Annotated in this window: 50 protein-coding genes, 2 tRNA genes and 1 rRNA gene; 52 read left to right on the top strand and 1 reads right to left on the bottom strand. The window is 35.9% G+C overall.

Features of this window, described 5'->3' with window-relative positions; translation table 11 throughout:
- From rrf to rsmI, 10 genes are all read left to right on the top strand, one after another.
- A 5S ribosomal RNA gene (rrf, locus tag ACLBXA_RS28555) occupies positions 1-79 on the top strand; the annotation flags it as partial.
- 188 nt (positions 80-267) lie between these two features.
- Positions 268-447: a sigma factor G inhibitor Gin gene (locus ACLBXA_RS28550; RefSeq protein WP_000776279.1), complete on the top strand. Its 180-nt coding sequence runs from the start codon at positions 268-270 to the stop codon at positions 445-447.
- A 71-nt stretch (positions 448-518) separates the two neighbouring features.
- Positions 519-1,940, top strand: a complete 1,422-nt coding sequence (locus tag ACLBXA_RS28545; protein ID WP_001073003.1) for an aminotransferase class I/II-fold pyridoxal phosphate-dependent enzyme — start codon at positions 519-521, stop codon at positions 1,938-1,940.
- Between the two features lies 1 nt (position 1,941).
- Positions 1,942-2,568: a dTMP kinase gene (gene tmk, locus ACLBXA_RS28540; RefSeq protein WP_000677218.1), complete on the top strand. Its 627-nt coding sequence runs from the start codon at positions 1,942-1,944 to the stop codon at positions 2,566-2,568.
- A gap of 35 nt (positions 2,569-2,603) precedes the next feature.
- The gene (holB, locus tag ACLBXA_RS28535; RefSeq protein WP_000978578.1) at positions 2,604-3,587 is read left to right on the top strand and encodes a DNA polymerase III subunit delta'; all 984 of its coding nucleotides are present in this window, start codon (positions 2,604-2,606) and stop codon (positions 3,585-3,587) included.
- 5 nt (positions 3,588-3,592) lie between these two features.
- On the top strand, positions 3,593-4,420 hold the full coding sequence (locus ACLBXA_RS28530; RefSeq protein ID WP_000272429.1) for a PSP1 domain-containing protein: 828 nt from the start codon (positions 3,593-3,595) through the stop codon (positions 4,418-4,420).
- A gap of 14 nt (positions 4,421-4,434) precedes the next feature.
- Entirely contained in the window at positions 4,435-4,785 is a 351-nt protein-coding gene (gene yabA / locus ACLBXA_RS28525; protein ID WP_000412063.1) for a DNA replication initiation control protein YabA, read from the top strand.
- Between the two features lie 82 nt (positions 4,786-4,867).
- Positions 4,868-5,608 carry a tRNA1(Val) (adenine(37)-N6)-methyltransferase gene (locus ACLBXA_RS28520; protein WP_001055357.1) on the top strand — a complete coding sequence of 247 codons (741 nt, stop codon included), beginning with the start codon at positions 4,868-4,870 and terminating at the stop codon, positions 5,606-5,608.
- Positions 5,595-5,885 carry a GIY-YIG nuclease family protein gene (locus ACLBXA_RS28515; RefSeq protein ID WP_000414350.1) on the top strand — a complete coding sequence of 97 codons (291 nt, stop codon included), beginning with the start codon at positions 5,595-5,597 and terminating at the stop codon, positions 5,883-5,885. Before ACLBXA_RS28520 ends, ACLBXA_RS28515 begins: the two co-directional genes overlap by 14 nt.
- Positions 5,854-6,729, top strand: a complete 876-nt coding sequence (rsmI, locus tag ACLBXA_RS28510; RefSeq protein WP_000267816.1) for a 16S rRNA (cytidine(1402)-2'-O)-methyltransferase — start codon at positions 5,854-5,856, stop codon at positions 6,727-6,729. The genes ACLBXA_RS28515 and rsmI overlap by 32 nt, the downstream gene beginning before the upstream one ends.
- 20 nt (positions 6,730-6,749) lie before the next feature.
- On the opposite strand, the gene ACLBXA_RS28505 is transcribed toward rsmI, so the two are convergent.
- Positions 6,750-7,034 (bottom strand): AbrB/MazE/SpoVT family DNA-binding domain-containing protein, encoded by a 285-nt coding sequence (locus ACLBXA_RS28505; protein ID WP_000843036.1) that lies wholly within the window; start codon positions 7,032-7,034, stop codon positions 6,750-6,752.
- Between the two features lie 486 nt (positions 7,035-7,520).
- Between ACLBXA_RS28505 and metG the strand changes: the two genes are divergently transcribed.
- The 42 genes from metG to lysS all read left to right on the top strand — a co-directional run bounded on the left by metG (position 7,521) and on the right by lysS (position 47,971).
- Entirely contained in the window at positions 7,521-9,503 is a 1,983-nt protein-coding gene (gene metG / locus ACLBXA_RS28500; protein ID WP_000134138.1) for a methionine--tRNA ligase, read from the top strand.
- Between the two features lie 166 nt (positions 9,504-9,669).
- Positions 9,670-10,437, top strand: coding sequence for a TatD family hydrolase (locus ACLBXA_RS28495; RefSeq protein WP_000895845.1), 768 nt, complete (start codon positions 9,670-9,672; stop codon positions 10,435-10,437).
- Between the two features lie 215 nt (positions 10,438-10,652).
- Positions 10,653-11,210, top strand: a complete 558-nt coding sequence (gene rnmV / locus ACLBXA_RS28490) for a ribonuclease M5 (protein ID WP_000692842.1) — start codon at positions 10,653-10,655, stop codon at positions 11,208-11,210.
- Positions 11,207-12,085, top strand: coding sequence for a 16S rRNA (adenine(1518)-N(6)/adenine(1519)-N(6))-dimethyltransferase RsmA (gene rsmA / locus ACLBXA_RS28485; RefSeq protein ID WP_000651548.1), 879 nt, complete (start codon positions 11,207-11,209; stop codon positions 12,083-12,085). The genes rnmV and rsmA overlap by 4 nt, the downstream gene beginning before the upstream one ends.
- A gap of 110 nt (positions 12,086-12,195) precedes the next feature.
- Complete coding sequence (gene yabG / locus ACLBXA_RS28480) at positions 12,196-13,059, top strand: sporulation peptidase YabG (RefSeq protein ID WP_001173734.1); 864 nt, start codon at positions 12,196-12,198, stop codon at positions 13,057-13,059.
- A gap of 226 nt (positions 13,060-13,285) precedes the next feature.
- Positions 13,286-13,546 carry a biofilm formation stimulator Veg gene (veg, locus tag ACLBXA_RS28475; RefSeq protein ID WP_000044347.1) on the top strand — a complete coding sequence of 87 codons (261 nt, stop codon included), beginning with the start codon at positions 13,286-13,288 and terminating at the stop codon, positions 13,544-13,546.
- A 91-nt stretch (positions 13,547-13,637) separates the two neighbouring features.
- Complete coding sequence (sspF, locus tag ACLBXA_RS28470; protein ID WP_002094215.1) at positions 13,638-13,817, top strand: acid-soluble spore protein SspF; 180 nt, start codon at positions 13,638-13,640, stop codon at positions 13,815-13,817.
- Between the two features lie 196 nt (positions 13,818-14,013).
- Positions 14,014-14,883, top strand: a complete 870-nt coding sequence (ispE, locus tag ACLBXA_RS28465; protein ID WP_000772104.1) for a 4-(cytidine 5'-diphospho)-2-C-methyl-D-erythritol kinase — start codon at positions 14,014-14,016, stop codon at positions 14,881-14,883.
- A gap of 54 nt (positions 14,884-14,937) precedes the next feature.
- On the top strand, positions 14,938-15,786 hold the full coding sequence (gene purR, locus ACLBXA_RS28460) for a pur operon repressor (RefSeq protein ID WP_000702467.1): 849 nt from the start codon (positions 14,938-14,940) through the stop codon (positions 15,784-15,786).
- Positions 15,787-15,906: 120 nt separating this feature from the next.
- A complete protein-coding gene (locus tag ACLBXA_RS28455; protein ID WP_000869823.1) occupies positions 15,907-16,281 on the top strand; it encodes a RidA family protein in 375 nt (124 codons plus the stop codon).
- 152 nt (positions 16,282-16,433) lie between these two features.
- Positions 16,434-16,727 carry a septation regulator SpoVG gene (gene spoVG, locus ACLBXA_RS28450; RefSeq protein WP_000454041.1) on the top strand — a complete coding sequence of 98 codons (294 nt, stop codon included), beginning with the start codon at positions 16,434-16,436 and terminating at the stop codon, positions 16,725-16,727.
- A gap of 311 nt (positions 16,728-17,038) precedes the next feature.
- Positions 17,039-18,418: a bifunctional UDP-N-acetylglucosamine diphosphorylase/glucosamine-1-phosphate N-acetyltransferase GlmU gene (gene glmU, locus ACLBXA_RS28445; protein ID WP_000071039.1), complete on the top strand. Its 1,380-nt coding sequence runs from the start codon at positions 17,039-17,041 to the stop codon at positions 18,416-18,418.
- 18 nt (positions 18,419-18,436) lie between these two features.
- Positions 18,437-19,390, top strand: a complete 954-nt coding sequence (locus ACLBXA_RS28440; RefSeq protein ID WP_000107420.1) for a ribose-phosphate diphosphokinase — start codon at positions 18,437-18,439, stop codon at positions 19,388-19,390.
- 72 nt (positions 19,391-19,462) lie between these two features.
- A complete protein-coding gene (gene pth, locus ACLBXA_RS28435) occupies positions 19,463-20,023 on the top strand; it encodes an aminoacyl-tRNA hydrolase (RefSeq protein WP_447617686.1) in 561 nt (186 codons plus the stop codon).
- Positions 20,024-20,093: 70 nt separating this feature from the next.
- Positions 20,094-20,318 carry an anti-sigma-F factor Fin family protein gene (locus ACLBXA_RS28430; protein ID WP_000399438.1) on the top strand — a complete coding sequence of 75 codons (225 nt, stop codon included), beginning with the start codon at positions 20,094-20,096 and terminating at the stop codon, positions 20,316-20,318.
- Positions 20,319-20,423: 105 nt separating this feature from the next.
- The gene (mfd, locus tag ACLBXA_RS28425; RefSeq protein WP_000579722.1) at positions 20,424-23,954 is read left to right on the top strand and encodes a transcription-repair coupling factor; all 3,531 of its coding nucleotides are present in this window, start codon (positions 20,424-20,426) and stop codon (positions 23,952-23,954) included.
- 136 nt (positions 23,955-24,090) lie between these two features.
- Positions 24,091-24,627 (top strand): stage V sporulation protein T, encoded by a 537-nt coding sequence (gene spoVT, locus ACLBXA_RS28420; RefSeq protein WP_000648306.1) that lies wholly within the window; start codon positions 24,091-24,093, stop codon positions 24,625-24,627.
- 230 nt (positions 24,628-24,857) lie between these two features.
- Positions 24,858-26,459: a putative polysaccharide biosynthesis protein gene (locus tag ACLBXA_RS28415; protein ID WP_000387575.1), complete on the top strand. Its 1,602-nt coding sequence runs from the start codon at positions 24,858-24,860 to the stop codon at positions 26,457-26,459.
- A 12-nt stretch (positions 26,460-26,471) separates the two neighbouring features.
- Entirely contained in the window at positions 26,472-27,932 is a 1,461-nt protein-coding gene (yabN, locus tag ACLBXA_RS28410; RefSeq protein ID WP_447617685.1) for a bifunctional methyltransferase/pyrophosphohydrolase YabN, read from the top strand.
- 14 nt (positions 27,933-27,946) lie between these two features.
- Positions 27,947-28,222 carry an RNA-binding S4 domain-containing protein gene (locus ACLBXA_RS28405; RefSeq protein ID WP_081143310.1) on the top strand — a complete coding sequence of 92 codons (276 nt, stop codon included), beginning with the start codon at positions 27,947-27,949 and terminating at the stop codon, positions 28,220-28,222.
- A gap of 58 nt (positions 28,223-28,280) precedes the next feature.
- Positions 28,281-28,589, top strand: coding sequence for a sporulation protein YabP (yabP, locus tag ACLBXA_RS28400; protein ID WP_001059105.1), 309 nt, complete (start codon positions 28,281-28,283; stop codon positions 28,587-28,589).
- Positions 28,586-29,239, top strand: coding sequence for a spore cortex biosynthesis protein YabQ (gene yabQ, locus ACLBXA_RS28395; protein WP_000059770.1), 654 nt, complete (start codon positions 28,586-28,588; stop codon positions 29,237-29,239). Before yabP ends, yabQ begins: the two co-directional genes overlap by 4 nt.
- Positions 29,236-29,595 carry a cell division protein DivIC gene (divIC, locus tag ACLBXA_RS28390; protein WP_001208739.1) on the top strand — a complete coding sequence of 120 codons (360 nt, stop codon included), beginning with the start codon at positions 29,236-29,238 and terminating at the stop codon, positions 29,593-29,595. Before yabQ ends, divIC begins: the two co-directional genes overlap by 4 nt.
- Positions 29,596-29,682: 87 nt before the next feature.
- Positions 29,683-30,168 (top strand): S1 domain-containing RNA-binding protein, encoded by a 486-nt coding sequence (locus ACLBXA_RS28385; RefSeq protein WP_000021451.1) that lies wholly within the window; start codon positions 29,683-29,685, stop codon positions 30,166-30,168.
- A gap of 159 nt (positions 30,169-30,327) precedes the next feature.
- Positions 30,328-30,401, top strand: a tRNA-Met gene (locus tag ACLBXA_RS28380).
- Between the two features lie 13 nt (positions 30,402-30,414).
- Positions 30,415-30,486: transfer RNA gene (locus ACLBXA_RS28375), tRNA-Glu, on the top strand.
- Between the two features lie 258 nt (positions 30,487-30,744).
- The gene (spoIIE, locus tag ACLBXA_RS28370) at positions 30,745-33,216 is read left to right on the top strand and encodes a stage II sporulation protein E (protein ID WP_001123558.1); all 2,472 of its coding nucleotides are present in this window, start codon (positions 30,745-30,747) and stop codon (positions 33,214-33,216) included.
- 230 nt (positions 33,217-33,446) lie between these two features.
- Entirely contained in the window at positions 33,447-34,877 is a 1,431-nt protein-coding gene (gene tilS, locus ACLBXA_RS28365) for a tRNA lysidine(34) synthetase TilS (protein WP_000655456.1), read from the top strand.
- Positions 34,874-35,416 carry a hypoxanthine phosphoribosyltransferase gene (hpt, locus tag ACLBXA_RS28360; protein ID WP_000981846.1) on the top strand — a complete coding sequence of 181 codons (543 nt, stop codon included), beginning with the start codon at positions 34,874-34,876 and terminating at the stop codon, positions 35,414-35,416. Before tilS ends, hpt begins: the two co-directional genes overlap by 4 nt.
- 85 nt (positions 35,417-35,501) lie before the next feature.
- Positions 35,502-37,403 (top strand): ATP-dependent zinc metalloprotease FtsH, encoded by a 1,902-nt coding sequence (gene ftsH, locus ACLBXA_RS28355; RefSeq protein ID WP_001079668.1) that lies wholly within the window; start codon positions 35,502-35,504, stop codon positions 37,401-37,403.
- Positions 37,404-37,647: 244 nt separating this feature from the next.
- Positions 37,648-38,436, top strand: a complete 789-nt coding sequence (locus ACLBXA_RS28350; protein WP_000578366.1) for a type III pantothenate kinase — start codon at positions 37,648-37,650, stop codon at positions 38,434-38,436.
- Positions 38,437-38,442: 6 nt separating this feature from the next.
- Positions 38,443-39,318, top strand: a complete 876-nt coding sequence (gene hslO / locus ACLBXA_RS28345; RefSeq protein ID WP_000656369.1) for a redox-regulated molecular chaperone HslO — start codon at positions 38,443-38,445, stop codon at positions 39,316-39,318.
- Positions 39,319-39,422: 104 nt separating this feature from the next.
- Complete coding sequence (gene cysK / locus ACLBXA_RS28340) at positions 39,423-40,346, top strand: cysteine synthase A (RefSeq protein WP_001261716.1); 924 nt, start codon at positions 39,423-39,425, stop codon at positions 40,344-40,346.
- A gap of 222 nt (positions 40,347-40,568) precedes the next feature.
- A complete protein-coding gene (gene pabB, locus ACLBXA_RS28335; RefSeq protein ID WP_001189711.1) occupies positions 40,569-41,966 on the top strand; it encodes an aminodeoxychorismate synthase, component I in 1,398 nt (465 codons plus the stop codon).
- Between the two features lie 5 nt (positions 41,967-41,971).
- Entirely contained in the window at positions 41,972-42,559 is a 588-nt protein-coding gene (pabA, locus tag ACLBXA_RS28330; RefSeq protein WP_000602284.1) for an aminodeoxychorismate/anthranilate synthase component II, read from the top strand.
- On the top strand, positions 42,553-43,425 hold the full coding sequence (pabC, locus tag ACLBXA_RS28325; RefSeq protein ID WP_000909860.1) for an aminodeoxychorismate lyase: 873 nt from the start codon (positions 42,553-42,555) through the stop codon (positions 43,423-43,425). Before pabA ends, pabC begins: the two co-directional genes overlap by 7 nt.
- Entirely contained in the window at positions 43,400-44,260 is an 861-nt protein-coding gene (gene folP, locus ACLBXA_RS28320) for a dihydropteroate synthase (protein WP_002084136.1), read from the top strand. Before pabC ends, folP begins: the two co-directional genes overlap by 26 nt.
- Positions 44,261-44,623, top strand: a complete 363-nt coding sequence (gene folB / locus ACLBXA_RS28315; RefSeq protein WP_000358066.1) for a dihydroneopterin aldolase — start codon at positions 44,261-44,263, stop codon at positions 44,621-44,623.
- Positions 44,620-45,135: a 2-amino-4-hydroxy-6-hydroxymethyldihydropteridine diphosphokinase gene (folK, locus tag ACLBXA_RS28310; RefSeq protein WP_001059450.1), complete on the top strand. Its 516-nt coding sequence runs from the start codon at positions 44,620-44,622 to the stop codon at positions 45,133-45,135. Before folB ends, folK begins: the two co-directional genes overlap by 4 nt.
- Positions 45,087-45,290 (top strand): helix-turn-helix domain-containing protein, encoded by a 204-nt coding sequence (locus ACLBXA_RS28305; protein WP_000387030.1) that lies wholly within the window; start codon positions 45,087-45,089, stop codon positions 45,288-45,290. Before folK ends, ACLBXA_RS28305 begins: the two co-directional genes overlap by 49 nt.
- A 23-nt stretch (positions 45,291-45,313) precedes the next feature.
- Positions 45,314-46,312 carry a tRNA dihydrouridine synthase DusB gene (gene dusB, locus ACLBXA_RS28300; RefSeq protein WP_000912244.1) on the top strand — a complete coding sequence of 333 codons (999 nt, stop codon included), beginning with the start codon at positions 45,314-45,316 and terminating at the stop codon, positions 46,310-46,312.
- Between the two features lie 159 nt (positions 46,313-46,471).
- Complete coding sequence (lysS, locus tag ACLBXA_RS28295; RefSeq protein WP_000369685.1) at positions 46,472-47,971, top strand: lysine--tRNA ligase; 1,500 nt, start codon at positions 46,472-46,474, stop codon at positions 47,969-47,971.
- Positions 47,972-48,353 lie beyond the last annotated feature (382 nt).

The following is a 48,353-nucleotide window of genomic DNA, read 5'->3' as shown; positions in this document are numbered from 1 at the left end:
TACCGAACACGGAAGTTAAGCTCTCTAGCGCCGATGGTAGTTGGGACCTTGTCCCTGTGAGAGTAGGACGTCGCCAAGCAACTAAAACACGAGTCATTTGACTCGTGTTTTTTTGTATTGTTAAAAAGAATGGGAAAGAAGTAATGGTAATACAAACACGTTGCCCAAGAGTTAATCATATTATATAAGAGATGGGTGTATATTTTTCTGGAAATTGTTAAGGATTAGAAGTATAAAATAGGTTCACTTAAATAGGGAGGGAAGGTTATGAAATTACAAAGTGAAGTTTGTATTGTTTGTGAGACAAAAAGAAAAGAAGGTATATATGTTTATAATAATTTAATATGTTATGAATGTGAAAAGGATATGGTGAACACAGAGACAGATGATCCAAAATATATACATTATTTAAAGCAACTTCGAAAATTAGAAGTATCATATTTTTAAATAGGCATATGCCTATTATTTTTTTTGTTCTGTATAATAGATGGAGAATGAATTATAAGGAAGAGATGTAGATGAATCAAAATCATATGCCTTTATATGAGGCGTTAATAGAGTTTAAAGAAAGAGGGGCGTTATCTTTTCATGTTCCAGGTCATAAGAATGGTTTAAACTTCCCTCAGAAGGCAATAAGAGAGTTTAAAGATATTCTATCTATTGATGTAACTGAGTTAGCAGGACTGGATGATTTGCATAGTCCGTTTGAATGTATAGATGAGGCACAACAATTATTGACTGAAGTGTATGATACAAAGAGAAGTTATTTTTTAATTAATGGTTCAACAGTCGGGAACTTAGCAATGATTTTGTCTTGTTGCAGGGAACATGATATTGTTCTTGTACAAAGAAATTGTCATAAATCAATTATTAATGGTTTAAAACTAGCGGGAGCAAATCCCATTTTTTTAGATCCATGGATTGATGAAGCTTATAACGTACCAGTGGGAGTTCGTAATGAAATTATTAAGAAAGCAATTGGAAAATATCCAAATGCGAAAGCACTCATTTTAACGCATCCTAATTATTATGGTATGGGGATGGATTTAGAGGCAAGCATCGCTTTTGCACATGCACATAAAATCCCTGTTTTGGTAGATGAGGCACATGGGGCACATCTTTGTTTGGGAGAACCATTCCCAAAATCAGCGTTAACATATGGTGCAGATATTGTAGTTCATTCTGCACATAAAACATTACCCGCAATGACAATGGGTTCCTATTTACATATAAATGGTCACTTAGTAGACGAAGAGAAGGTTACTACTTATTTAAGTATGCTACAATCTAGTAGTCCATCGTATCCAATTATGGCTTCCTTGGATATAGCACGCTTTACAATGGCGCGTATAAAAGAAGAAGGACATGGTGAAATTGTTGAGTTTTTACGGAGATTTAAGGAACAGTTACGTTCTATTCCACAAATCGCCATTTTAGAATATCCGTTACAAGACGAGCTAAAGGTTACCGTACAAACTCGTTGTCAGTTATCAGGGTACGAATTACAGTCCGTATTTGAAAATGTCGGTATATATACAGAGATGGCTGATCCGTACAATGTCCTATTTATTTTACCCCTGCAAGTAAATGAGGAGTATATGAAGGTTATAGAGATGATCCGAGTAGCATTGCAACATTATGACGTGAAAGACAAGAGGGAATCTATTCGTTATACTTATAAAGGTGAATTCTCTCCTTTGCCGTATACGTATAAACAACTAGAAGGATATGGAACAAAGATAGTATCTATAGAAGAGGCTGTTGGAATGATAGCGGCGGAAATGGTAATTCCGTATCCACCTGGAATTCCATTGGTTATGTATGGAGAGAGAATTACTTCAGAGCATAAAGAGCAAATTATGTATTTAGAGAGAGCAGGAGCTCGTTTTCAAGGTAATACGAAATATATGAAAGTGTATGATATAGAAAGTAGGTTTTAGGATGAAGGGATTATTTGTAACAATTGAGGGTCCAGAAGGTTCAGGTAAAACAACGTTAATTAAAAGCTTATTACCATATTTTGAACAAAAAGCACAAAAGGTAATGGCGACAAGGGAACCAGGTGGTATTGCAATTTCTGAGGACATTAGGACGATTTTACATAAACAAGAATATACGATGATGGAAGCACGTACAGAAGCGCTTCTTTATGCTGCTGCGCGCAGACAGCATTTAGTAGAAAAAGTTATGCCAGCACTTAATGAGAACTATCTCGTGCTATGTGATCGTTTTATAGATAGTTCTTTAGCATATCAAGGCTATGCAAGAGGGTTGGGTATGGATAAGGTATTTGAAATAAATCGTTTCGCAACAGAGGACTGTATGCCTAGTTTAACAATTTATCTAGACATTGAGCCTGAGGTTGGTTTGGCTCGAATTGAAAAAGATGCAGGACGTGAAGTAAATCGACTAGATATGGAAGATATCTCTTTCCATAAACGTGTGCGCGAAGGGTATTTACAAGTTGTAGAACGTTTCTCGGATCGTATTGTATTGGTAAATGCTGATCAGCCGATGGAAAAACTTATAGAAGAAGTTGTTCAGATTATAGAAGATAAATTGTTATAATAGAAGGAAAGAATGAAATAAGTGAGGTATGCATTATGATGAAGACGTGGGAGCAGCTTTCTGCTATACAACCCATCGGTGTAAAAATGTTGATGAATAGCATTGCAAAAGAGCGTATATCCCACGCTTACTTGTTAGAGGGAGGGAAAGGTACGGGAAAGTTTGCGACAGCAATTCAAATGGCAAAGAGTTTCCTCTGTTCTCAGCGGAATGGAGTAGAGCCCTGCCATGTATGCACAAATTGTAAGCGAATTGATTCAGGTAACCACCCTAACTTACATATTGTAAAACCAGACGGATTATCTATTAAGAAGCAGCAAATTCATGATTTACAAGAAGAGTTTTCAAAAACAGGATTAGAGGCAAATAAAAAATTATATATTATTGAGCACGCAGATCGTATGACAGCAAATGCGGCAAATACACTTTTGAAATTTTTAGAAGAACCAAGTAGTGATACAACCGCTATTTTACTTACTGAACAAAGTCATCAAATTTTAAATACGATTTTATCTCGCTGCCAAGTTGTTACGTTTAGACCGTTACCTACGGAATCTTTAATTAGAAGATTACAGGAAGAAGGTATTACAGCATCTTTATCGACACTTGCTGCTCAACTCACAAATAGTTTTGATGAAGCTTTAGCTTTATGTAGTGATGAATGGTTTGCACAAGCACGAGCTTTAGTGATAAAATTATGTGAAGCGCTCGAAAAAGATAAAACCTCTATTTTTTTTGTACAAGAAAAATGGGGAAAACACTTTGGAGAGAAAGAACAATTACAACAAGGTTTAGATATGTTACTCCTTATTTATAAGGATTTACTATATGTTCAACTTGGAGAAGAAGATCGTCTTGTTTTTCATGAGCAGAAAGAGATGTTTGAATCGTTTTCCTATGCTCAGAAGCGCATTGTATCAGCTCTCTTTAATATATTAGAGGCAAAAAATAGAATCAACGCTAATGTAAATGCGCAGCTTGTGTTCGAACAGTTAGTGTTGCGGTTGCAGGAGGGATGACCGTTTTGTATGATGTAGTAGGTGTTCGCTTTAAGAAGGCCGGAAAGGTATATTACTTTGATCCAAATCAGTTCGATATCTCTGAAAATGAGTTTGTCATTGTAGAAACGGTAAGAGGTATTGAATACGGAAAAGTAGTTATTACCAAAAAGCAAGTTGATGAAAACGACGTTGTATTACCGCTAAAAAAGGTTATTCGTATTGCAAATGAAAATGATCGTACCATTGTTGAAGAGAACAAACATGCTGCAAAAGAAGCATATCAAGTCTGTCAACAAAAGGTAGTAGAGCATAATCTTGATATGAAACTTGTAGATGTAGAGTATACATTCGATCGTAATAAGATTATTTTCTATTTTACTGCGGATGGTCGGATCGATTTCCGCGAACTAGTGAAGGACTTAGCGGCAATTTTTAGAACAAGAATTGAACTAAGACAAATTGGTGTTCGTGATGAAGCGAAGATGCTAGGTGGTATTGGTCCATGTGGTCGTATGCTTTGTTGTTCTACTTTTTTAGGAGATTTTGAACCTGTATCCATCAAAATGGCAAAGGATCAAAATTTATCATTAAATCCTGCAAAAATCTCTGGTTTATGTGGTCGCTTAATGTGTTGCTTAAAATATGAGAATGATGAATATGAGGCAGCAAAGGAACAACTTCCTGATTTAGATCAACGTATACAAACCCCGCATGGTACTGGCCGTGTTATCGGATTAAATATTTTAGAAAGATTAATTCAAGTGGAACTAGTAGACAAGGAACGGATAGTAGAATATACGTTAGATGAGTTAGTGAATAAAGGGGTCGTTTCGAGTCAAACCACAGATTAATGAGGTGGGTGCTTGTGGAGAAAAAAGATATTTTTGAATCGGTTTCTAGTATGGAAGAGCAAATTGGACATTTATACAAACAGTTGGGAGAGTTAAAACAGCATCTTGCAGAGTTGTTGGAAGAAAACCAGCATATAAAAATGGAAAATAACAATTTGCGACACCGTTTTGAAGAAGTGCAGAATAAAGAAAAACAAAAAACTCAAAAGCGTAAAGAAGTGAAGCCGAAGACAGATATTGGTGAAGGTTATGACAATTTAGCGAGACTGTATCAAGAAGGTTTTCATATTTGCAATCTACATTATGGAAGTGTACGTAAAGAGGGAGATTGTTTGTTCTGTCTGTCATTCTTAAATAAAAAGTGAAATTACCTTTCCAATTATAATTGGAAAGGTAATTTTTTATACATGAAATAGGGTAGGTTAAGGGTAAGAAAAGGAGCAGTATATGAATTTATATGAAGATGAACGTTTAGATTACTTATTAGCGCAAGACATGAAGATTATACAAAGCCCATCAGTATTTAATTTTTCTTTAGATGCTGTTTTACTGGCAGATTTTGCATGGGTACCAATTCAAAAGGGGAATTTACTTGATTTGTGTACAGGTAACGCAGTTGTCCCCCTTCTATTAAGTACAAGAACAAAAGGAAAGATTACTGGTGTGGAAATTCAAGAACGCTTATATGATATGGGAGTAAGAAGTGTTCAATATAATGGGCTGGAAGAAAGAATTCACCTCATACATGGAGATTTGAAAGATATGCCAGAGAAACTCGGACGTCATCAATATGATGTTGTTACATGTAATCCACCATATTTTCAAACACCTCAAACTTCAGAGAAAAATATGAATGAACATTTAGCGATAGCTCGTCATGAAATTATGTGTACATTAGAAGATGTTGTATCTGCAAGTAGTCAGTTAGTAAAACAAGGTGGGAAAGTGGCGTTTGTACATCGTCCAGGGCGATTACTCGACATTGTCACATTAATGCGTAAATATAGAATTGAACCAAAGCGTGTGCGATTTGTTTATCCTAAGGTTGGAAAAGAAGCAAATACATTGTTAATTGAAGGAATTAAGGATGGAAATGCAGATTTAAAAATTTTACCACCTCTCGTTGTATATGAGAACAATAACGAATATACAAAGGAGATACGTTCAATTTTATATGGAGAAGAATAAGCATTTTTTTTATGTGGTAGAGTGCTCTGATGGAAGTTATTATGCTGGATATACAAACCATATCGAAAAACGAATTCAGACTCATAATAGCGGCAAAGGAGCTAAGTATACACGCGTCAGGCTTCCTGTCGTTTTAAAATATGTAGAGACCCATGATGATAAACGTACAGCTATGCAAGCGGAGTATTACTTTAAGCAATTAACGAGAAAACAAAAAGAGGCATATATGCAAAAAGGAGAACGCTATGTGGCAACAAAAAAGCTTTCAACAAAATGAAAAGGGAGTTTTATATTTAGTACCAACTCCTATTGGAAATTTAGAAGATATGACATTTCGTGCAATCCGAATTTTAAAAGAAGTTGATTTAATTGCTGCTGAAGATACGAGACAAACGAAAAAACTTTGTAATTATTTTGAAATTGAAACACCTGTCACGAGTTATCATGAGCACAATAAAGAAGTAAGTGGGAAGAAAATATTAGAGAAATTAGAGGATGGAAAGAATGTAGCACTTGTTAGTGACGCTGGTATGCCGTGTATTTCTGATCCAGGTTACGATATTGTTGTTGAGGCAGTAGCTGAGCAATATCATGTAATTCCGCTTCCTGGAGCAAATGCAGCCCTTACAGCATTAATTGCATCTGGTCTTGAAACAAAGCAGTTTTATTTCTATGGTTTCTTGCAGAGAAATAAAAAGGAACGAAAGATGGAGTTAGAAAAGCTTCGTTATGTACAAACTACAATGATGTTTTATGAAGCGCCTCATCGTTTAGATGATACTTTAATTTCGATGCAGGAAGTGTTGGGGAATAGAGAGATTGTATTATGTCGGGAGTTAACGAAAAAATTTGAGGAATTTATTCGAGGAACAGTCGAAGAAGCAATTGAGTGGACGAAGCAAAATGAGGTACGTGGTGAGTTTTGTATTTTAGTAGCTGGTTCGACAGAAGAACCTGCTCCAGAAGAACAATGGTGGGAATCTCTTTCAGTATATGATCATATTGAACACTATATAAATGAAAAAGGTATGAATTCAAAAGAAGCGATTAAAACAGTCGCTAAAGATCGAGATTTGTCGAAAAGAGATGTATATCAAATCTATCATGTCGATAAAAAATAAGCTTCTCATAATTGAGAAGCTTATTTTGCTGTTTCGATATAATCTTGAAGTTCGTTTAAGATTTGCTCAGCGCCTTCTTTGCTTAAGATGATTTTACCTTCAGCTAAAGAAAGGTTACCGTCAGATACTTCACCAGTTACTTGGCAAGTCATGTTTGGTTTATATTTTTTTAAGATGATTTTCTCGTCATCAACATAGATTTCAAGAGCATCCTTTTCTGCAATACCTAAAGTACGGCGTAATTCGATTGGAATTACTACACGACCTAATTCATCAACTTTACGAACAATACCAGTAGATTTCATAATTTTTTTCCTCCTAAATAAATAGTTTATAAGTTTCGAGTCTATTTTTAGATTCGTCATTTTTCGACAAAATACCCTATGGACATATGATACCAATCATTTACATTTCCGTCAATTCTTAAATTCTATATTTTTTAAAAAGATTTATAGATTTCTTATTTCTTATATATAATAGATTGAGAGGAAATTCCACAATTATTTACATTGTTTTCTGAAAAATTAACAAATTTTAAGTGGAGATTGTATATTTTTTTGGAATATGAGCAATAGATGATAAAGATATCGAGCATTAAGAACCCAAATTCAAAATTAGGTTGGGGTAAAGAAGATAAGTGAGATTCGGGCTGCTCGTAAAAGCCCGATTGATGTGGGCTAATAATCAGTGGGGATGAACAAAAACCCCGCTGATTAAAGTTTCACTTTATATATGAGTTTTTGATATACTGTTTATAAATACATATGAGGTTATTCGGGAGGTCCAAAACAATGACAGAGGAAAATAAGTCCTTTTATATTACTACCCCAATTTATTATCCAAGTGGAAAATTACACATTGGACATGCTTATACGACAGTAGCAGGAGATGCAATGGCACGATATAAGCGTATGCAAGGATACAATGTTCATTATTTAACAGGAACTGATGAGCATGGACAGAAAATCCAAAAAAAAGCAGAAGAATTAAATATTACACCACAAGCATATGTGGATAATATTGTTGCAGGAATTAAAGAACTTTGGGAGAAGATGGATATCTCTTATGATGATTTTATTCGTACAACTGAAGATCGTCATAAAGATGTTGTTGAAAAAATCTTTAAGCAACTAGTAGATCAAGGTGATATTTATCTTGATGAATATGAAGGTTGGTATTCTGTACAAGATGAGACATTCTATACGGAGCATCAATTAGTAGATCCAATTATGGAAGGTGACAAAGTAGTTGGAGGAAAAAGTCCAGATAGTGGTCATGATGTAGAACTTGTTCGTGAAGAATCATATTTCTTTAGAATGGGTAAATATGTCGACAGACTATTAAAATTCTATGAAGATAATCCACATTTCATTCAGCCAGAGTCTCGTAAGAATGAAATGATTAATAACTTCATTAAACCAGGCTTAGAAGATTTAGCAGTTTCTCGTACTTCATTTGACTGGGGAGTTCGTGTTCCAGGTAATCCGAAACACGTTATTTACGTATGGGTTGACGCATTATCTAACTACATTACAGCATTAGGTTATGGAACAGAAAATGAAGAGATGTATAAGAAATTCTGGCCGGCAGATGTGCATTTAGTTGGAAAAGAAATCGTTCGTTTCCATACAATTTATTGGCCAATCATTTTAATGGCATTAGATTTACCTCTTCCGAAAAAAGTCTTTGCTCATGGCTGGATTTTAATGAAGGATGGAAAGATGAGTAAGTCAAAAGGAAACGTAGTAGATCCAGTTACATTGATCGATCGTTACGGATTAGATGCATTACGTTATTACTTACTTCGTGAAGTTCCATTCGGATCTGACGGTGTATTCACACCAGAAGGATTTGTGGAGCGTATTAATTTCGATCTAGCAAATGACTTAGGTAACTTATTAAATCGTACAGTAGCTATGATTGATAAGTACTTTAACGGAGAAATCCCTGCATTTAAAGCGAATGTAACGGAATTTGATGAAACGTTAGTAACGTTTGCAAAAGATACATTGAAAAAAGTAGAAGAGGCAATGGAGAATATGGAGTTCTCTGTAGCGTTAGGATCTATTTGGCAATTGGTTAGTCGTACGAACAAATATATTGATGAAACACAACCATGGGTATTAGCGAAAGATGAGAATGATCGTGAAAAGTTAGCTTCTGTAATGGCTCATTTAGCAGAAGTACTTCGTCAAACAGGTATTATGCTTATGCCATTCTTAACAGTAGCACCAAGCAAGATGTTCGCTCAGCTTGGCCTTACTGATGAGGCTCATAAATCTTGGGAAAGTCTATCTACAATTGGCTGTATTCCAGCTGGAACAAAAGTAGAAAAAGGAAACCCAATTTTCCCTCGCTTAGAAATGGAAGTGGAAGTAGAGTACATTAAGGAACAAATGAAAAGCTCTGCTCCTAAAGTAGAAGAGAAAAAAGAAGAAGAACCGAAGGCAGAAGAAATTACAATTGATGATTTCTTTAAAGTAGAATTACGCGTAGCTGAAGTACTATCTGCTGAACCTGTGAAAAAAGCAGACAAGTTGTTAAAAATTCAACTAGACTTAGGCACAGAAAAGCGTCAAGTTGTTTCTGGAATTGCGAAATTCTATTCGCCAGAGGACCTAAAAGGTAAAAAGGTTATTTGTGTAACAAACTTAAAACCTGTAAAATTACGCGGTGAATTATCGCAAGGTATGATTTTAGCGGGTGAAGAGAATGGCGTATTGTCATTAGCATCAATTGATCAAAATCTACCAAATGGTACAAAAATCAAGTAATTAAGACAAGAAAAGAGATGTTTCACGTGTAACATGTGTGAAGCGTCTTTTTTCTTTTTACACTCTCTATTTTTGCATTAAGATTGTAGTATTGTTATCGTTAAGTTATTAAAGAACTTATTTTTGTAGAATAAACTTGATTTCAATATAAAAGGAGTTATGTATTATGTTGTTTGATACACATTCACATTTGAATGCAGAGCAATTCGAAGAAGATTTGCAAGAAGTTATTGCCCGAATGAAAGAAGCGGGAGTTACTTATACAGTTGTTGTTGGTTTTGATGAAGTAACGATAAAAAAGGCGATGGAATTAGCTGAAGCCTATGATTTTATTTACGCTGCGGTTGGATGGCATCCAGTTGATGCAATTGACATGACAGAAGAACATTTAGCTTGGTTAGAAGAACTTGCTTCTCATCCTAAAGTCGTTGCACTTGGAGAAATGGGTTTAGATTATCACTGGGATAAGTCTCCAAAAGAAATACAGAAAGAAGTATTCCGTAAACAAATTACATTAGCTAAAAAAGTGAAATTGCCGATTATTATACATAACCGCGATGCAACTCAAGATATTGTTGATATTCTAGAAGAAGAGAATGCAGCTGAAGTAGGAGGCATTATGCATTGCTTTAGCGGCAGCGTAGAAGTAGCAGAGCGATGTGTTGATATGAACTTTTTAATTTCGTTAGGCGGACCAGTTACATTTAAAAATGCTAAGAAGCCGAAAGAGGTTGCTACGGAGATTCCATTAGAGAAATTGTTAATAGAGACGGATTGTCCGTATCTAACGCCGCATCCATTTCGAGGGAAACGAAATGAACCGAGTTATGTAAAACTCGTAGCAGAAGAAATTGCGAATTTAAAAGGAATTTCTTATGAGGAAGTAGCAGAAATGACAACCAAAAATGCAAAATTTTTATTTGGTGTTGAATAAAAAAGAATGGGGAAACCTGTTCTTTTTTATTTTGAAAAAACACTAGTAGAAGTGATGAAGAAAATAAATGTGAATGATGAAGTGTTACAATAAGGACAGAGAACAAAGATTTTTCTATTCTATTTTTTAAAATATAAGAATGGGGAAAATAATAATGGAAAAGTCGTCATTTTTTTGTTTTACTAAGTAGAGACGAAACGAGTGTGGAGGCAAGCATGAAAATAAAAGAGATTATCGTTGTAGAAGGTAAAGATGATACAGTTGCGATTAAGCGTGCTGTTGATGCGGATACAATTGAAACGAACGGTTCAGCAATCGGTGATCATGTTATTGAGCAAGTTAAATTAGCGCAACAAAAAAGGGGCGTTATTATTTTCACAGATCCGGATTATCCTGGAGAGCGTATTCGAAAAATTATTTCTGACAAGGTTCCCGGCTGTAAGCATGCCTTTTTACCGAAGGAAGAAGCGCTTGCTAAAAGGAAAAAGGGAGTTGGGATCGAACATGCTTCTAATGAGTCGATCCGCCGTGCTCTAGAGAATATACATGAAGAAATGGAAGTTTATACAAGTGAAATTAGTTGGAGTGATTTAGTCGATGCAGGCTTAGTGGGCGGAGAAATGGCAAAGAGCCGCAGAGAAAGAATGGGTAAGCTATTAAAGATTGGTTATACAAATGCAAAACAGTTACATAAACGATTACAGATGTTTCAAGTTTCAAAGGAATCATTTGGAGAAGCTTATAAGCAAGTAATACAGGAGGAAAAAAAATGAAGGATATCGCAACGCCAAATCGTACAAAAGACATTGTTGAAAAGTATGGATTTTCATTCAAAAAAAGTTTAGGACAAAACTTTTTAATTGATACAAATGTATTAAATCGTATTGTCGATCATGCTGAAATTGGTTCAGAAAGTGGTGCAATTGAAATTGGACCAGGTATCGGTGCATTAACAGAGCAATTAGCGAAGCGTGCTAAAAAAGTAGTGGCTTTTGAAATTGATCAAAGACTATTACCAATTTTAGATGAGACGTTAGCACCATATGGTAACGTTACAGTTATTAATAAAGACGTACTAAAAGCGGATGTACATGAAGTATTTAATGAGCAATTTGAAGAAGGGCAAGATGTAATGGTAGTAGCTAACTTGCCATACTATATTACAACGCCAATTTTATTTAAATTGCTTGAAGAAAAGTTACCAGTTCGTGGATTTGTTGTTATGATGCAAAAAGAAGTTGGAGATCGTTTAGCTGCTAAACCTGGAACGAAAGAGTATGGTTCTTTATCGATTGCCATTCAGTATTATACAGAAGTTGAAACAGTTATGACTGTACCGCGTACAGTGTTTGTACCACAGCCAAATGTTGATTCTGCAATTATTCGCCTTCTAAAGCGTCCGAAACCGGTTGTAGAGGTGACAGATGAAACATTCTTCTTTGAAGTAGTACGAGCAAGTTTCGCACAGCGCCGTAAAACTTTAATGAATAATTTATCAAATAATTTAAATGGTTTCCCGAAAGATAAGGAATTATTGGATCGAATTTTAACAGAAGTAGGAATTGATCCAAAGCGAAGAGGCGAAACGCTATCTATTGAAGAGTTTGCAACATTAAGTAATGCATTGGTTCTTCATAAATTATCATAAGAATATGAAAGGGACAGTTCAACTTGAACTGTCCCTTTTGTCACCTTTCTCCCTCTAAATTCATATTTTAAAAACAGGTAAGATGGCCTAATGAGTTTGGAGGTAGGAGAATGGCTTTACATGTTGGAGAATTAGTGGAACGATATTCTCATAAGAGGGATATTCTTTTTCGTATTATAGAAATAAAAGGCGAGATAGCTATATTGTTTGGAGAGGAAATTAGACTGGTGGCGGATGCGCCACTTGAAGATTTAATTAGTATAGATCAACGAGAACATAAAAAAAGGGTGAAGCGTGAGAAAGAAACAATGGAGCGCACGTATCGTTTGTTTCAACAAGATTATGTGTTAATGAAACAAAGGCATGAACATACTTCAACTGGTGGATACACAAGTGAGGTGAATTATTTTCAAATGCCGGGACGTGTATTGCATATAGATGGAGACCCTTTATATTTGCGCAAGTGCTTAGACTTATATAACAAAATTGGCGTTCCTGTACAAGGTATTCATTGTAAAGAAACGGAGATGCATGAAAAAGTAGTAGACTTAATAGATCACTTTCGCCCAGACATTCTCGTTATTACGGGGCATGATGCATATACAAAATCGAAAGGAGTGAAGGGAGATTTAGCGGCATATAGGCATTCAAGGCATTTTGTACAGGCTGTTCGAGAAGTGCGAAAAAAATATCCATCATTGGATCAACTTGTTATTTTTGCTGGGGCATGTCAATCGCACTTTGAGGCACTAATTCGTGCAGGGGCCAATTTCGCTAGTTCACCATCTAGAATTAATATTCATGCACTAGATCCCGTATATGTAGTTGGTAAAATTAGTTTTACTTCATTTATGGAGAGAGTCAATGTATGGGATGTCGTACGTAATACAATTACTGGTGAAAAGGGACTAGGTGGAATTGAAACGAGAGGGATTTTACGAACGGGATTACCTTTTCAACATTACGAAGAGTAAGCAGGGTACATATGTATCTTGCTTTTTTGTATGGAAGGATTTAAATGAATTTGGATAAAAAGAGGCAAGAACGTACAGACTACGTAATGATACTTTTACAATATAGTATTTCTTCTATCTATTCAAACGCAAGATGATATTAGCTGTGAATCGCGGTTAATAATTAGGATAGATATATAGTGCTTTAAGTGTTCAATCTAAATTACAGCGAGGTGTAGCGAAGTATATGTCAAAACGTTTAGATGAAATTAAAAGCGAATTAGATCACCATCTTGGACAGCGACTTATGTTAAAAGCAAATAGTGGAAGAAGAAAAACTGTGGAGCAATCAGGTGTACTAGCAGAAACATACCGTTCTGTTTTTGTTGTTCAATTGGATCAACAAGAAGATGCGTTGCAACGTGTATCTTATAGTTATGCAGATGTTTTAACAGAGACAGTAGAGTTAACATTTTATGGAGACCCTCATAATGAGGTCATTTTATAATCCATATATCATTACATATATTCCCATAAATGAAAAGCTATATTATTTTGCATACTAACTATACCGTAGCAAAATAAGGAGGGACTCTGCATTGAGTAGACGAAGAGGTGTCATGTCAAACCAATTTAAAGAAGAGCTAGCAAAAGAGCTTGGCTTTTATGATGTTGTTCAGAAAGAAGGATGGGGCGGAATTCGTGCGAAAGATGCTGGTAACATGGTGAAACGTGCTATAGAAATTGCAGAACAGCAATTAATGAAACGAAACCAGTAGTTGTAAGATACTTTCTATGCTACGGTAGCCGAGGAGACATTCCTCGGCTTTTTGTACTCTAAAAGGTGCCATCATTTTACATAAGTAGTTTCATTCTGAATGCTTTTCGTTATAATTAGGGAAGTGTCATCGTCTTACTATAAATTTATGGTAAAATAAACGATAAAAGATTGAGTACATAGAGTGGGTGAATAGATTGAAGCTACTAGTGAAAGCACCAGCAAAGATTAATCTGTCGTTAGATGTACTGGGAAAAAGACAAGACGGATATCATGAAGTGAAAATGATTATGACAACCATTGATTTAGCAGATCGTCTAGAACTAACGGAATTAGCAGAAGACCGTATTGAAATTTTATCCCATAATCGGTATGTCCCAGACGACCAACGAAATTTAGCTTATCAGGCAGCGAAATTATTAAAAGAGAAGTTTAATGTAAAAAAAGGTGTATCTATTACTATTGAAAAAACGATTCCAGTAGCAGCTGGATTAGCAGGTGGAAGTAGTGATGCAGCAGCGACATTACGTGGTCTTAATAAATTATGGAATTTAGGGCTTACAATTGATGAGTTAGCAGAGCTTGGCGCAGAAATTGGATCAGATGTATCGTTCTGTGTATACGGCGGCACAGCAATTGCCACTGGAAGAGGAGAGAAAATTGAGCATATAAAGACTCCGCCTTCTTGTTGGGTTATTTTAGCGAAACCACATATAGGTGTATCTACTGCTGATGTGTATGGAAATTTAAAGTTAAATCGAGTTACACATCCAAATGTAGATAAAATGGTTGATGTCATAAATTCTGGAGATTATAAAGGGATTTGTGATACTGTTGGTAACGTTTTAGAAGATGTAACATTTGGAATGCATCCTGAAGTTGCACGTATTAAATCACAGATGAAGCGATTCGGAGCGGATGCTGTATTGATGAGTGGAAGTGGTCCAACTGTATTTGGACTTGTACACCATGATTCTCGAATGCATCGCATTTATAACGGGTTAAAAGGATTTTGTGAACAGGTCTATGCGGTACGTTTATTAGGAGAGCGAGAAACGCTTGAATAAAGACGTATAATACGTTATGATTTGTTTAGAATATTCGTGATTTGAGGTGAGAGTATGAAAATTAGAAGAAGTACAAGATTAGTCGATATGACTTATTACTTGCTACAAAACCCTCGTCAGCTAGTATCTCTCACTTTTTTTGCTGAAAGGTATCAATCGGCTAAGTCTTCCATTAGTGAAGATTTAGTTATTATTAAGCAAACGTTTGAACAACAAGGGGTCGGCACATTGCAAACGATACCAGGAGCAGCAGGAGGAGTGAAATATATACCGTATATAAGTGAAGAAGAGGCAGATCTAATTATTGATGAGCTTTGTGGCTTATTTGAAAATCCAGATCGTATTTTGCCTGGCGGTTACTTATACATGACAGATTTATTGAGTAATCCTCGCCATATTAATGGCGCAGGTCGTTTGTTTGCTTCTGTTTTTGCTAGGCAATCAATTGATGCGGTTATGACGGTGGCAACGAAAGGGATTCCACTTGCTTATGCAGTGGCAAATTACTTAGATGTACCAGTTGTAATTGCAAGGAAAGATAATAAGGTAACAGAAGGTCCGACTGTTAGTATTAACTATGTGTCGGGTTCTTCTAAACGAATTCAAACAATGACATTAGCAAAACGCAGCCTTCCAGAAGGATCGAATGTTTTAATTATTGATGACTTCATGAAAGCTGGTGGAACGATTCAAGGTATGATGAGTATGTTAGAAGAGTTCAAGGCTAATGTTGTTGGTATTGGTGTATTAGTAGAATCCACAGATATTGAAGAACGACTAATTAATAATTTTGTATCATTAATTCGTCTATCGGAAGTTGATGTGAAAGAAAAAACGATTCAAGTGGAAAAAGGGAATTATTCTCTTGCACCATTTGATGAAGGGCTTGTAGAGGCTGAATAAAAGGTAGAGCAGATAGCTCTATCTTTTTTTATTTTATTTATAGATTATAAAATAGATGGACAAACTGCCTTTCGTACACTATTTTTAAAGAGTAAAATAAATAATAAAAGGGTGAAAAGTATGAAAGTTGTTCAAACAAGCAAGGCACCACAAGCGATTGGACCTTACTCACAAGGGATTATTGTAAATAATATGTTTTATAGCTCAGGACAAATTCCATTAACGGAAAATGGGGAGCTTGTAACAGGAGATGTAACAGTACAAACAGAACAAGTATTTCAAAATTTACAAGCGGTATTAGAGGAAGCAGGTGCTTCATTTGATACAGTCGTAAAAACAACAGTATTTTTAAAGGACATGGATGATTTTAATGCAGTGAATGAAGTATATAGCTCTTATTTCTCTACTCATAAACCAGCTCGATCTTGTGTGCAAGTAGCAAAATTACCGAAAGATGTTTCCGTTGAAATTGAAGTAATCGCCCTAGTTAAGTAACCTTTTGTAAGCGATAACCTCCACTAATCTCTATATTCAACTACATTAAAAATTTTTATCTTAAAAATTTTTAAAAAATTAAAGGGAAAATAGAAAATTTGTGGAATTTATACAAATATATCGCTTATTTAGAAAAGGGTGGTGAACACAAGATGGAAGTGACTGACGTAAGATTACGCCGCGTAAACACAGAAGGCCGCATGAGAGCAATTGCCTCTATTACTTTGGACCATGAATTTGTTGTTCATGATATTCGTGTAATTGATGGTAATAATGGATTATTTGTAGCAATGCCAAGTAAACGTACTCCAGATGGAGAGTTCCGTGACATTGCACATCCGATTAATTCTGGTACACGCTCTAAAATTCAAGATGCGGTTTTAACAGAGTATCATCGTTTAGGCGAGTTAGAAGAGGTTGAGTTTGAAGAAGCAGGTGCTTCGTAAAATTCGAATGAAAAGGGCTTTGACGAAAAGCCTTATAATTTTGTAGCAAACTCCTGTAAGCATTTACAGGAGTTTGTTTTTTTTACTTTATATTTGTAAATTTCATAATTCATTAATATAAAAAGAAGAAACTACTAATTTTTTCAAAATCATTTTAAATAGTATAGCTTATTTCTTAAAAAAGATACTAAAGAGTAAAACATCTTATAAGAATTATGGTAAAATTTAATAGTTAAAATGTGTTTCTTGAAATATATGATGATTTAGGATAATATCTTTAATGGATAAATAGGTTGCGATGGAGGGTCTATATGTCAAACAGATTTGCAGTGATTCTAGCTGCAGGTAAAGGCACACGTATGAAGTCTAAGCTATACAAAGTGCTGCATCCTGTATGTGGAAAACCCATGGTACAACACGTAGTCGATCAAGTATCTCAATTAGGATTGCAGAAACTTGTAACGGTTGTTGGACATGGTGCTGAAATGGTACAAGAACAGCTAGGAAACGTAAGTGAGTTTGCATTACAAGCAGAACAACTTGGTACAGCACATGCTGTAGATCAAGCTGCAAGTGTACTTGCAAATGAAGAAGGAACAACTTTAGTTATTTGTGGTGATACGCCGCTAATAACTGCTGAAACGATGGAAGCATTACTTCAGCAACATAAAGAAGCAGGAGCAATGGCGACGGTGCTAACAGCGTACATAGAAGAACCTGCTGGATATGGCCGTATTGTTCGTAATGAGAATGGTCATGTTGAAAAGATTGTTGAGCATAAAGATGCAAATGAGAAAGAATTAGCTATTAAAGAAATCAATACAGGTACGTATTGTTTTGATAATAAGGCTTTATTTGCTTCACTTTCTAAAGTTTCAAATGATAACGTACAAGGTGAATATTACCTTCCAGATGTTATTGAGATTTTAAAAAATGAAGGTCATATCGTATCAGCTTATCAAACAGAGCAGTTCGATGAAACGTTAGGTGTTAACGACAGAGTCGCTCTATCGCAAGCGGAAATTATTATGAAAAACCGTATCAACCGAAAGAACATGGTAAATGGTGTTACAATTATTGATCCAAGTAACACTTATATTTCTGCTGATGCAATTATCGGTAGTGATACAGTTCTTCATCCAGGAACAATTATTGAGGGGAACACTGTAATTGGTTCTGATTGTGAAATTGGACCGCATACAGTAATTCGTGATAGTGAAATTGGAGATCGTACGACAATTCGTCAATCTACTGTACATGATAGTAAACTTGGTACAGAAGTATCGGTTGGTCCATTTGCACATATTCGCCCAGATTCAGTTATTGGAGACGAAGTACGCGTTGGAAACTTCGTGGAAATCAAAAAAACTGTCTTTGGTAATAGAAGTAAAGCTTCACACTTGAGTTATATCGGGGATGCACAAGTTGGAGAAGACGTGAATCTTGGTTGTGGTTCAATTACGGTGAACTATGACGGTAAGAATAAATTCAAAACTGTGATTGGTAATGGGGTATTTATTGGATGTAATTCAAACCTTGTTGCTCCAGTAACAGTTGAAGATGGTGCTTATGTGGCAGCAGGCTCTACAATTACAGAGAATGTTCCATCAAAAGCATTATCGGTAGCACGTGCACGTCAAGTTAACAAAGAAGACTATGTTGATCAATTGCTGAATAAGAAAAAATCATAATGTGGAGGGTTAATCTAGATGTCGACTCAATATCTAAATTCTAATTTGAAAGTATTCTCTTTAAACTCTAATAAGGAACTTGCTGAGCAGATTGCAAAGCATATTGGAGTAGGACTAGGAAAATGTTCTGTTGATCGTTTTAGTGATGGAGAAGTTCAAATTAACATTGAAGAAAGTATCCGTGGTTGCGATGTATTCATTATTCAATCTACAAGCTTCCCAGTAAACGAACATATCATGGAATTACTTATTATGATCGATGCATTAAAACGTGCATCTGCGAAAACAATTAATATTGTTATTCCTTATTATGGTTATGCGCGTCAAGACCGTAAAGCGCGTTCTCGTGAACCAATTACATCGAAACTTGTAGCAAACTTGCTTGAAACAGCAGGTGCAACTCGTGTAATCACTCTAGATTTACATGCTCCACAAATTCAAGGGTTCTTTGATATCCCAATCGACCACTTAATGGGTGTACCGATTCTTTCTGATTACTTTGAAACAAAAGGTCTTAAAGATATCGTAATCGTGTCTCCTGATCATGGTGGTGTAACTCGTGCAAGAAAAATGGCAGATCGTCTAAAAGCGCCAATCGCTATTATTGATAAGCGTCGCCCTCGCCCGAACGTATCAGAGGTAATGAACATTATCGGTAATATTGAAGGCAAAACAGCGATTTTAATTGATGACATCATTGATACAGCTGGTACAATTACATTAGCAGCAAACGCTCTTGTTGAGAACGGTGCTTCTGAAGTATATGCTTGCTGTACACACCCAGTATTATCTGGTCCAGCAATTGAACGTATTCAAAATTCAAATATTAAAGAGTTAGTTGTAACGAACTCTATCGTATTACCGGAAGAGAAGAAAATCGACAAAGTACATGAACTTTCAGTTGCTCCATTAATCGGAGAAGCAATCATTCGTGTATACGAAGAAGAATCTGTGAGTGTATTATTCAATTAATTGGATAGAATGAGACGTAACCAAAATTGGTTACGTCTTTTCGTATCGAAAAAAGAAAGTAGTGGTACAAGAATGAAATTGATAGTAGGACTTGGGAACAAAGGTAGAGAATATGAATTAACAAGGCATAATATTGGATTTATGGCCATTGATGAACTTGCGAAGCGTTGGAACATTTCTTTGAATGAACAAAAATTTAAAGGTGTATTTGGTGCAGGTTTTGTTAATGGAGAAAAGGTAATCTTATTAAAGCCGCTAACATATATGAATTTATCTGGAGAAAGTATTCGTCTACTCATGGATTATTATAAAATTGATGTTGAGGACTTCGTTGTTATGTACGACGATTTAGACATTCCTGTAGGTAAATTGCGTCTTCGCATGAAAGGTAGTGCTGGTGGACATAATGGTGTAAAGTCAATGATTTCACACCTAGGAACACAAGAATTTCAACGTATCCGTATGGGAATTGATCGCCCGAAAAATGGAATGAAGGTAGTCGATTATGTATTAGGACGCTTTACATCTGAAGAGATTCCGGATGTTAACCATTCTATTGAAAAAGCAGCGGATGCATGTGAAGAGTGGCTAAATAAGCCTTTTCTCCAAATCATGAATACTTTCAATAGTTAAAAATGAGATTAGGAATATTTCTTTTTTGTTTTACCCATACTAGTAGTAATTTAATTTTTAGGAGGCTAGTATGGAAGGGTATTATTATTGCAGACACTGCGGAGGTAATGTAGGCTCCATTAACGCAGAAAAAGTATATAGCGACGTTTTATTTCAACTAACAGAGCAAGAAGTAGTAGAGATGATTCATTTTCATGAGAATGGAAATATATATATAAAAACGATTTGTGAATCGTGTCAAGAAACGCTCGCATCTTATCCTGAGTATTATGAATATGAAAAATTTCTGCAATAAAATGTTGTCGCTTTGGCATGTCCAAAGCATTTTTCTGTTTTCCTTTTCCGAAATATTTGCATAAAATAGAATGGCTTGCTCTTTATGTTGAGAGGAGTTTTAAAAATGATAGGTTTATTAGAGCAATTTTATAAAAATAAAGAGATACAATCAGTTATTAATGGATTAGAAGATGGGTTAAAGGAACAACTTATATCAGGGATGGCAACGTCTTCTCGTTCATTATTAATGGCGGCTTTATATAAAAAAACAAAAAAATCACAATTAATCGTGACACATAACTTATACCAAGCGCAAAAAGTACATGAAGATTTAGTGGCGTTACTTGGTGAAAAAGATGTGTGGCTATATCCAGTGAATGAACTTATAGCATCGGAAATTGGGGTTGCAAGTCCAGAATTGAAGGCGCAACGTATAGAAGTGTTAAATCGCTTGGCTGCTGGAGAGAATGGAATCATTGTAGCTCCAGTGGCAGGATTGCGTAGATTTTTACCAATAAAAGAATTGTGGAAGCAAAAGCAAGTTGAAATCAATCTAGGGCAAGAGATTGATTTAGATGCGCTCTTGCATACTTTACATCATATTGGCTATGAACGTAAGTCGATGGTAGAAGCTCCAGGGGAGTTCAGTTTGCGCGGGGGAATATTAGATATTTATCCTTTAACTGAAGAACTACCATTTCGTATTGAATTCTTCGATACAGAAGTCGATTCTATTCGATTATTTGATGTGGATGAACAGCGTTCTCAAGGAAAAAAAGAAAGCGTTAAGTTTGGTCCGGCAACAGAGTTTTTATTTTCACAGGAAGAATTAAAATCAGGAATTCAGCATCTTGAAGAAGGTTTGACTAAGACGATGCAAAAACTTTCTGATGATAAACTAAAGACTACAGTACTTGAGACGGTAAGTCATGAAATTGAGATGTTGAAAAACGGGCAAAGTATAGAACAGATGTTTAAATACTTATCTATTTTCTATAAAGAACCTGCTAGTCTGATAGATTATTTACCAGAAGACGGTGTTGTAATTTTAGATGAGATTTCCCGTATTCAAGAAACAGCATCACATCTGGAAACAGAAGAGGCGGAATGGTATATATCACTTCTTGGTGAAGGAACAATTATTCAAGATTTATCTTTCTCTCACGCATTCGAGGGATTTCTTCATCATAAAAAAAGAAATTTTGTATATTTAACGTTATTCTTGCGTCATATTGCACACACACATCCGCAAAATATTGTGAATGTAACATGTAAAACAATGCAAGATTTCCATGGACAGATGAATTTGTTAAAAACAGAAATTGATAGATGGAATGAAGGGCATTTTACGACTGTTGTACTTGGAACAGATGATGAACGTGTGAAAAAATTACAACATATTTTAAGTGATTATGATATTGAGGCAGATATTGTGGAAGGTACAGATATCTTATTGTCTGGAAGGTTACAAATTGCTGTAGGTGATTTACATGCAGGATTTGAAATGCCGATGCAAAAGCTTGTTGTCATTACTGAAAAGGAGCTTTTTCATAAGAAAGTTAAAAAATCACAACGTAAACAAAAGTTATCGAATGCTGAACGTATTAAAAGTTATTCGGAATTAAAAGTTGGAGATTATGTAGTTCATGTAAATCATGGTATAGGTAAATTTTTAGGTATTGAGACATTAGAGATTAATGGTGTTCATAAAGATTATTTAAATATTAAATATCAAGGTAATGATAAGTTATACGTTCCAATTGAACAAATTGATCAAGTCCAAAAATATGTAGGGTCTGAAGGTAAGGATCCAAAAGTTTACAAATTAGGTGGTAATGATTGGAAGAAGGTTAAAACGAAAGTTGAAAAATCTGTACAAGACATTGCGGATGACCTAATTAAACTATATGCTGAACGCGAAGCTTCAAAAGGCTATGCATATACGCCAGATACAGCAGAACAACAAGAGTTCGAATCATCTTTCCCATATCAAGAGACAGAGGATCAGTTACGTTCTATTGACGAGATTAAAAAAGATATGGAACGCGGACGTCCGATGGATAGGCTCCTTTGTGGTGATGTAGGGTATGGAAAGACTGAAGTGGCTATTCGTGCGGCATTTAAAGCAATTATGGATGAAAAACAAGTTGCAATTTTAGTACCGACAACGATTCTTGCGCAGCAACACTATGAAACAATTCGAGAGCGTTTTCAAGATTATCCAATCAATATAGGATTATTAAGTAGATTCCGTACGAGAAAACAACAAAATGAAACGATTAAGGGTTTAAAGGATGGCACAATAGATATTGTAATCGGAACACATCGTATTTTATCTAAAGATGTTACTTATAAAGATTTAGGGCTTCTTATTATTGATGAAGAACAAAGATTTGGTGTGACGCATAAAGAGAAAATTAAACAATTGAAGGCGAATGTTGACGTATTAACATTAACGGCAACTCCGATTCCACGGACGCTTCATATGTCTATGCTTGGTGTGCGCGACTTATCTGTTATTGAGACACCGCCAGAAAATCGTTTCCCAGTCCAAACGTATGTAGTAGAGTATAATCCAGCATTAATGCGAGAGGCGATAGAGCGAGAGCTTGCAAGAGGCGGTCAAATTTACTTCCTATATAACCGTGTAGAGGATATTGAAAGAAAAGCAGATGAAATTTCGATGTTAGTTCCAGATGCCCGTGTAACATACGCACATGGGAAAATGAACGAAAGTGAATTAGAGTCTGTTATGCTATCATTTTTAGAAGGACAGCATGATGTTCTTGTAAGTACAACAATTATTGAGACGGGTGTAGATATTCCGAATGTAAATACGTTAATTGTATTTGATGCAGATCGTATGGGATTATCACAGTTGTATCAGCTTCGTGGGCGTGTTGGACGTTCTAATCGTGTTGCATATGCATACTTTGCCTATAAACGTGACAAAGTGCTGTCAGAGGTTGCAGAGAAGCGTCTGCAAGCAATTAAAGAGTTCACGGAACTTGGATCTGGTTTCAAAATTGCGATGAGAGATTTATCTATTCGTGGAGCAGGTAATTTGTTAGGGGCAGAGCAGCATGGATTTATTGATTCTGTCGGATTTGATCTATATTCTCAAATGTTAAAAGATGCAATTGAACAGCGTAGAGGAACAGATGGGGCTGAAAATACAGTTAATGTTGAAATTGACTTAGAGGTAGATGCATACTTACCAGATGCTTATATTTCAGATAGTAAGCAAAAAATTATGATGTATAAACAATTTAGAGGTGTTTCTGCAATTGAGGATATTGAAGAATTGCAGGAAGAAATGATCGATAGATTCGGTGATTATCCACAAGAAGTCGGTTATTTATTACAAATTGCAAATATTAAAGTGTTGGCAATGAAAGAACAAATTGAGTTAATTAAACAGAATAAATTTGAAGTAACATTCCTGTTTTCTGAACAAGCAAGTCAAAATATTGATGGTGGAAAATTATTCATGCTTGGAAATAGTTTTGGACGTATGATCGGTTTAGGAATGGAAGGATCACAATTGAAAATTGTTATGAAAACAAATGGTTTAGAGACATCGAAGTGGTTAACAATTGCTGAAAATTTATTAAAAGGCTTACCAGATGTAAAAAAAGAAGTAATAAATGCCTAAAATAAGATAAAAAAATACAATTCGACGTGCATAGAAGAACTAATGTGTAAAATACTATGTCTAACAGTTGGTGATTTTTACATGAACAGGTAAATTCACCACTTTGATCATCAGTAGAAAGTGAGGCAGCATTAGAATGAAAGCAACTGGAATCGTACGTCGAATTGATGATTTAGGCAGGGTAGTAATCCCGAAGGAAATTCGTAGAACTTTACGTATTCGAGAAGGAGACCCACTAGAAATATTTGTTGATCGCGATGGAGAGGTAATTTTAAAGAAGTATTCTCCAATTAGTGAACTAGGTGATTTTGCAAAAGAATATGCTGAGGCTTTATATGACAGCTTAGGACATAATGTGCTTGTCTGTGATCGAGATTCTATCATCGCAGTATCAGGCGTATCGAAAAAAGAATACTTAAATAAAAGTGTTGGCGATTTAATCGAAAAAACGATGGAAGAACGAAAGTCTGTTATTATGACGGACGAAAGTGATATTTCCATTATCGATGGTGTAACAGAAAAGGTTCATTCTTATACAGTTGGACCGATTGTTGCAAACGGAGACCCGATTGGAGCTGTCATTATTTTTTCGAAAGAAGCTATTATAAGCGAAATCGAGCATAAAGCGGTTAATACTGCTGCCAGTTTCTTAGCGAAACAAATGGAACAGTAAGGGTGTATAATTTTAGAAGTAGCAATTTTTCCTAATTATGATCTTTCTTTTTGAGAAATCAATTATTTGGAGATATATGTATATTGAATGAAGGTAGCGCTTTGCTACCTTTTTTCGTTGAGTATTTTTAACGGTGCAGGAACCTATTATTACCCGTGGTGGTAAGGCAGCTTGTTCATTTCTTTATGATATAATACGAGAGGTGAGAATAGAAAAAGGAGTTTTCTTGTATGGAAGCGAAGAAGTATCAAGCCTTTTGGCGTGGGGCTATTATATTAACGATTGCAAGTTTTGTTACAAAAGTATTAAGCGCTTTTTACCGTATTCCATATCAAAATATAGCGGGTGATATTGGTTTTTATATTTATCAACAAATTTACCCGTTTTATGGATTTTGTTTAATTTTAGCTACTTATGGGTTTCCTATTATCATTTCGAAAATGGTTGCAGAACGACTAGAGCGGGGAAAACAAAAAGAAGCAGAAGAAATTATTTGTGTATCTTTTTGGTTTTTATTGGGAATTGGTTTTATAGGCTTCTTTACATTGTTTTTTGGGGCCAAAACAATTGCGATAGCTATGGGCGATATATACTTAGATAAGTTACTACGTGTTATTTCATTTTCATTCTTATTGATGCCGTTTTTGTCTGTAGCAAGAGGGTATTTTCAAGGCTTCAATAATATGATGCCAACAGCTGTTTCGCAAGTAATAGAACAAACAATTCGAGTTTCTATTATTGTATTTTTATCGCTATTCCTAATTGCTCACGGATTTGATTTATATACAGTTGGTGCAGGGGCTATGTTAGGCTCAATTGCGGGTGGACTTATTGGGATTATTGTACTTATGTTGTATATGCGTCGAGATTTTCGTTCTATATTTTTCAAAAGTGTAGCGAGAATTAAGGGCAAAAGGAGGATAATTAAAATCCTTTTTTGGCAGGGGTTAGCGATTTGTGTTAGTAATTTAGTGCTTATTTTTATACAGATGGCAGATTCAATATCCTTGTACACCTTACTTATTGGTGCGGGAGAACAGGTTGAAAGTGCAAAGGTATTAAAGGGTGTTTATGATAGAAGTATTCCGCTAATGCAATTAGGTACTGTTGTGACGACTTCTTTCTCGTTGTCACTTATTCCAATTATTACAGCGGCGAAGGAAAGAGGAGATCTTTCCTTTATTCAAGAAAAGGTAAAGTTAGCAATGAAAATAACACTTGTTATTGGACTTGCAGCAGCTATTGGACTAACTTGTATTATTCAACCTACGAATATTATGTTGTTTGAAAATAGTGATGGATCAGATGTTTTATCTATTTTATCTTTATCTATTTTATTTAGCTCGTTGTCAATTACGACGGCTTCTATTTTACAAGGGTTGGGACAAACATTTAAGCCAGCATTATTTGTTGTATTTGGAGGTTGCTTAAAGTTAGCGTTAAATTATATATTTATGCCTTATTTTGGTGTGAAAGGGGCAGCCTTTGCGACTTTGTGTGCGTTAATTATAATTTCTGGGCTAAATAGTTTGTTGCTTATGAGAGCTGTATCAGGATCGCTTATCAATAAGCGAAATATGTTAGGTGTAGTGATTAGTGGTATCTGTATGGGATTTGTATTAATGATGTTCACACGTGTGTTGCAGGTGTCTGGATTAGTAATTGATACGGAACATAGAGGAATCGCGACGCTTGAAGCGTTGCTAGGTGTAGTTGTCGGCGGATTGACATATATGTTTTTAATTTTGAAATTACGTGTATTTACAAAAAAAGAATTAGGAACCGTTATGAAACAAGAGAAAAAAGAAGGTTCATTGAAGAAGAGTGGATAGAGGTGACAGATTGTGAGTGGAATCATTACTATTTTAGGTTTAGGTGCTGGTGAATTAGATCAGCTAACGATGGGTGTATATCGAAAGATAAAAGAAGCAGATCATCTGTTTGTTAGGACGAAGGAACATCCAGTTATAGAAGAATTGGAGAAAGAAGGCGTGCAATATACGGCTTTTGATGATGTATATGAAGCGCATGATACGTTTGAAATTGTATATGAAACAATTGCGAATAAATTGCTAGAACAAGCTGAAGGTACAGAAATTATCTATGCTGTTCCAGGGCATCCGCTTGTAGCAGAAAGAACAGTTCAGCTACTGTTGGAAAAAGGTGAAGATTCAAATGTTGAATTGCGAATTGAGGGTGGACAAAGTTTCCTTGATCCTATGTTTGCAAGCCTAAAGATTGATCCAATTGAAGGATTTCAATTACTTGACGCTACATCATTTAAAAGAGGACAATTAGAATTACGTCAACATCTAATCTTTTGCCAAGTATATGATGCATTCGTTGCATCTGATGTGAAATTAACATTAATGGAGATGTTGCCGGATGATTATGAAGTGTATATCGTAACAGCTGCAGGAACTTCATTTGAACAAGTAAAGAAGGTACCGTTGTATATGTTAGATCATGAAACGGAATTGAATAATTTAACGAGTGTGTATGTGCCGCCAGTTCAGGAGCGTGCATCCTTGTATCAACAGTTCGATGTACTTAGAGAAATTATTGCAGAACTTCGAGGCCCAAATGGTTGTCCGTGGGATAAAAAGCAAACACATCAATCATTAAAGAAATATTTAATTGAGGAAGCTTATGAAGTATTGGAAGCAATTGATGAAGAGGATGATGATCACTTAGTAGAAGAATTAGGTGATATATTATTACAAGTTATGCTTCATGCTCAAATTGGAGAAGATGAAGGTTGGTTTTCTATAGATGATATCATTCGAACTCTATCTGAGAAAATGGTTCGTCGCCATCCACATGTATTTGGAAATACGGATGTAAACAATGCTGATGAAGTGATTGCCAATTGGGAAGAAATTAAAAAACAAGAAAAAGGATTCGTGAAAGAATCTGTTTTAAATGGCGTTCCAAAAAGTTTGCCGCAGTTACTACGCGCCTATGAAATTCAGAAGAAAGCCGGTAAGGTTGGATTTGATTGGGGTGATGTGCAGCCTATGATAGAGAAAGCTTTGGAAGAATGGCAAGAGTTCCAACAAGAAGTTACAAACATGGATGAGGAAAAGATGCTAGGTGAGTTTGGTGATTTACTATTTGCATTTGTTAATATAGCTCGTCATTATAAAATAGATCCAGAAGAGGCGTTACGTTCAACTAATGAGAAATTTACTGGTCGTTTTTTATACATGGAGGCAAAAGTAGCTGAAATGAATAAAGAGATGGAAGATTTATCATTAGAACAGTTAGATGTTTTATGGGAAGAAGCGAAACAAACAGAGCGTTAATAGGGGGATTTGAGATGCGTCTAGATAAGTTTTTAAAAGTGTCACGTTTAATTAAAAGAAGAACATTAGCGAAAGAAGTAGCTGATCAAGGAAGAATATCTATTAATGGTCAAGTGGCAAAAGCAAGTTCGGATGTGAAAGTAGCTGATGAATTAACAATTCGTTTTGGTCAAAAAATAGTGACTGTAAAAATAAATGAATTGAAAGAAACAACTAAAAAAGAAGATGCAGCAAATATGTATAGCTTAGTTCGCGAAGAAAAAATAAAAGCGGAAGAAGGCTTGTTCTAAAATCATTTATCCCCTCATACATTACTATTAGCTAGTAAAAACCTATGGGGGGATTTACGTGAATAATGGTTACTCACCTACGTCTTCTAATCAACAAAATGTTTCTGTGGAGCATGATATTATTATGCGTGGAAGGCGTGTAATTGATATTACTGGTGTGAAGCAGGTAGAGAGTTTTGATAGCGAAGAGTTTTTACTCGAAACCGTAATGGGTTTTTTAACGATTCGTGGTCAAAATTTACAAATGAAAAATTTAGATGTAGAAAAAGGTATTGTGTCGATTAAAGGGAAAGTTCATGAGATGCTGTATATTGATGAAAATCAAGGAGAAAAAACTAAAGGTTTCTTTAGTAAGTTGTTTAAATGAGCTTAACAATTCAGTTGTATACAATGCTTTCAATGATTGGAATGGGTGCTTGGATTGGAGCATCTTTAGATACATATCAACGTTTTTTAAAGCGTCAAGAACGTAAACGTTGGCTTGTATTTATACATGATATACTATTTTGGATTGTCCAAGCATTATTTGTCTTTTATGTATTGCTTCTCGTAAATGAAGCTGAGTTACGTATATATGTGTTTTTGGCATTATTATGTGGTTTTGCGGCATATCAAAGCTTACTGAAAGCACTATACATGAAGCTGTTAAATTTTCTCATCTATATTTTTATGCAAACAACATATTTTTTTGTTCGAATTATACAGCTACTCATGATAAAACCTGTTATTATTATAGCGCAGCTATTTATTGCATTTATATTATTCTTATTTCGTATACTGCTTTCAATTGGACATGTGTTATGGAAAATGGTGATTTGGATATTACTTTTCATATGGAAAGTTTTTTTCTGGCCTGTTCGATTTATTGCTTCGCTCATATGGAAACTTCTCCCTAATCGTGTTAAACTTTTTATAGTGAAACATATAGGGTTCCTGCAATATATAGCAAAATTGAAGGGACATATCTTCCAAATATGGGAGCGTATAAAAAAGAAGTTAGGGGGACCTCGGAAATGAGGGAACTGAGACAAAGAACAATCGAAAAACAGAGTCCAAATCCTGTTAAAGAGCATATAATACAAACGGATGAGAACAGGAAGCGACTTTATCGCCGTTTAGCGGTTTTTCTTGTCTTTACTTTTACAATTATTGCGAGTATTAGTGTAACGTTTTATCAACAAAACAGTTCCATTAAAGCAAAAGAAGCAAAAGTTAAGGACATGAAAAAAGAACTGGATTCATTAACGAATAAAGAAAAAAGTCTAAAAGACGAAGTTCAAAAGTTAAATGATGAAGAGTACGTATTAAAGATTGCTAGAAGGGATTATTTCTTCTCTGGTAAAGGGGAGATAATTTTTCCTGTTTCGAAGTAGAGTATGTCTTATTGACACTATATTTTAGGATTATATATAATAAAGTAAAATTTGACTTTTTAACCACTAAGGAGGAGCATTTTTTTTATGTCAATCGAGGTAGGCAGCAAGTTACAGGGTAAAGTAACAGGTATTACAAATTTTGGGGCTTTTGTGGAGCTGCCAGAAGGCTTAACTGGTCTTGTTCATATTAGTGAAGTTGCTGATAACTATGTAAAAGATATTAACGATCACTTAAAAGTGGGCGACCAAGTAGAAGTAAAAGTTATTAATGTTGAAAAAGATGGAAAGATTGGTTTATCTATCAAAAAAGCGAAAGAACGTGAAAAAACAGAAGGAGATCGTCCACGCGGTGAATACCAACGCGGTGGTGATCAACAACGTTCTGGACGTCCACAACGTAATAATCGCTCTTTCAACAGAGATAATCGCGGTGGCGGTAACGACCGAGCTCCAAAAGAAACATTTGAGCAAAAGATGGCACGCTTCTTAAAGGATAGCGAAGATCGTTTAACTTCTTTAAAGCGTAACACAGAGTCTAAACGTGGTGGCCGTGGCGCACGTCGCGGATAATAAGACCGTTTAGTTTTTAACATATAGAGAGGTACCCAGAGTGATGGCTCAGGGTACTTTTTTATATGTGAAAATATATTTTAAAAAAGTTTTCAAGATATGTTGACTTTAAATAATATCTGATGTAAGATACTAATTGTCCGTTAAATACGACGACATGGCGGTGTAGCTCAGCTGGCTAGAGCGTACGGTTCATACCCGTGAGGTCGGGGGTTCGATCCCCTCCGCCGCTATATTTAATTTAACGGCCCGTTGGTCAAGTGGTTAAGACACCGCCCTTTCACGGCGGTAACACGGGTTCGAATCCCGTACGGGTCATCTAAAAAGATCATGCAAATTTGCATGATCTTTTTTTGTTAAATGGATTAAGATATACAACACTTCTACAAAATCACCCTATATTTTCTGAATATTTAATTAAAAAATCGAAATAACTTACATACCGTGTATATCTGTAGAGTTATTTCGAATAAAAAGTCGAACGATTATAAAAGTGAAAACTGTTGTTTTGACAAAAATCCCAACAATCATCTTTTATAATGACAGTAATTAAACTATGCAGGTGGTGTTAAAAGTATGCCTAAAGCAGGAAGGAATACTATGAATACAAGTGTATTGGCAATGAATGAGAGTCAGCTTGGAGGAATAAAGTGGACGAGTAAGTTGCGAATGAAATTTGAACAAGTTTTCTTTAGATGGGGATTTATTATTGTTGTTATTGGTTTTCTTTTGGGAAGAGCATATATATTAACAAATATCTTACCGTTTGCACTACCATTTTTTGCTGCTGTTTATGTTATGAAGCGGGATAAGATGCCGCTAGCATTTTTAGCTCTAATGGGAGGAGCTCTTTCAGTCTCGATAGATAATTTGTTTTTTACTTTTGCATCTATCTTTACTTTCTTCATTTATAATATCTTCTTTAGTAGATTCACACGTAAAACCGTTGGACTTGTTCCATTTCAAGTATTTATCTCCGCATTAACCGCACACTTAGTTGTTGTATATTTTGCACAACAAACTGTCACCATGTACGATTTACTCGTTAGTACCATTGAGGCTGGGCTTAGTTTTGTATTAACTATGATATTTTTACAAAGTGTTCCGCTTTTAGTAGAAAGGAAAGGAAAACAACAGGCGTTAGAGACGGAAGAAATTGTTTGTTTGATTATATTACTAGCATCTGTTTTAACGGGTACAACAGATTGGTTTGTATATGATGCTTCTATTCAACATATTTTTACACGGTATTTAGTACTAGTATTTGCATTTATTGCGGGTGCTGCTACAGGATCTACAGTGGGGGTCGTAACAGGTTTGATATTAAGTTTAGCAAATGTATCTAGCTTGTCCCAGCTTAGCCTTCTTGCTTTTTCTGGATTGCTTGGTGGGTTGTTAAAAGAAGGGAAGCGTTTAGGTGTTAGTTTAGGTTTATTAATTGGGACAAGCTTAATTACATTATATGTAGACAAACAGACAAATATTGTAACGACTTTAATTGAGTCAGGCGTAGCGATTGCTATCTTCTTATTAACGCCAAAGCTTGTTTTAGATCGTATTGCTAAATTTATGCCAGGTACACAAGAGCATTCGCAAGATCAACAACAATATTTAAGAAGGATGCGCGATGTTACAGCGAACAAAATCAACCAATTTGCAAATGTATTTGCTGCTTTATCTAATAGCTTTTCTGTATATGGGTATGTAGAGGAAGAAGATAAAGAGACAGAAGCAGATTTGTTTTTGAGTACAATTACTGCGAAAACATGTCAAACATGCTTTAAAAAGGATCAATGCTGGGTAGTGAATTTCGATAAAACGTACGATTATATGAAACAAATAATGAGTGAAACGGAAGAAGGAACCCTGCAACATAATCGTAAATTAGTTCGTGAGTGGGACAAGCATTGTGTGAGAGGGAAAAAAGTGACGGATTTAGTAGCGGGTGAATTAGATCATTTCTATGAGGGACAAAAATTACGAAAACAAATGAAGGAAAATCGTAGAATAGTTGCGGAGCAACTATTAGGTGTATCAAAGGTTATGGAGGATTTTGCTAAGGAGATACAACGAGAGCGTGAAAATCATCAGGTGCAGGAAGAACAGATTATGCAAGCGTTCCGTGATTTTGGTGTCGAAGTAGAGCATGTTGATATTTATTGTTTAGATAGAGGAAGTATTGATATTGAAATGTTGATTCCCGTTGCATCTAATGAACATGGTGAATGTGAAAAGTTAGTTGCACCGATGCTTTCGGATATCCTTAAAGAAAATATTGTCGTTAAACATGAAGAAAAGTCTTCTTATCCGAATGGCCACAGTTTAATATCATTCGGTTCGGCAAAGACGTATTCTCTTGATACGGGATTGGCCACAGCCGCAAAGGGCGGTGGATTTGTTTCGGGTGACTCTTATGCGATGATGGATTTAAGTGTTGGCAAATATGCACTTGCGATTAGTGATGGTATGGGGAATGGGCAAAGAGCTCATATGGAAAGTAAGGAAACGGTGAAATTATTACAAAAAATACTCCAATCCGGTATTGACGAAGAAATAGCGATTAAGTCTATTAATTCAATTCTTTCTTTGAGAACGACGGAAGAGATGTTTACGACATTAGACTTAGCTATGGTAGATTTGCGAGATGCGAGTGCAAGGTTTTTAAAGATCGGATCAACGCCGAGTTTTGTTAAACGTGCGAATAATATTTTGAAAATTGAAGCAAGTAATTTGCCGATGGGAATCATCGAAGATGTTGAAGTTGATGTGGTGGGTGAACAATTAAAAACGGGCGATATCCTTATTATGATGAGCGATGGGATTTTTGAGGGAGCGCAGCATGTAGAGAATCATGAATTGTGGATGAAACGAAAAATTAAAGAATTGCAAACCGAAGACCCGCAAGAAATTGCTGATATCATTATGGAAGAAGTGATTCGCTCTTGTGATGGTTATATAAATGATGATATGACTATTGTAGTGGCAAAAGTGAAGAAAAATATGCCGAAGTGGGCTACGATTCCGATTGTAGGCATGCAGGCGCAGTAAAATGTAAGTGGAATGTTTATCTAAAATTTGATTTTAAAAACCTAGGCGAATACCTAGGTTTTTTTGTGGGAAAAGGTAATGCTATTGATTTTGTGAATACAGACGGAGGATGTAAGATAAAAATGTAATTTTTGTATATCTTTTTTTTGCACAATGTTTGTAAAAGTTGTACCATTATAGACAAGGCGACTAATGTTGCTGTTCTTGTTTAATGAAAGGTGATTGCGAAGTTGAAAGATACATTTGTTGAAAAAGTAGATGACTTTGTAAAGCAGCATGATGTATTAAAGAATGATTCAACAATTGTTGTGGGAGTTTCTGGTGGTCCTGACTCGTTAGCCCTTTTATATTATTTATTAGAAAAAAGAGCGGAAAAACAGTTGGAAATTGTAGTAGCTCATGTGGATCATATGTTTAGAGGTGATGAATCTCATGAGGATTTACAGTTTGTGCAGGACCTTTGTGAAGAACTGGGAATTATTTGTGAAACGATAAGAATTAATGTATCACAATATCAACAGCAATACGGGATGAATGCACAGGTTGCTGCTAGGGAATGCAGATATGCATTTTTGGAAAGAATAATGAAGAAATATGATGCAAGATATGTTGCTCTTGGACATCATGGAGATGATCAAGTAGAGACGATTTTAATGCGTCTTGTAAGAGGGAGTACTCCGAAAGGATATGCAGGAATTGCAGTGAAGCGTCCTTTTCATAATGGATATTTAATTAGGCCGTTACTTGGGGTAACGAAGGAAGAAATTGTTGATTACTGTAATAAGCTAAATTTAATTCCACGTATAGATCCGAGTAATAAAAAGGAAGTATATACAAGGAATCGATTACGTAAATATGTCCTTCCTCACTTAAAAGAAGAAAATCCACAAATGCATGAGAAATTCCAAAAATTTAGCGTGCAGATGCAAGAGGATGAGGCTTATTTGCAGGAATTAGCTTTTGAGAAAATGAATAAAGTAATTACAAAAAAAAGTGATAAACAAATTAGCTTATCAATTCCTGCCTTTGAATCCATGTCTATGCCTTTACAAAGAAGAGGGATTCAACTAATATTAAACTATCTTTATGAATATAAGATTCCATCTTCTCTTTCTTCTATACATATTGACAAGGTGATTGAGTTTTTTAAGCGGACACAACCTTCAGGTTCACTTGATTTTCCAGGTGATTTGAAAATTGTTCGTACATACGAGGAGTGTAGCTTTAGATTTAAACAAGAAATTGTCTCTCCTTTTTTGCAAGATTTATCAGTACCCGGGATCATTACGCTATTGAACGGGGATGAATTTGTAACAGAGGTGAGCGAAGATATACCAAGTAACATGAATGAAACAGTATTTGTTGCTAAGTATAATGATATATCATATCCACTTCGTATTCGTTCTAGGGAAAATGGAGATCGCATGTCAATACAAGGTATGGATGGCACGAAAAAGATAAAAGCTATTTTTATCGAAGCGAAAGTACCAAAAGAAAAAAGGGAAGAATGGCCGGTCGTTTGTGATGCAAGTGGGAACATTATTTGGGTACCCTTGTTGAAGCGATCTGCATTTGCAATTTCGAAAGAGATGGCAAAGAAGGGTAAATATATGATTATTCACTACAAAAGCAAGGAGTCTTCCGGGAGGATAATGAAATGATGAATCAAGATATCGAAAAAGTATTAATTTCTGAAGAACAAATACAAGAAAAGGTGCGCGAACTAGGTGCAGTTATTGCAGAGGATTATAAAAACACAGTACCCCTTGCAATTGGTGTATTAAAAGGCGCAATGCCATTTATGGCAGATTTATTAAAGAGAACAGATACATATCTTGAAATGGATTTTATGGCTGTATCTAGTTATGGTCACTCTACAGTTTCAACAGGCGAAGTGAAAATTTTAAAAGATCTTGATACTTCTGTAGAAGGTCGTGATATTTTAATCGTCGAAGATATTATTGATAGTGGTCTTACACTAAGCTACTTAGTAGACTTATTCAAATATCGTAAAGCGAAGTCTGTAAAAATTGTTACATTATTAGATAAGCCAACAGGCCGTAAGGTTGATCTGAAAGCGGATTATGTTGGATTTACTGTTCCACATGAATTTGTAGTAGGATATGGATTAGATTATAAAGAGCAGTACCGTAATCTTCCTTATGTAGGCGTATTAAAACCAAGCGTTTACTCAAATTAATTAAATACAGGCTTTACAATTGTATAGGAAAGTTTTTCTATGTTACGATTTACTATAGTGTTTATGCCGTGAGAGGAGGTTAGGAATGAATCGTATCTTCCGTAATACCATCTTTTATTTACTGATATTCTTAGTAGTAATTGGAATCGTGAGCTATTTTAATGGTTCGACACAAAAAACGACATCAGTTAGCTACGACAAATTCATTACTAAACTAGAAAGCGGTGAAGTGCGTAATGTGCAACTTCAACCGAAAAATGGTGTATTTGAGGTAAAAGGACAATTCAATAACTCTAGCCAAGGAGAACAATTTGTTACTTATGCACCAAATACTGAGGAATTACAAAAGAAAATCAATGATAAAGCGAAAGGTGCCGAAGTTAAGTATCAACCAGCAGAAGAAACAAGTGCTTGGGTAACATTCTTTACTTCAATCATTCCGTTTGTCATCATCTTCATTTTATTCTTCTTCTTATTAAACCAAGCTCAAGGCGGCGGTAGCCGTGTTATGAACTTCGGGAAAAGTAAGGCGAAGTTATATAATGATGAAAAGAAAAAAGTTCGTTTCAGAGATGTTGCTGGGGCGGATGAAGAGAAACAAGAACTTGTTGAGGTAGTTGAATTCTTAAAAGACCCTCGTAAGTTTTCTGAAGTTGGTGCCCGTATTCCAAAGGGTGTCCTATTAGTTGGACCTCCAGGTACAGGTAAAACTTTATTAGCACGTGCTGTTGCAGGTGAGGCTGGCGTTCCATTCTTCTCTATCAGTGGTTCTGACTTTGTAGAGATGTTTGTCGGTGTCGGTGCATCACGTGTACGTGATTTATTTGAAAATGCAAAGAAAAATGCTCCTTGTATCATTTTCATTGATGAAATTGATGCAGTAGGTCGTCAACGTGGCGCAGGTCTTGGTGGTGGTCATGATGAGCGTGAGCAAACATTGAATCAGTTACTTGTTGAAATGGATGGATTCGGTGCAAACGAAGGTATTATTATCATTGCTGCGACAAACCGTCCAGACATTCTTGACCCAGCGTTATTACGTCCAGGTCGTTTTGACCGTCAAATTACAGTAGATCGTCCAGATGTAAATGGCCGTGAAGCTGTACTGAAAGTACATGCGCGTAATAAACCGCTTGATGAGCATATTAATTTAAGAGCAATTGCGACTCGTACACCAGGATTCTCTGGTGCGGATCTTGAAAACTTATTAAACGAAGCTGCTTTAGTAGCTGCACGTCGAGATAAGAAGAAAATTGATATGAGTGATATCGATGAAGCAACGGATCGTGTTATTGCAGGTCCAGCTAAGAAAAGTCGTGTTATCTCTGAAAAAGAACGTAATATCGTTGCTTTCCATGAAGCAGGCCACACTGTAATTGGTGTTGTTCTTGATGAGGCTGATGTCGTTCATAAAGTAACAATTGTCCCTCGTGGTCAAGCTGGTGGATATGCGGTAATGCTTCCGAAGGAAGATCGTTACTTCATGACAAAGCCAGAGTTACTTGATAAAATCACTGGTTTACTTGGTGGTCGAGTAGCTGAGGAGATTGTATTTGGTGAAGCAAGTACAGGTGCTCACAACGACTTCCAACGTGCGACTGGTATTGCAAGACGTATGGTTACGGAATTCGGTATGAGTGATAAGCTTGGACCGATGCAATTTGGTAGCTCACAAGGTGGTCAGGTATTCTTAGGAAGAGACTTCCATTCAGAACAAAACTACAGTGATGCAATTGCGCATGAAATTGATGTGGAAATGCAAACGATTATTAAAGACTGTTATGCTCGTGCGAAACAAATTCTTACTGAAAAACGAGATAAGCTTGATATTATCGCAAAAACGTTACTTGAAGTAGAAACATTAGATGCAGAGCAAATTAATCATTTATATGATTATGGCAGATTACCTGAGCGTCCAACATCTTCAGATGATGTGAAAGTAAACATCAATATGAAGAAAGACGATGAAGATAAAGAAGATAAGTAAGAAATGAAGGAGTGACTATCGTCACTCCTTTTTTATTTGTTAAGATTTTTGCTAATTACTATTGAGGGCTTAGTGGATAAAGTAATTTAAGTAAAACTAGTATTAAAAATTGAAATAGAGAGCAATCTTTTTGTAAAATGATGAGGATAGGAAAGCTGATTATATAAGTATGTGTGATATGATGTTTTTATAAGTTTTATACATACTACACAAATATAGATTAAATAAGATAAGTGGTGAGAATATGATTTTTGTATTGGATGTAGGGAACACAAATGCTGTACTAGGCGTGTTTGAAGAGGGGGAACTTCGTCAGCATTGGCGCATGGAAACAGATCGTCATAAGACAGAAGATGAATATGGAATGCTTGTAAAACAGTTACTTGATCATGAGGGTCTCTCGTTTGAAGATGTGAAAGGTATTATTGTGTCTTCAGTCGTACCACCAATTATGTTCGCTTTAGAACGTATGTGTGAAAAGTATTTTAAAATTAAACCGCTTGTAGTAGGACCTGGAATAAAAACGGGGCTAAATATTAAATATGAAAATCCACGTGAAGTAGGCGCAGATCGAATTGTAAATGCAGTAGCAGGAATCCAATTGTATGGAAGTCCACTTATTATTGTTGATTTTGGTACGGCTACTACATATTGTTATATTAATGAAGAAAAGCATTATATGGGTGGAGTTATTACGCCAGGAATTATGATTTCAGCAGAGGCTTTATATAGTAGGGCGGCAAAACTTCCTCGTATTGAAATTACAAAACCGAGCAGTGTTGTTGGGAAGAATACAGTAAGTGCGATGCAATCAGGTATTCTTTATGGTTATGTAGGACAAGTGGAAGGTATTGTTAAGCGTATGAAAGAGGAAGCTAAACAAGAACCGAAAGTTATTGCAACAGGTGGATTGGCGAAATTAATTTCAGAGGAATCGAATGTAATTGATATTGTAGATCCATTTTTAACGTTAAAAGGCTTGTATATGTTATATGAGCGTAATGCAAATTTACAGCAGGAGAAAGGTGAATAAATAAGTATGAAAGATTATTTAGTAAAAGCGTTAGCGTTTGATGGAGAAGTACGTGCGTATAGTGTACGTACAACAAATACAGTAAGTGAGGCACAAAGACGTCATGATACATGGAGGACAGCTTCGGCGGCACTTGGTCGTTCTTTAACTGCAGGTACAATGATGGGTGCGATGTTAAAAGGTGATCAAAAGTTAACGATTAAGGTAGAAGGTAATGGTCCGATTGGCCCTATCTTAGTGGATGCTCATGCAAATGGAGATGTACGTGGCTACGTAACGAATCCACATGTTGATTTTGAAGGAACGGAACAAGGGAAATTACGTGTATATCAAGCGGTAGGTACAGAAGGTTTTGTAACAGTAATTAAAGATATTGGTATGCGTGAGCCGTTTATCGGTCAATCCCCAATCGTTTCGGGAGAACTAGGGGAAGATTTCACGTATTATTTCGCAGTTTCTGAGCAGACGCCTTCTTCTGTTGGTGTCGGTGTCCTTGTAAATGGAGATGACAGCGTATTAGCGGCGGGTGGATTTATCCTTCAAATTATGCCGGGCGCACAGGAAGAAACAATTTCATTCATTGAAGATCGTTTGCAAAAAATCCCGCCTGTATCAACATTGATTGAACGAGGCCTTTCTCCAGAAGAGCTACTATATGCAGTCCTTGGAGAAGATAAAGTAAAAGTATTAGAAACAATGGATGTTCAATTTAATTGTACGTGTTCACGTGAGCGTATTGAGAGTGTGTTAATTAGTTTAGGTAAAACAGAGTTAGAGCAAATTCGTGAAGAAGAAGAAGAGACAGAAGTTCATTGCCATTTCTGTAATGAACGTTACAAGTTCTCTAAAGAAGATATTACAAATTTAATTGAGAATTTGTAATAAGGGGATTAACCCTCCGAATAGATTGACAAACAGGGAATTTTCTGACAAAATCTAAATATAGATAAAACCAATAAAAATACTCGGTGTTAGGAGTGACAGGAATGCGAGTGGCACAATCAGTTTCAGAATTAATCGGGAAAACGCCGATCGTTAAGTTGAACCGCATCGTAGAATCAGACAGCGCAGATATATACTTAAAACTAGAATTTATGAATCCGGGGAGTAGCGTTAAAGATCGTATTGCACTAGCTATGATTGAAGATGCTGAAAAAAAGGGATTGTTAAAAGAGGGCGATACAATCATTGAACCAACAAGTGGTAACACAGGTATTGGTTTAGCGATGGTAGCGGCTGCTAAAGGATATAATGCAATTTTAGTAATGCCAGAAACAATGAGTATTGAGCGTCGTAATTTATTACGTGCTTACGGTGCTGAATTAGTATTGACTCCAGGTCCTGAAGGGATGGGTGGAGCAATTCGTAAAGCAACTGAATTAGCAAAAGAGCATGGTTACTTTATACCGCAACAGTTCCAAAATCAATCGAATCCACAAATTCACCGTTTAACAACAGGTCCAGAAATTGTTGAACAAATGGGTGATCAATTAGATGCGTTTATTGCAGGTATTGGTACAGGTGGAACAATTACTGGTGCTGGTGAAGTGCTGAAGGAAGCATATGAAGGTATTAAAATTTATGCAGTAGAACCTGCGGATTCACCAGTGTTATCTGGTGGGAAACCAGGTCCACATAAAATCCAAGGAATTGGGGCGGGATTTGTCCCAGAGACATTGGATGTAGAAGTATATGATGAAATTATTCAAGTGAAAACAGAGCAAGCATTTGAATATGCGAGAAGAGTGGCTAAAGAAGAAGGTATTTTAGTTGGTATCTCTTCAGGAGCAGTTATTTATGCAGCAACAGAAGTTGCGAAAAAGTTAGGTAAAGGGAAAAAGGTACTCGTTATTATTCCAAGTAACGGTGAACGTTATTTAAGTACACCACTTTATCAATTTGAATCATAATTAAATGCGATTGAAAAAGCATCCTTGAAAAAGGATGCTTTTTCTTTTTGGATTGGAAATAGGAAAAGAGTGAATGACTAGAAAACTTCATGTAAAATAAGAGGTAGTATAATTAAATTATTTTCACTAGCCTTCGAGTATAATCAATCTCTATATAAATAACTTATGTAGTTTGAGGTGGTTCATCTAAGAGGGTGGGATAAAAGAAGACGGGGTGTTGATATGCAACGAAGAAAATCTTTAGCGCTTTCTATTCCATATCAGTTAGATTTCTTTAAGCAATATAAATTTCTTTCTCAGGATAAGCCGCAACATATTTTGCTGGAAAGTGGACGTGGCGGTCGTTATAACATAGTGGGTTTAAACCCGGTAGCGGTAATCCAAGGAAAGGGTGTAAAGTTACATATAAGTGAAAGTGGTAAGGAAACAATAAAAAAAGGGAATCCATTAGATTTAATGCAAGAATATATGGAGAAATGGAAAACAGACTACAATCCAGAGTACCCACCTTTTCAAGGTGGTGCAATGGGCTACTTTAGTTATGATTGTATCCGTTATATTGAAAAACTCCCTTCTCTTGCAGAGGATGATCTGAATATACCCGATATATACTTTTTATTATTTGATGATGTGTTTGTCTATGATCAAAAAGAAAAGGTATTGTGGATTATTACACATTATGTAGATAAGCATGCAGAAGCGGAAGAACGTTTAAATGAATGGAAGGATCTTTGGACGGCAGAAGTGCCTGAAGTGACTATGCCGTTTGAACGTCCTAAAAAGAAAAATGAAGCGGTTGCCTTTACAGAAGCAGGCTTTATGAAGGCTGTTGAATGTATTCAAGAGTATATTGGAAATGGTGATGTGTTTCAAGTAAACTTGTCGACAAGACAGGAAAGAACTTTACAAACGCATCCACTAGAAATTTATACAAGTCTTCGTAAAATTAATCCATCTCCATATATGGGTTACTTAGAGCTTGGGGATTTTCAAATTGTTAGTGCTTCGCCTGAATTGCTGATTAAAAAACAAGGGCAAGAAGTAAGTACACGACCAATTGCAGGTACAAGATCCCGAGGTGCAAATGAACAAGAGGATCAAGACTTAGCAAGGGAATTAATTGAGAACGAAAAGGAACGAGCAGAGCATGTGATGCTTGTAGATTTAGAGCGAAATGATTTAGGACGTGTTTGTAAATATGGTACTGTAGAAGTCGATGAATTTATGGTAATTGAAAAGTACTCACATGTTATGCATATCGTTTCCAATGTGCGTGGTGAGGTGGAAGAAGATAAGGATGCTTTCGATTTAGTGAAAGCTGTATTTCCTGGTGGAACAATTACTGGTGCACCGAAAATACGTACGATGGAGATTATAGAAGAATTAGAGCCTGTTCGTCGAGGGATTTATACAGGTTCAATTGGTTGGATTGGTTATTCTGGAGATACGGAATTAAATATTGTCATTAGAACGCTTCTTGCGAAAGATGGGCAAGCACATGTGCAAGCTGGAGCGGGAATTGTAATTGATTCAAATCCGAAAAATGAATATAAAGAGTCGTTAAAAAAGGCAATTGCTTTATGGCGTGCAAAAGAAAGTAGCGAAGAAACGGTTAGGTGAGAGAAATGATATTAATGATTGATAATTATGATTCTTTTACATTTAATTTAGTACAGTTTCTTGGAGAACTTGGACAAGAGCTTGTTGTTAAGCGTAATGATGAAGTGAGTATTGCAGATATTGAGAATATGAAACCAGATTTCTTAATGATTTCGCCAGGTCCATGTAGTCCTAATGAAGCGGGGATTAGTATGGAAGTTATTAAATACTTTGCTGGGAAGATTCCGATTTTTGGAGTTTGTCTTGGGCATCAATCGATTGCACAAGTATTTGGTGGAGAAGTTGTTCGTGCAGAGCGATTAATGCATGGAAAAACGTCACTTATGCATCATGATGGGAAAACGATTTTCTTAGATATTCCTAATCCATTTACTGCAACGCGTTATCATTCCCTGATTGTTAAGAAAGAGTCATTGCCAGATTGTTTAGAGGTAACATCTTGGACAGAGGAAGGGGAAATTATGGCGATTCGTCATAAGACACTGCCGATAGAGGGTGTGCAATTCCACCCAGAATCTATTATGACTTCTCATGGGAAAGAGTTACTACAGAACTTCATTCGTAAATATAGTCCAAGTGTGACATCATGTTAATTTACGTAAATGGCGAGTATGTAGAAGCGAATGAAGCGAAAATCTCCCCTTATGACCATGGTTATTTATATGGGCTGGGAGTTTTTGAGACATTTCGTATTTATAATGGTCATCCTTTTTTGTTAGATGATCATTATAACCGTTTAATAGGTGCGCTAGATGCATTGCAAATTAAATGGACAATGACAAAAGATGACGTGATGCTTATTTTGAAAAATCTACTCGCTAAGAATGAATTGGAACATGCGTATGTACGTTTTAATGTATCAGCAGGTGTAGATGAAATAGGATTACAAACGGAAATGTATGAAGACCCTTCGGTTATTGTTTTTATAAAACCTTTAACAGCTCCAGGAGATGTAGTAGAAAAAGAAGGGGTTATTTTAAAACAAGTGCGAAATACACCAGAAGGAGCATTTCGTCTGAAGTCTCATCATTATCTAAATAATATTTTAGGGAAGCGTGAAATTGGAAATGTAGTGAGCAAGGAAGGTATTTTCCTTACTGAAGCAGGTTATGTTGCAGAGGGGATTGTTTCGAATCTCTTTTTTGTGAAAGGTGATGTTTTATATACACCTTCGTTAAAAACAGGGATTTTAAATGGTATCACTCGTGCGTTTATTATAAAAAGTGCTGAAGAATTGAATATAGAAGTAAAGGAAGGTTTCTTTACAAAAGATGAATTACTTTCAGCAGATGAAGTCTTTGTAACAAACTCAATTCAAGAAATTGTTCCGCTTTATCGTATAGAAGCGCAGGATTTCCCGGGTAAAGTAGGAGTAGTTACAAAAAGTTTAATGTACCTTTATGGAATGCAGAGAGAGAAATTATGGAGCAGAAATGAATTACGAAGAGGAGATGTGTAGTTTGAAGTGGGATTATGATTTACGCTGCGGCGAATATACATTGAATTTAAATGAAAAGACATTAATTATGGGGATTTTAAATGTAACACCAGATTCGTTTTCTGATGGTGGGAGTTACAACGAGGTAGATGCTGCGGTACGTCATGCAAAAGAAATGCAAGGTGAAGGTGCTCATATTATTGATATTGGTGGCGAATCTACTCGCCCGGGTTTTGCTAAAGTATCAGTAGAAGAAGAAATAAAGCGAGTTGTCCCGATGATTCAAGCGGTTTCAAAAGAAGTGAAATTGCCTATATCTATCGATACATATAAAGCTGAAGTTGCAAAGCAAGCAATTGAGGCTGGTGCTCATATTATTAATGATATTTGGGGAGCGAAGGCGGAGCCAATAATTGCTGAAGTCGCAGCTCATTATGATGTACCTATCATTTTAATGCATAACCGCGATAATATGAATTATCGTAATTTAATGGCGGATATGATTGCTGATTTGTATGATAGTATCAAAATTGCTAAAAATGCTGGTGTGCGAGATGAGAATATTATTTTAGATCCAGGTATCGGTTTTGCTAAAACACCTAAGCAAAACTTAGAGGTGATGCGTAATTTAGAACAGTTAAATGTGCTAGGTTATCCGGTTCTCTTAGGTACATCGAGAAAGTCCTTTATTGGGCACGTATTAGATTTGCCAGTAGAGGAACGCCTTGAGGGAACGGGAGCTACTGTTTGTCTTGGTATTGAAAAGGGTTGTGAGTTTGTTCGTGTCCATGATGTGAAAGAAATGGCGCGTATGGCTAAAATGATGGATGCAATGATTGGTAAGGGGGTAAAGTAATTGGATAAAATTTATATCCATGATATGGAGTTTTACGGTTATCATGGTGTGTTCCCGGAGGAAAATAAATTAGGTCAGAGATTTAAAGTTGACTTAACGGTGGAGTTGGATTTAAAGCGTGCAGGGGAAAGTGATGAATTAGAGCATTCGGTCAATTATGGAGAGCTTTTCGAATTATGTAGAAAAGTTGTTGAAGATAGAAAGTATAAGCTTGTGGAGAGTATCGCTGAAAATATTGCTGCAGATATATTAAAACAATATGAAAGTATTTCACGATGTACAATTAAGGTAATTAAGCCGGATCCACCGATACCAGGTCATTATCGTGCTGTAGCAGTAGAAATTACGAGAGAACGTCCATGAATAATATAGCATACATTGCATTAGGGTCAAATATTGGAGAGCGTTATACGTATCTAACCGAAGCGATTCAGTTCTTAAATAAAAATCCTTATATTCAGGTTGATGATATTTCATCTGTATATGAAACTGAGCCAGTTGGCTATACTGACCAAAGTTGCTTTTTAAATTTAGTTATAAAAATTTCTACCAATTTATCACCACAAGAATTATTGAAAGTAACACAAAAAGTAGAAAATGACCTAGGAAGAAAAAGGGAAATTAGGTGGGGGCCGAGGACTATCGACCTTGACATTTTACTTTATAATCAAGAGAATATTGAAGCAGAGAATCTTATTGTTCCGCATCCGCGGATGTTTGAAAGAGCTTTTGTTATCGTTCCGTTGTTAGAGATTAATCAAGACATAAAACAAAACATTTCACGTTCACAAGTAGAAGAAATGAAAAGGCGAGAGGGAGTAACGGTATGGAAGCAGAAAAATGGGGAAGACGCATTCGTGCTTTTCGAAAGCTAAAAGGCTACACGCAAGAAGGTTTTGCTAAAGAATTAGGGGTATCTGTATCTGTTTTAGGTGAAGTTGAGAGAGGGAATCGATCACCTTCTCAAGATTTTGTAGTAGAAGTTGCTAAGGCATTAAATGTTTCGATAGATGAATTAATGCCAAAGTGACTGTGCAGGAAGGAGTAGGTTGATTGTTAAAGATTGCAAATATTGAGATGAAAAATCCGGTTGTATTAGCACCGATGGCGGGAGTGTGTAATTCTGCATTCCGTTTAACAGTGAAAGAATTTGGTGCAGGTCTAGTTTGTGCTGAAATGGTAAGTGATAAGGCAATATTACTGAATAACAAAAGAACATTAGATATGTTATATATCGATGAGAGAGAAAAACCATTAAGTTTACAAATTTTTGGTGGAGAGAAAGAAACTCTTGTAGATGCTGCGAAATACGTAGATAAATATACGACAGCAGATATTATTGATATCAATATGGGTTGCCCAGTACCGAAAATCGTAAAATGTGATGCGGGGGCAAGGTGGCTTTTAGATCCCAATAAAATATATGAAATGGTAGCAGCGGTTGTAGATGCTGTTGAAAAGCCGGTTACAGTTAAAATGCGTATCGGTTGGGATGAAGAACATATTTTCGCAATAGAAAATGCTAGAGCTATTGAGCGTGCTGGTGGACAAGCTGTGGCGGTTCACGGACGTACGCGAGTGCAAATGTATGAAGGTAAAGCGGATTGGGATATCATTAAACAAGTAAAGCAAGCTGTGAATATCCCGGTTATCGGAAATGGTGATGTCGAAACACCGCAAGATGCGAAGCGAATGCTTGATGAGATTGGTGTAGATGGTGTTATGATTGGCCGTGCGGCTCTTGGGGATCCATGGATGATTTATCGTACAGTAAAGTATTTAGAGACAGGTGAATTAATGCCGGAACCAACAGTGCGCGAGAAAATTGATGTATGTATGTTGCATCTAGATCGTCTTATCGACTTAAAGAACGAAAGTGTCGCTGTAAGAGAGATGAGAAAACATGCAGCTTGGTATTTAAAAGGTGTTCGTGGTAATGCGAGTGTACGTAATGGTATTAATGCTTGTAACACACGTGAAGACCTTGCGAATGTGTTAGGTGCATTTGTAGAAGAAGTAGAAGCGAAACAACAAACAATTTACGTTGGTTAATAAGGAACATAGGAGATTGACATTCTTCTATACACTTCCTATAATTACGTGAAAGAAAGAAGAACTGCCAGTTAGTTGCTGGCAGTTTTTCTAGTTGAGTAGAAAATGCTATACTGTATATATTGTAAAAATTAATAGAGCTGGAGTGATATCAATATCATGGATAACATGAACCACGAAGAATTAAACGACCAATTGCTTGTTCGTCGTGAAAAGCTACATAATTTACGTGAGCAAGGAATCGATCCGTTCGGTAAACGATTTGAACGCACAAATTCAACGACCGACTTAGTAAGTTTATATGGAGAATTCTCTAAAGAAGAATTAGAAGAGAAAGAAATCACTGTTTCTATCGCTGGTCGTATTATGACAAAACGCGGTAAAGGAAAAGCTGGATTCGCGCACATTCAAGATTTACACGGACAAGTTCAAATTTACGTTCGTAAAGATACTGTTGGAGATGAAGAGTACGAGTTATTTACGACAGCAGATTTAGGTGACTTAGTAGGTATTGAAGGTAAAGTGTTCAAAACAAACGTTGGAGAACTTTCAGTAAAAGCAACGGGATTTACGCTTTTAACGAAATCTCTCCGTCCGTTACCGGATAAATATCATGGATTAAAAGATGTTGAACAACGATACCGTCAACGTTACTTAGACTTAATTACAAGTATGGAAAGTCGTGAAACATTTGTTACTCGCAGTAAAATTATTCGTGAAATGAGAAGATATTTAGATGACAACGGTTATCTTGAAGTAGAAACGCCTATGATGCACGCGATTGCAGGTGGAGCATCTGCTCGTCCTTTCACTACGCATCATAATGCGTTAGATATGGAATTATATATGCGCATCGCAATTGAACTTCATTTAAAACGTCTTATTGTGGGCGGATTAGAAAAAGTTTATGAGATTGGCCGTGTATTCCGTAATGAGGGTGTATCAACTCGTCATAACCCTGAGTTTACGATGATTGAATTATATGAAGCGTACGCTGATTATAATGATATTATGAAACTAACAGAAAATATGGTTGCTCATATTGCGAAAAAAGTATTGGGTACAACAACAATCCAATATGGTGATTATGAAATTAATCTAGAACCAGAATGGACACGTCTTCATATGGTAGATGCAATTAAGCAACACTCTGGAGCGGATTTCTGGAATCCGATGAGTGTAGAAGAAGCGCGTGAGCTTGCGAAAGAACATAATGTAGAAATTAAGGATACAATGGAAGTTGGTCATATTATTAATGAGTTCTTCGAGCAAAAAGTAGAAGATAAATTAATCCAACCAACATTTATTTACGGTCATCCGGTAGAAATTTCGCCACTTGCGAAAAAGAATGATGAAGATCCACGATTCACAGATCGTTTCGAATTATTTATCGTTGCACGTGAACATGCAAATGCATTTACTGAGTTAAATGATCCGATCGATCAAAAAGAACGTTTTGAAGCGCAATTAAAAGAGCGTGAACAAGGTAATGACGAAGCACATATGATGGATGACGATTATATTGAAGCTCTTGAGTACGGTATGCCTCCTACGGGTGGATTAGGAATTGGTATTGATCGTCTAGTTATGTTATTAACAAATGCACCATCTATTCGTGATGTATTATTATTCCCTGCTATGCGCCATAAACAAGACTAAGCTTTGGAGATTTCTCCAAAGCTTTTTTTATTTGAGTATGAGTTGCGTGGGTATAATAGATCTTGATGGTGCGAGAAATTATACTTATATAGAAGAAATGTGCTGTTTTTATACTTTTTTACTAAGTTAAAAATTTTATTAGAAAAACTATTGCATTTTAATAATCAAACTGGTATATTTATATTCGTTGCCACGAAAGGTAACAAGCAAAACAAACGAAAAACAACTTATTGAAAAAAGTTGTTGACGAGAATGTAACGAAATGTTATATTGATAAAGTCGCTTCTGAGCGACCAAGTAGTTCTTTGAAAACTGAACGAAACAAACAACGTGAAACGTCAATTTTTATTTTTAGATGCTAGACAAACTAACTTTATTGGAG

Source organism: Bacillus sp. D48C, from assembly GCF_053345735.1.
This window is presented reverse-complemented; position numbering and strand designations above follow the sequence as displayed.

Bases quoted from the DNA above. Each gene is read 5' to 3' on its own strand.
- ACLBXA_RS28550 (WP_000776279.1), top strand. From the start codon at position 268: ATGAAATTACAAAGTGAAGTTTGTATTGTTTGTGAGACAAAAAGAAAA.
- ACLBXA_RS28545 (WP_001073003.1), top strand. From the start codon at position 519: ATGAATCAAAATCATATGCCTTTATATGAGGCGTTAATAGAGTTTAAA.
- tmk (WP_000677218.1), top strand. From the start codon at position 1,942: ATGAAGGGATTATTTGTAACAATTGAGGGTCCAGAAGGTTCAGGTAAA.
- holB (WP_000978578.1), top strand. From the start codon at position 2,604: ATGATGAAGACGTGGGAGCAGCTTTCTGCTATACAACCCATCGGTGTA.
- ACLBXA_RS28520 (WP_001055357.1), top strand. From the start codon at position 4,868: ATGAATTTATATGAAGATGAACGTTTAGATTACTTATTAGCGCAAGAC.
- ACLBXA_RS28515 (WP_000414350.1), top strand. From the start codon at position 5,595: ATGGAGAAGAATAAGCATTTTTTTTATGTGGTAGAGTGCTCTGATGGA.
- rsmI (WP_000267816.1), top strand. From the start codon at position 5,854: ATGTGGCAACAAAAAAGCTTTCAACAAAATGAAAAGGGAGTTTTATAT.
- ACLBXA_RS28505 (WP_000843036.1), bottom strand. From the start codon at position 7,034: ATGAAATCTACTGGTATTGTTCGTAAAGTTGATGAATTAGGTCGTGTA.
- metG (WP_000134138.1), top strand. From the start codon at position 7,521: ATGACAGAGGAAAATAAGTCCTTTTATATTACTACCCCAATTTATTAT.
- ACLBXA_RS28495 (WP_000895845.1), top strand. From the start codon at position 9,670: ATGTTGTTTGATACACATTCACATTTGAATGCAGAGCAATTCGAAGAA.
- rnmV (WP_000692842.1), top strand. From the start codon at position 10,653: ATGAAAATAAAAGAGATTATCGTTGTAGAAGGTAAAGATGATACAGTT.
- rsmA (WP_000651548.1), top strand. From the start codon at position 11,207: ATGAAGGATATCGCAACGCCAAATCGTACAAAAGACATTGTTGAAAAG.
- yabG (WP_001173734.1), top strand. From the start codon at position 12,196: ATGGCTTTACATGTTGGAGAATTAGTGGAACGATATTCTCATAAGAGG.
- veg (WP_000044347.1), top strand. From the start codon at position 13,286: ATGTCAAAACGTTTAGATGAAATTAAAAGCGAATTAGATCACCATCTT.
- purR (WP_000702467.1), top strand. From the start codon at position 14,938: ATGAAAATTAGAAGAAGTACAAGATTAGTCGATATGACTTATTACTTG.
- ACLBXA_RS28455 (WP_000869823.1), top strand. From the start codon at position 15,907: ATGAAAGTTGTTCAAACAAGCAAGGCACCACAAGCGATTGGACCTTAC.
- spoVG (WP_000454041.1), top strand. From the start codon at position 16,434: ATGGAAGTGACTGACGTAAGATTACGCCGCGTAAACACAGAAGGCCGC.
- glmU (WP_000071039.1), top strand. From the start codon at position 17,039: ATGTCAAACAGATTTGCAGTGATTCTAGCTGCAGGTAAAGGCACACGT.
- ACLBXA_RS28440 (WP_000107420.1), top strand. From the start codon at position 18,437: ATGTCGACTCAATATCTAAATTCTAATTTGAAAGTATTCTCTTTAAAC.
- pth (WP_447617686.1), top strand. From the start codon at position 19,463: ATGAAATTGATAGTAGGACTTGGGAACAAAGGTAGAGAATATGAATTA.
- ACLBXA_RS28430 (WP_000399438.1), top strand. From the start codon at position 20,094: ATGGAAGGGTATTATTATTGCAGACACTGCGGAGGTAATGTAGGCTCC.
- mfd (WP_000579722.1), top strand. From the start codon at position 20,424: ATGATAGGTTTATTAGAGCAATTTTATAAAAATAAAGAGATACAATCA.
- spoVT (WP_000648306.1), top strand. From the start codon at position 24,091: ATGAAAGCAACTGGAATCGTACGTCGAATTGATGATTTAGGCAGGGTA.
- ACLBXA_RS28415 (WP_000387575.1), top strand. From the start codon at position 24,858: ATGGAAGCGAAGAAGTATCAAGCCTTTTGGCGTGGGGCTATTATATTA.
- ACLBXA_RS28405 (WP_081143310.1), top strand. From the start codon at position 27,947: ATGCGTCTAGATAAGTTTTTAAAAGTGTCACGTTTAATTAAAAGAAGA.
- yabQ (WP_000059770.1), top strand. From the start codon at position 28,586: ATGAGCTTAACAATTCAGTTGTATACAATGCTTTCAATGATTGGAATG.
- divIC (WP_001208739.1), top strand. From the start codon at position 29,236: ATGAGGGAACTGAGACAAAGAACAATCGAAAAACAGAGTCCAAATCCT.
- ACLBXA_RS28385 (WP_000021451.1), top strand. From the start codon at position 29,683: ATGTCAATCGAGGTAGGCAGCAAGTTACAGGGTAAAGTAACAGGTATT.
- spoIIE (WP_001123558.1), top strand. From the start codon at position 30,745: ATGCCTAAAGCAGGAAGGAATACTATGAATACAAGTGTATTGGCAATG.
- hpt (WP_000981846.1), top strand. From the start codon at position 34,874: ATGATGAATCAAGATATCGAAAAAGTATTAATTTCTGAAGAACAAATA.
- ftsH (WP_001079668.1), top strand. From the start codon at position 35,502: ATGAATCGTATCTTCCGTAATACCATCTTTTATTTACTGATATTCTTA.
- ACLBXA_RS28350 (WP_000578366.1), top strand. From the start codon at position 37,648: ATGATTTTTGTATTGGATGTAGGGAACACAAATGCTGTACTAGGCGTG.
- hslO (WP_000656369.1), top strand. From the start codon at position 38,443: ATGAAAGATTATTTAGTAAAAGCGTTAGCGTTTGATGGAGAAGTACGT.
- cysK (WP_001261716.1), top strand. From the start codon at position 39,423: ATGCGAGTGGCACAATCAGTTTCAGAATTAATCGGGAAAACGCCGATC.
- pabB (WP_001189711.1), top strand. From the start codon at position 40,569: ATGCAACGAAGAAAATCTTTAGCGCTTTCTATTCCATATCAGTTAGAT.
- pabA (WP_000602284.1), top strand. From the start codon at position 41,972: ATGATATTAATGATTGATAATTATGATTCTTTTACATTTAATTTAGTA.
- pabC (WP_000909860.1), top strand. From the start codon at position 42,553: ATGTTAATTTACGTAAATGGCGAGTATGTAGAAGCGAATGAAGCGAAA.
- folP (WP_002084136.1), top strand. From the start codon at position 43,400: ATGAATTACGAAGAGGAGATGTGTAGTTTGAAGTGGGATTATGATTTA.
- folK (WP_001059450.1), top strand. From the start codon at position 44,620: ATGAATAATATAGCATACATTGCATTAGGGTCAAATATTGGAGAGCGT.
- ACLBXA_RS28305 (WP_000387030.1), top strand. From the start codon at position 45,087: ATGGAAGCAGAAAAATGGGGAAGACGCATTCGTGCTTTTCGAAAGCTA.
- lysS (WP_000369685.1), top strand. From the start codon at position 46,472: ATGGATAACATGAACCACGAAGAATTAAACGACCAATTGCTTGTTCGT.